Origin of the sequence: Pseudomonas sp. (assembly GCF_030147005.1) — a bacterium.
In the GTDB taxonomy this organism is placed as follows: domain Bacteria; phylum Pseudomonadota; class Gammaproteobacteria; order Pseudomonadales; family Pseudomonadaceae; genus Aquipseudomonas.
The window spans coordinates 1-55630 of record NZ_JASLAW010000048.1 but is presented as its reverse complement, the minus strand read 5'-3'; the positions used below and the strand labels follow the sequence as shown (position 1 = coordinate 55630).

The 55630-nt window shown below is 59.7% G+C and carries 60 protein-coding genes (1 of these 60 cut by a window edge); 20 read left to right on the top strand and 40 right to left on the bottom strand.

Translation table 11 applies throughout. The annotated features are described in order from the left end of the window. The 3 genes from Q1V60_RS04380 to Q1V60_RS04370 all read right to left on the bottom strand — a co-directional run. Positions 1-254, bottom strand: the 5' portion of a protein-coding gene (locus tag Q1V60_RS04380; protein WP_300627728.1) for a PA4642 family protein. Its footprint begins 34 nt before the window's first position; only the first 254 of its 288 coding nucleotides appear in the window; it begins with the start codon at positions 252-254; its stop codon lies beyond the left edge, outside the window. A gap of 94 nt (positions 255-348) precedes the next feature. Then, positions 349-816, bottom strand: coding sequence for a WbuC family cupin fold metalloprotein (locus tag Q1V60_RS04375; RefSeq protein ID WP_300627726.1), 468 nt, complete (start codon positions 814-816; stop codon positions 349-351). 3 nt (positions 817-819) lie between these two features. Continuing rightward, positions 820-1377, bottom strand: a complete 558-nt coding sequence (locus Q1V60_RS04370) for a hypoxanthine-guanine phosphoribosyltransferase (RefSeq protein WP_300627723.1) — start codon at positions 1375-1377, stop codon at positions 820-822. 163 nt (positions 1378-1540) lie between these two features. Between Q1V60_RS04370 and upp the strand changes: the two genes are divergently transcribed. Both upp and Q1V60_RS04360 read left to right on the top strand, forming a co-directional pair. Further along, positions 1541-2179, top strand: coding sequence for a uracil phosphoribosyltransferase (upp, locus tag Q1V60_RS04365; protein WP_003188608.1), 639 nt, complete (start codon positions 1541-1543; stop codon positions 2177-2179). 2 nt (positions 2180-2181) lie between these two features. Beyond that, entirely contained in the window at positions 2182-3456 is a 1275-nt protein-coding gene (locus tag Q1V60_RS04360; RefSeq protein ID WP_300627721.1) for a uracil-xanthine permease family protein, read from the top strand. A 123-nt stretch (positions 3457-3579) separates the two neighbouring features. Here Q1V60_RS04360 and hisC read toward each other — a convergent pair whose 3' ends face one another. The 10 genes from hisC to Q1V60_RS04310 form a co-directional block, all read right to left on the bottom strand. Next, positions 3580-4632, bottom strand: coding sequence for a histidinol-phosphate transaminase (gene hisC / locus Q1V60_RS04355; RefSeq protein WP_300627719.1), 1053 nt, complete (start codon positions 4630-4632; stop codon positions 3580-3582). A 3-nt stretch (positions 4633-4635) separates the two neighbouring features. Continuing rightward, a complete protein-coding gene (gene hisD / locus Q1V60_RS04350; RefSeq protein WP_300627717.1) occupies positions 4636-5955 on the bottom strand; it encodes a histidinol dehydrogenase in 1320 nt (439 codons plus the stop codon). Between the two features lie 127 nt (positions 5956-6082). After that, positions 6083-6718, bottom strand: a complete 636-nt coding sequence (gene hisG / locus Q1V60_RS04345) for an ATP phosphoribosyltransferase (protein ID WP_003188599.1) — start codon at positions 6716-6718, stop codon at positions 6083-6085. A gap of 210 nt (positions 6719-6928) precedes the next feature. Continuing rightward, positions 6929-8194 carry a UDP-N-acetylglucosamine 1-carboxyvinyltransferase gene (gene murA / locus Q1V60_RS04340; RefSeq protein WP_004372068.1) on the bottom strand — a complete coding sequence of 422 codons (1266 nt, stop codon included), beginning with the start codon at positions 8192-8194 and terminating at the stop codon, positions 6929-6931. Between the two features lie 23 nt (positions 8195-8217). Next, a complete protein-coding gene (locus Q1V60_RS04335) occupies positions 8218-8457 on the bottom strand; it encodes a BolA family protein (protein WP_065933743.1) in 240 nt (79 codons plus the stop codon). Between the two features lie 115 nt (positions 8458-8572). Further along, positions 8573-8878, bottom strand: a complete 306-nt coding sequence (locus Q1V60_RS04330; protein ID WP_300627712.1) for an STAS domain-containing protein — start codon at positions 8876-8878, stop codon at positions 8573-8575. Next, on the bottom strand, positions 8875-9522 hold the full coding sequence (locus Q1V60_RS04325; protein ID WP_300627710.1) for an ABC transporter substrate-binding protein: 648 nt from the start codon (positions 9520-9522) through the stop codon (positions 8875-8877). The genes Q1V60_RS04330 and Q1V60_RS04325 overlap by 4 nt, the downstream gene beginning before the upstream one ends. 11 nt (positions 9523-9533) lie before the next feature. Then, positions 9534-10001 (bottom strand): outer membrane lipid asymmetry maintenance protein MlaD, encoded by a 468-nt coding sequence (mlaD, locus tag Q1V60_RS04320; protein ID WP_003171814.1) that lies wholly within the window; start codon positions 9999-10001, stop codon positions 9534-9536. After that, a complete protein-coding gene (mlaE, locus tag Q1V60_RS04315; RefSeq protein ID WP_057724578.1) occupies positions 10001-10798 on the bottom strand; it encodes a lipid asymmetry maintenance ABC transporter permease subunit MlaE in 798 nt (265 codons plus the stop codon). Before mlaE ends, mlaD begins: the two co-directional genes overlap by 1 nt. Continuing rightward, positions 10798-11607: an ATP-binding cassette domain-containing protein gene (locus tag Q1V60_RS04310; protein ID WP_300627705.1), complete on the bottom strand. Its 810-nt coding sequence runs from the start codon at positions 11605-11607 to the stop codon at positions 10798-10800. The genes mlaE and Q1V60_RS04310 overlap by 1 nt, the downstream gene beginning before the upstream one ends. 309 nt (positions 11608-11916) lie before the next feature. Here Q1V60_RS04310 and Q1V60_RS04305 point away from each other — a divergent pair, with 309 nt between their 5' ends. The 10 genes from Q1V60_RS04305 to Q1V60_RS04260 all read left to right on the top strand — a co-directional run bounded on the left by Q1V60_RS04305 (position 11917) and on the right by Q1V60_RS04260 (position 18926). Next, the gene (locus tag Q1V60_RS04305; protein ID WP_300627703.1) at positions 11917-12891 is read left to right on the top strand and encodes a KpsF/GutQ family sugar-phosphate isomerase; all 975 of its coding nucleotides are present in this window, start codon (positions 11917-11919) and stop codon (positions 12889-12891) included. Further along, complete coding sequence (locus tag Q1V60_RS04300; RefSeq protein ID WP_034118123.1) at positions 12892-13416, top strand: HAD family hydrolase; 525 nt, start codon at positions 12892-12894, stop codon at positions 13414-13416. Between the two features lie 8 nt (positions 13417-13424). Next, entirely contained in the window at positions 13425-13997 is a 573-nt protein-coding gene (lptC, locus tag Q1V60_RS04295; protein WP_300627699.1) for an LPS export ABC transporter periplasmic protein LptC, read from the top strand. Further along, positions 13984-14517 carry a lipopolysaccharide transport periplasmic protein LptA gene (gene lptA / locus Q1V60_RS04290; RefSeq protein WP_057701587.1) on the top strand — a complete coding sequence of 178 codons (534 nt, stop codon included), beginning with the start codon at positions 13984-13986 and terminating at the stop codon, positions 14515-14517. Before lptC ends, lptA begins: the two co-directional genes overlap by 14 nt. After that, positions 14517-15242 (top strand): LPS export ABC transporter ATP-binding protein, encoded by a 726-nt coding sequence (gene lptB / locus Q1V60_RS04285; protein WP_003171806.1) that lies wholly within the window; start codon positions 14517-14519, stop codon positions 15240-15242. Before lptA ends, lptB begins: the two co-directional genes overlap by 1 nt. 184 nt (positions 15243-15426) lie before the next feature. Next, positions 15427-16920, top strand: a complete 1494-nt coding sequence (locus Q1V60_RS04280; protein WP_300627694.1) for an RNA polymerase factor sigma-54 — start codon at positions 15427-15429, stop codon at positions 16918-16920. Positions 16921-16996: 76 nt separating this feature from the next. Next, positions 16997-17302 (top strand): ribosome-associated translation inhibitor RaiA, encoded by a 306-nt coding sequence (gene raiA, locus Q1V60_RS04275; protein WP_057724572.1) that lies wholly within the window; start codon positions 16997-16999, stop codon positions 17300-17302. Positions 17303-17312: 10 nt separating this feature from the next. Then, on the top strand, positions 17313-17777 hold the full coding sequence (gene ptsN / locus Q1V60_RS04270) for a PTS IIA-like nitrogen regulatory protein PtsN (RefSeq protein ID WP_300627692.1): 465 nt from the start codon (positions 17313-17315) through the stop codon (positions 17775-17777). A 2-nt stretch (positions 17778-17779) separates the two neighbouring features. After that, positions 17780-18637, top strand: coding sequence for an RNase adapter RapZ (gene rapZ / locus Q1V60_RS04265; protein WP_300627690.1), 858 nt, complete (start codon positions 17780-17782; stop codon positions 18635-18637). 16 nt (positions 18638-18653) lie between these two features. Further along, the gene (locus Q1V60_RS04260; protein WP_300627688.1) at positions 18654-18926 is read left to right on the top strand and encodes an HPr family phosphocarrier protein; all 273 of its coding nucleotides are present in this window, start codon (positions 18654-18656) and stop codon (positions 18924-18926) included. Positions 18927-18956: 30 nt separating this feature from the next. Here the strand turns inward: Q1V60_RS04260 and Q1V60_RS04255 are convergent, their stop codons facing one another. The 6 genes from Q1V60_RS04255 to pmbA all read right to left on the bottom strand — a co-directional run bounded on the left by Q1V60_RS04255 (position 18957) and on the right by pmbA (position 24210). Further along, on the bottom strand, positions 18957-19850 hold the full coding sequence (locus Q1V60_RS04255; protein ID WP_300627686.1) for a ZIP family metal transporter: 894 nt from the start codon (positions 19848-19850) through the stop codon (positions 18957-18959). A 32-nt stretch (positions 19851-19882) separates the two neighbouring features. Then, on the bottom strand, positions 19883-20494 hold the full coding sequence (locus Q1V60_RS04250; RefSeq protein WP_300627684.1) for a superoxide dismutase: 612 nt from the start codon (positions 20492-20494) through the stop codon (positions 19883-19885). Position 20495: 1 nt separating this feature from the next. Continuing rightward, positions 20496-20924 (bottom strand): hypothetical protein, encoded by a 429-nt coding sequence (locus Q1V60_RS04245; RefSeq protein WP_300627682.1) that lies wholly within the window; start codon positions 20922-20924, stop codon positions 20496-20498. A gap of 28 nt (positions 20925-20952) precedes the next feature. Then, the gene (locus Q1V60_RS04240; RefSeq protein WP_300627681.1) at positions 20953-22329 is read right to left on the bottom strand and encodes a class II fumarate hydratase; all 1377 of its coding nucleotides are present in this window, start codon (positions 22327-22329) and stop codon (positions 20953-20955) included. Beyond that, positions 22322-22717: a FagA protein gene (locus tag Q1V60_RS04235; protein ID WP_300627679.1), complete on the bottom strand. Its 396-nt coding sequence runs from the start codon at positions 22715-22717 to the stop codon at positions 22322-22324. Before Q1V60_RS04235 ends, Q1V60_RS04240 begins: the two co-directional genes overlap by 8 nt. Before the next feature lie 146 nt (positions 22718-22863). Then, positions 22864-24210, bottom strand: coding sequence for a metalloprotease PmbA (pmbA, locus tag Q1V60_RS04230; protein ID WP_300627677.1), 1347 nt, complete (start codon positions 24208-24210; stop codon positions 22864-22866). A gap of 108 nt (positions 24211-24318) precedes the next feature. Here pmbA and yjgA point away from each other — a divergent pair, with 108 nt between their 5' ends. Further along, entirely contained in the window at positions 24319-24840 is a 522-nt protein-coding gene (gene yjgA / locus Q1V60_RS04225) for a ribosome biogenesis factor YjgA (RefSeq protein WP_300627675.1), read from the top strand. Between the two features lie 45 nt (positions 24841-24885). Here yjgA and tldD read toward each other — a convergent pair whose 3' ends face one another. The 8 genes from tldD to mreB all read right to left on the bottom strand — a co-directional run bounded on the left by tldD (position 24886) and on the right by mreB (position 36069). Continuing rightward, a complete protein-coding gene (gene tldD, locus Q1V60_RS04220) occupies positions 24886-26328 on the bottom strand; it encodes a metalloprotease TldD (RefSeq protein ID WP_065892647.1) in 1443 nt (480 codons plus the stop codon). A gap of 16 nt (positions 26329-26344) precedes the next feature. Further along, positions 26345-27193 carry a carbon-nitrogen hydrolase family protein gene (locus Q1V60_RS04215; RefSeq protein WP_300627671.1) on the bottom strand — a complete coding sequence of 283 codons (849 nt, stop codon included), beginning with the start codon at positions 27191-27193 and terminating at the stop codon, positions 26345-26347. 48 nt (positions 27194-27241) lie between these two features. Continuing rightward, positions 27242-31057, bottom strand: a complete 3816-nt coding sequence (locus tag Q1V60_RS04210; protein ID WP_300627669.1) for a YhdP family protein — start codon at positions 31055-31057, stop codon at positions 27242-27244. Positions 31058-31133: 76 nt separating this feature from the next. After that, positions 31134-32591, bottom strand: coding sequence for a ribonuclease G (rng, locus tag Q1V60_RS04205; RefSeq protein ID WP_300627668.1), 1458 nt, complete (start codon positions 32589-32591; stop codon positions 31134-31136). 71 nt (positions 32592-32662) lie between these two features. Continuing rightward, positions 32663-33259, bottom strand: a complete 597-nt coding sequence (locus Q1V60_RS04200) for a Maf family protein (RefSeq protein ID WP_300627666.1) — start codon at positions 33257-33259, stop codon at positions 32663-32665. A gap of 50 nt (positions 33260-33309) precedes the next feature. Next, positions 33310-33798 (bottom strand): rod shape-determining protein MreD, encoded by a 489-nt coding sequence (mreD, locus tag Q1V60_RS04195; RefSeq protein ID WP_300627665.1) that lies wholly within the window; start codon positions 33796-33798, stop codon positions 33310-33312. Then, positions 33798-34892 (bottom strand): rod shape-determining protein MreC, encoded by a 1095-nt coding sequence (gene mreC / locus Q1V60_RS04190; protein WP_300627739.1) that lies wholly within the window; start codon positions 34890-34892, stop codon positions 33798-33800. The genes mreD and mreC overlap by 1 nt, the downstream gene beginning before the upstream one ends. A 139-nt stretch (positions 34893-35031) precedes the next feature. After that, positions 35032-36069, bottom strand: coding sequence for a rod shape-determining protein MreB (gene mreB / locus Q1V60_RS04185; protein ID WP_002555108.1), 1038 nt, complete (start codon positions 36067-36069; stop codon positions 35032-35034). A gap of 210 nt (positions 36070-36279) precedes the next feature. On the opposite strand from mreB, the gene gatC reads away from it, so the two are divergent. The 6 genes from gatC to Q1V60_RS04155 all read left to right on the top strand — a co-directional run bounded on the left by gatC (position 36280) and on the right by Q1V60_RS04155 (position 41545). After that, positions 36280-36567, top strand: a complete 288-nt coding sequence (gene gatC / locus Q1V60_RS04180; protein WP_300627662.1) for an Asp-tRNA(Asn)/Glu-tRNA(Gln) amidotransferase subunit GatC — start codon at positions 36280-36282, stop codon at positions 36565-36567. Between the two features lie 16 nt (positions 36568-36583). Beyond that, positions 36584-38035: an Asp-tRNA(Asn)/Glu-tRNA(Gln) amidotransferase subunit GatA gene (gene gatA, locus Q1V60_RS04175; protein ID WP_300627660.1), complete on the top strand. Its 1452-nt coding sequence runs from the start codon at positions 36584-36586 to the stop codon at positions 38033-38035. A 10-nt stretch (positions 38036-38045) separates the two neighbouring features. Beyond that, positions 38046-39491 (top strand): Asp-tRNA(Asn)/Glu-tRNA(Gln) amidotransferase subunit GatB, encoded by a 1446-nt coding sequence (gene gatB, locus Q1V60_RS04170; RefSeq protein WP_300627658.1) that lies wholly within the window; start codon positions 38046-38048, stop codon positions 39489-39491. Between the two features lie 196 nt (positions 39492-39687). Beyond that, on the top strand, positions 39688-40059 hold the full coding sequence (locus Q1V60_RS04165; RefSeq protein WP_300627656.1) for a septal ring lytic transglycosylase RlpA family protein: 372 nt from the start codon (positions 39688-39690) through the stop codon (positions 40057-40059). A 59-nt stretch (positions 40060-40118) separates the two neighbouring features. After that, positions 40119-41165: a calcium/sodium antiporter gene (locus Q1V60_RS04160; protein WP_300627737.1), complete on the top strand. Its 1047-nt coding sequence runs from the start codon at positions 40119-40121 to the stop codon at positions 41163-41165. Then, positions 41162-41545, top strand: a complete 384-nt coding sequence (locus Q1V60_RS04155) for a carboxymuconolactone decarboxylase family protein (RefSeq protein ID WP_300627654.1) — start codon at positions 41162-41164, stop codon at positions 41543-41545. Before Q1V60_RS04160 ends, Q1V60_RS04155 begins: the two co-directional genes overlap by 4 nt. Positions 41546-41568: 23 nt before the next feature. Here the strand turns inward: Q1V60_RS04155 and Q1V60_RS04150 are convergent, their stop codons facing one another. From Q1V60_RS04150 to kdgD, 5 genes are all read right to left on the bottom strand, one after another. After that, a complete protein-coding gene (locus Q1V60_RS04150; RefSeq protein WP_300627652.1) occupies positions 41569-42510 on the bottom strand; it encodes an AEC family transporter in 942 nt (313 codons plus the stop codon). Between the two features lie 173 nt (positions 42511-42683). After that, positions 42684-44237, bottom strand: coding sequence for a galactarate dehydratase (garD, locus tag Q1V60_RS04145; protein WP_300627651.1), 1554 nt, complete (start codon positions 44235-44237; stop codon positions 42684-42686). A 10-nt stretch (positions 44238-44247) separates the two neighbouring features. Then, complete coding sequence (locus Q1V60_RS04140; protein ID WP_300627649.1) at positions 44248-45612, bottom strand: MFS transporter; 1365 nt, start codon at positions 45610-45612, stop codon at positions 44248-44250. 178 nt (positions 45613-45790) lie between these two features. After that, complete coding sequence (locus tag Q1V60_RS04135) at positions 45791-47236, bottom strand: aldehyde dehydrogenase family protein (protein ID WP_300627648.1); 1446 nt, start codon at positions 47234-47236, stop codon at positions 45791-45793. A gap of 54 nt (positions 47237-47290) precedes the next feature. Further along, positions 47291-48202: a 5-dehydro-4-deoxyglucarate dehydratase gene (gene kdgD / locus Q1V60_RS04130; RefSeq protein ID WP_300627646.1), complete on the bottom strand. Its 912-nt coding sequence runs from the start codon at positions 48200-48202 to the stop codon at positions 47291-47293. Between the two features lie 234 nt (positions 48203-48436). On the opposite strand from kdgD, the gene Q1V60_RS04125 reads away from it, so the two are divergent. Further along, the gene (locus tag Q1V60_RS04125; protein ID WP_300627645.1) at positions 48437-49594 is read left to right on the top strand and encodes a phospholipase; all 1158 of its coding nucleotides are present in this window, start codon (positions 48437-48439) and stop codon (positions 49592-49594) included. Positions 49595-49718: 124 nt separating this feature from the next. Here the strand turns inward: Q1V60_RS04125 and Q1V60_RS04120 are convergent, their stop codons facing one another. From Q1V60_RS04120 to rplM, 8 genes are all read right to left on the bottom strand, one after another. After that, positions 49719-50468: a FadR/GntR family transcriptional regulator gene (locus tag Q1V60_RS04120; RefSeq protein ID WP_124434970.1), complete on the bottom strand. Its 750-nt coding sequence runs from the start codon at positions 50466-50468 to the stop codon at positions 49719-49721. Between the two features lie 159 nt (positions 50469-50627). Further along, positions 50628-51047, bottom strand: a complete 420-nt coding sequence (locus tag Q1V60_RS04115; RefSeq protein WP_300627643.1) for a ClpXP protease specificity-enhancing factor — start codon at positions 51045-51047, stop codon at positions 50628-50630. Between the two features lie 17 nt (positions 51048-51064). After that, complete coding sequence (locus tag Q1V60_RS04110; RefSeq protein ID WP_084376331.1) at positions 51065-51682, bottom strand: glutathione S-transferase N-terminal domain-containing protein; 618 nt, start codon at positions 51680-51682, stop codon at positions 51065-51067. A gap of 147 nt (positions 51683-51829) precedes the next feature. Beyond that, a complete protein-coding gene (locus Q1V60_RS04105) occupies positions 51830-52609 on the bottom strand; it encodes a cytochrome c1 (protein WP_300627639.1) in 780 nt (259 codons plus the stop codon). Beyond that, positions 52609-53820, bottom strand: coding sequence for a cytochrome bc complex cytochrome b subunit (locus Q1V60_RS04100; RefSeq protein WP_003188526.1), 1212 nt, complete (start codon positions 53818-53820; stop codon positions 52609-52611). Before Q1V60_RS04100 ends, Q1V60_RS04105 begins: the two co-directional genes overlap by 1 nt. Next, positions 53820-54413, bottom strand: a complete 594-nt coding sequence (petA, locus tag Q1V60_RS04095; RefSeq protein ID WP_300627637.1) for a ubiquinol-cytochrome c reductase iron-sulfur subunit — start codon at positions 54411-54413, stop codon at positions 53820-53822. The genes Q1V60_RS04100 and petA overlap by 1 nt, the downstream gene beginning before the upstream one ends. Positions 54414-54680: 267 nt before the next feature. Next, positions 54681-55073: a 30S ribosomal protein S9 gene (gene rpsI, locus Q1V60_RS04090; protein ID WP_003216038.1), complete on the bottom strand. Its 393-nt coding sequence runs from the start codon at positions 55071-55073 to the stop codon at positions 54681-54683. A gap of 14 nt (positions 55074-55087) precedes the next feature. Next, on the bottom strand, positions 55088-55516 hold the full coding sequence (rplM, locus tag Q1V60_RS04085; protein ID WP_003171742.1) for a 50S ribosomal protein L13: 429 nt from the start codon (positions 55514-55516) through the stop codon (positions 55088-55090). Positions 55517-55630 lie beyond the last annotated feature (114 nt).

Here is a 55630-nt window from a genome sequence, read left to right as displayed (position 1 = left end):
TCGGCGGCATTGCGCTGGTCCTTGATCAGGTCGACAAAGGTCTGACCATGTTCATCTTTGCCATCCAGGTCCAGACCGGCTTCCTTGAAGAACCCCAGGAAGCGCTGGAAGTCGTCGATACGCAGGCCGCGATAGGCTTTGATCAGTTTGTGCAGGGATGGGGAAGTAGCATCGACCGGCTCGAAGTCCAGAAACAATTTGATCTGCTCGTCGCCAATCTCGTCACCGATCACCTGTTTTTTATCTTTACGCATTACCGACTCCAGCCTGCAGACATGTACACGGGGTTTGAAGTCTACCTGCGGGGCGCAGGCTTGTGTAGGCGCCACAGGCGCAAGGGCTTGCAGCTCAATCGAACTGGGCGAGCATCCAGCGCTGGTAGTCAGCCACACCCGCATCGCCTTCACGCGGCGCCCAATCGGCCAGTTCACCCTCGCCCACCGGCCGATAGGGCCCGGCCTTGCACTCGAACATCATCGTGTCGGGCTCCAGCACGACCAGGCCATGGAAAACACCTGGCGGCAGGTCGACGCCCGCGCACTCGCCTCCCGCCTGCATGACGCGCTTGGCGATGACTTCACCGGTGTCGGTAAATATCAGCAAACCCAGCCGCCCCTGGAGCACCAGCAAGGTTTCCGCCTTGTCCGCGCTCAGATGGCGATGCGGTGGCACATAGGTACTCGGTTGCAGGGCCACGGCGAGGCGATGACAGGGCTCTTCCATCTGGTGGAAGTTGTGATGATGACGGCCACGGGGGCTGTCGCCCGCTTTCTCGGCCAACTCTGCAAATAAGGTCTGATCAAGAAAACGGGCCATCGATTACATTCCTTTAACAGCGTAGATGCCATTGGCGTTGCGCCAGTAGCCCTTGTAGTCCATGCCATAACCGAAGATATAGCGGTCGATGCAGGGCAGCCCGACAAAATCGGCTTTCAGCTCAGGCCGAGCCTTGCGGTCGTGGTCTTTGTCGATCAGCACGGCGGTGTGCACTTTACGCGCGCCGGCATGTTTGCAGAAGTCGATGATCGCGCCCAGGGTGTGCCCTTCGTCGAGGATGTCATCGATGATCAGCACGTCACGGTCGATAAACGAAACTTCCGGCTTGGCCTTCCAGAACAGATCGCCGCCACTGGTTTCATTGCGATAACGGGTGGCGTGCAAATAAGAAGCTTCCAGCGGGAATTGCAGGTAGGTGAGCAATTTACCGGCGAAGATCAGGCCACCGTTCATCACGCAGAAGACCACCGGATTGGTGTCGGCCATTTCGCGGGTGATGTGCGCGCCGACCTTGGCGATCGCTGCTTCGACTTGCGCTTCGGTGTACAGGCAGTCAGCCTCGTGCATGATTTGACGGATATGCTCGAGATCAGCGGACATGGCGCTCTCCAGGGGGTGCTGTGGCAAGAAAAGCGGGCGAAGGTACGCTTCTCGTGCGCTCCAATCAAGCCTTTATGGAATAACGTACTCAATGTCTATAGGACAACACCCTCGGATAGATTAATCTAGGCCGGTTTTTTTGCCCGCCGCCGGAGCCTTTCCCATGCCCACTCGCGAGATCCGCCACCCGCTGATCCGACACAAACTCGGCCTTATGCGCCGTGCCGACATTAGCACGAAGAATTTCCGTGAGCTTGCTCAGGAAGTCGGAGCGCTGCTCACTTACGAAGCCACCAAGGATTTACCCCTGGAGACCTACGAGATCCCCGGTTGGGCCGGTCCCGTACAAGTCGAGAAAATCGCCGGTAAAAAAATTACCGTCGTACCTATCCTGCGCGCCGGTATCGGCATGCTCGAAGGCGTGCTGAGCCTGATCCCGGGCGCCAAGGTCAGCGCCGTGGGCGTCGCCCGCAATGAAGAAACCTTGCAGGCCCACACCTACCTGGAAAAACTCGTTCCGGAAATCAACGAACGCCTGGCCATGATCATCGACCCGATGCTCGCCACCGGCAGCTCCATGGTCGCCACTATCGACCTGTTGAAAAAAGCCGGCTGCCGCGACATCCGCGCCATGGTGCTGGTTGCCGCCCCTGAAGGCATCGCCGCCGTCGAGAAAGCGCACCCTGACGTACAGATCTACACCGCCTCCATCGACGAGCGCCTGAATGAACACGGCTACATCATCCCGGGTCTGGGCGATGCCGGTGACAAGATCTTCGGCACCAAGCAGAAGGACGCGTGAGCATGCAGGATGAATTCAACGACCCGCTTTGGCGCCAGATCCTGTCTGGCGCACAAATGCTCTTTGTAGCATTTGGCGCGCTGGTGTTGATGCCGCTGATCACAGGCCTTGATCCAAACGTCGCACTGTTCACCGCCGGCCTTGGCACGCTGCTGTTCCAGGTGGTGACAGGGCGGCAGGTGCCGGTGTTCCTGGCATCGAGCTTTGCGTTCATCACCCCGATCATTCTCGCCAAGGGCCAATTCGGCCTGGCAGCGACCATGGGCGGGGTAATGGCGGCGGGCTTCGTCTATACGTTCCTGGGCCTTGCCGTGAAAATCAAAGGCACCGGTTTTATCGACCGTCTGCTGCCGCCGGTGGTGATCGGCCCGGTGATCATTTCCATCGGCCTGGCCATGGCGCCGATTGCCGCCAATATGGCTATGGGCAAGTCCGGCGACGGCGCCGAGTTGATCCACTACCAGACAGCGATGCTGATCTCCATGCCCGCGCTGCTGACCACTTTGATCGTGGCGGTGTTCGGCAAGGGCATCTTCCGCCTGGTGCCGATCATTTCCGGCGTGCTGGTGGGGTTTGCCATGTCGTTCTACTTTGGCGTCGTCGACACGGCGAAGATCGCCGCCGCGCCGTGGTTCGCCCTGCCCCACTTCACCGCGCCGGAATTCAACTGGCAGGCGATCCTGTTTATCGTCCCGGTGGCCCTGGCCCCTGCGATCGAACATATCGGTGGCGTGATTGCGGTAGGCAGCGTGACCGGTCGCGACTACCTGAAGAAGCCCGGCCTGCACCGCACGTTGTTCGGTGACGGGATTGCCACGACGGCCGCCGGCCTGCTTGGCGGCCCGCCCAACACCACCTACGCCGAAGTGACAGGCGCGGTGATGCTGACCAAGAACTACAACCCGAAAATCATGACCTGGGCTGCGGTGTTTGCCATCACCCTGGCGTTTATCGGCAAGTTCGGCGCGCTGCTGCAAAGCATTCCGGTGCCGGTGATGGGCGGGATTTTGTGCCTGCTGTTCGGCTCGATTGCGGCAGTGGGGATGAATACGCTGATTCGCCACAAGATCGACCTGGGTGAAGCGCGCAATCTGGTGATTGTGTCGGTGACGCTCGTGTTCGGGATTGGCGGTGTACTGGTGGGCACCGGCACCGGCCCGGACGATTTCGGCCTCAAGGGCATCGCCCTGTGTGCCGTGGTAGCGATTGGTTTGAACCTGCTGCTGCCAGGCAATGACGGCTGGAAGAACAAGAAGCCGGATGAACCGCTGCTCTAACTTACGCCGCAAAGCAATGCGGGAGCGGGCTTGCTCGCGAAAGCGGTGCATCAATCACATACGTGTTGGATGACACTCTGCTTTCCCGAGCAAGCCCGCTCCCGCATTTCTTCCTTTAATAGCTTAGAGCTCGCCAAGGCCGTCAATCAGCGCTTGGTTCTGCTCAGGCGTGCCAACGCTGATCCTCAGGAACTGGGCGATCCGCTCCTGCTTGAAGTGCCGCACGATCACCCCTTGCTCACGCAACTTGGCCGCCAGGCCCGCTGCGTCGTGCTGGGGGTGGCGGGCGAAGATGAAGTTGGCTGCCGACGGCAGCACGTCAAAGCCCTTCCCCTGCAACTGCGCAACCATCTTCTCGCGGCTGTCGATCACCAACCGGCACGTCTTCTCAAAATACTCACGGTCATCAAACGCGGCGGCTGCACCAGCGATCGCCAGCCTGTCCAGCGGGTAGGAATTGAAGCTGTTCTTGACCCGCTCCAGCGCCTCGATCAGGTCCGGATGACCCACCGCCAACCCGACACGCAACCCGGCCAGTGAGCGTGATTTGGAGAGGGTCTGGGTGACGAGCAGGTTCGGGTAACGGTCCACCAGGCTGATAGCCGTTTCGCCGCCGAAGTCGATATAGGCTTCATCGACCACCACCACCGAGTCCGGGCTGGCCTTGAGGATCTGCTCCACGGCGTCCAGCGCCAGCACGCAGCCGGTCGGCGCGTTAGGGTTGGGGAAGATAATCCCGCCGTTGGGCCGCGCATAGTCAGCCACGCGAATCTGGAACTGGTCGTCCAATGGCACGGCGTCGAATGTAATGCCATAGAGACCGCAGTACACCGGATAGAAGCTGTAGCTGATATCCGGGAACAGCAGCGGCAGGTCATGTTGGAACAAGCCGTGGAAGATGTGCGCCAGGACTTCATCGGAACCGTTGCCGAGAAATACTTTCCCCGTATCGATCCCGTAATAGCTGGCCACGGCCTGCTTGAGCAGGTCGCTGTTGGGGTCCGGGTACAACCGCAAGTTGTCGTTCAGTTCGGCCTGCATCGCAGCCAGTGCCTTGGGCGATGGGCCGTAGGGATTTTCGTTGGTGTTGAGCTTGACCAGCTTGGTCAGCTTCGGCTGTTCACCGGGCACGTAAGGCACGAGATCCTTGACGAAAGGGCTCCAGAATTTACTCATGCCTCATTTCCCCTCTTCAAGGATGCGGTATTCAGCACTGCGCGCGTGGGCGCTCAGCGACTCGCCACGGGCCAGCACCGAAGCGGTTTTGCCCAGTTCGGACGCGCCCTGGGGCGAACAGAAGATGATCGACGAACGTTTCTGGAAGTCATACACCCCCAGCGGCGACGAAAAACGTGCGGTGCCGGAGGTCGGCAGCACGTGGTTCGGGCCTGCACAGTAGTCGCCCAGGGCCTCACTGGTGTGGCGGCCCATAAAGATCGCACCGGCGTGACGGATCGACGGCAACCAGGCTTGTGGGTCTGCTACGGACAGCTCAAGGTGCTCCGGCGCGATACGATTGGCGACTTCGATGGCTTGTTGCATGTCACTCACCAGAATCAGTGCGCCACGGCCATTGATCGATTTCTCGATGATCTCGGCGCGCTCCATGGTGGGCAACAGCTTATTGATGCTGGCGGCAACCTGATCGAGGAACGCGGCGTCGGGGCTGACCAAGATCGCTTGGGCGTCTTCGTCGTGCTCGGCCTGGGAAAACAGGTCCATGGCGATCCAGTCCGGATCGGTCTGGCCGTCACACACCACGAGGATTTCCGAGGGTCCGGCGATCATGTCGATACCCACCTGGCCAAACACATGGCGCTTGGCGGTGGCGACATAGATATTGCCCGGCCCCACCACTTTGTCGACCTTCGGTACGCTTTCGGTGCCATAGGCCAACGCGGCAACCGCTTGCGCGCCACCGATGGTGAATACCCGGTCGACCCCGGCGATGCAGGCGGCAGCCAGCACCAGCTCGTTGATTTCGCCACGCGGGGTCGGCACGACCATGACCACCTCGGTCACGCCCGCCACTTTGGCCGGGATCGCGTTCATCAACACCGACGACGGGTACGAAGCTTTGCCGCCCGGTACATACAGGCCGGCGCGGTCCAGCGGCGTGACTTTCTGGCCCAGTACGGTGCCGTCGGCCTCGGTGTAGCTCCAGGAATCCTGTTTCTGTTTTTCGTGATAGCTGCGCACCCGCGCCGCCGCCACTTCCAGGGCTTCACGCTGGGGCGCGGTGATACGCGTCAGGGCCAGTTCCAGGCGTTCACGGGGCAGAATCAGGTCCGCCATGGACTTGACGTCCAGGCCGTCGAACTGGCGGGTGAAATCCACCAGCGCCGCATCCCCGCGCTCGCGCACAGCTTTAATGATATCCAGCACACGCTGGTTGACCGAGTCGTCGGACACGCTGTCCCAGCTCAGCAGATGATCCAGATGATGGGCGAAATCCGGGTCGGCAGCGTTGAGTCGGGCAATTGCAGTGGACGTGGTCATAGCGAGGGCCTCAATAGAATTGGCGAAAACTCAGGCGCCCTAAACTACCGTTCGCTCCGCTTGGGCACCTGAGAATTCTGGCTATGAGGCGGATAGACGGGCGCAGCCTTTCAGCTACGCGGGTGAGTCAACCGCGGTGTCGAGACTCCACTGCCTTGCGCAGGGTGTCGATCAACGCCTGAATACGGGCGTGCTGCATCTTCATCGACGCTTTGTTGACGATCAGGCGCGAGCTGATGTCGGCAATGAAGTCCTGCGGTTCCAACCCGTTGGCGCGCAGGGTGTTGCCAGTGTCGACCACGTCGATGATCTTGTCGGCCAGGCCAATCAGCGGCGCCAGCTCCATCGAGCCGTAGAGCTTGATGATATCGACCTGACGGCCTTGTTCGGCGTAGTAACGCTTGGCAACGTTGACAAACTTGGTCGCCACCCGCAGGCGGCCTTTGGGCTCCACATCGCCGACACGGCCGGCGGTCATCAGTTTGCACAGCGCGATACGCAGGTCCAGTGGCTCGTAGAGGCCCTGGCCACCGTATTCCATCAGTACGTCCTTGCCGGCGACACCCAGGTCGGCGGCGCCATGTTCAACATAGGTCGGCACGTCGGTGGCCCGCACGATCAGCAGGCGCACGTCGTCCTGGGTCGTGGGGATGATCAGCTTGCGGCTCTTGTCCGGATTCTCGGTCGGCACGATGCCCGCTTCAGCCAGAAGCGGCAACGTGTCGTCAAGGATGCGGCCCTTGGACAGTGCGATGGTCAACATGGGAAATGTCAGTCCTTCATCAGGCTATTGCTGCCCGGTCGCAAACGGCGCCAGACACAGATCGAGGCCCTTACAGCCTCGATTTGAAACAAACCATTTAACAGCAAATTGTGGCGAGGGAGCTTGCTCCCGCTCGGCTGCGTAGCAGTCCCGCTCTTGGGGGCTGCTTTGCGACCCAGCGGGAGCAAGCTCCCTCGCCACAAACAGGCACTAGCCCGGAACGCGGCGGATTTTAGCGCCGAGCATCTGCAGCTTTTCTTCGATGCACTCGTAGCCACGGTCTATGTGGTAGATGCGATCGATTAAGGTATCGCCGTCGGCGCACAGTGCCGAGATTACCAGGCTGGCGGAAGCACGCAGGTCGGTAGCCATCACTGGCGCGCCCTTGAGCTTGTCGATGCCGGTGACGATGGCGGTGTTGCCCTCGACCTGGATCTTGGCGCCCATGCGGTGCAATTCATACACGTGCATGAAGCGGTTTTCGAAGATGGTCTCGATCACGGCGCCGGTACCTTCAGCAATCGCGTTCAAGGAAATGAACTGCGCCTGCATGTCGGTCGGGAAGGCCGGGTAAGGAGCAGTACGCACGTTGACGGCTTTTGGCCGCTTGCCGTGCATGTTCAGCTCGATCCAGTCTTCACCGGTAGTGATTTCAGCCCCGGCTTCCTTGAGTTTTTCCAGGACGGCTTCGAGGATGGTCGGATCGGTGTCCTTGACCTTTACTCGGCCACCGGTAACGGCGGCGGCGACCAGGTAGGTGCCGGTCTCGATACGGTCCGGCATCACTTTATAAGTGGCCGAGTGCAGGCGCTTCACACCGTCGATGGTGATGGTGTCGGTGCCGGCACCGCTGATGTTGGCGCCCATGGCAATCAGGAAGTTGGCCAGGTCGACCACTTCCGGCTCGCGCGCGGCGTTTTGCAGGACGCTGCGGCCATTGGCCAGGGCAGCGGCCATCATGATGTTCTCGGTACCGGTAACGCTCACGGTATCAAAGAAGAAGTTCGCGCCACGCAAGCCACCTTCCGGCGCCTTGGCCTTGATGTAGCCGCCTTCGACGTCAATGACCGCGCCCATGGCTTCAAGGCCACGGATGTGCAGATCGACCGGACGCGAACCAATGGCGCAACCGCCAGGCAGGGCCACTTCGGCTTCACCGAAACGGGCGACCATTGGGCCGAGAACCAGAATCGACGCACGCATGGTTTTCACCAGTTCGTACGGGGCGATCAGGGTCTTGATGGTGCGTGGGTCGATTTCGACAGACAGCTTCTCGTCGATCACCGGCTCGATGCCCATGCGACCGAACAGTTCGATCATGGTGGTGATGTCGTGCAGGTGCGGCAGGTTGGCCACGGTGACAGGACCGTCGCACAGCAGGGTCGCTGCCAGGATCGGCAAGGCGGAGTTTTTCGCACCGGAAATGCGGATCTCGCCATCAAGGCGGGCACCGCCGGTAATAATCAATTTATCCATAAGAATCTCGACGCCTTGGGGGCTCAGGTGCGCTCGGCCCAGGCCGCGCGGCTGAAAAATTTCATAGTGACCGCATGGATGCTGCCATCGGTGATCCATGGGTTCAAATGGGCATAGATCTGCTGCTGACGCTTGACCGGGCTCAAAGCCGCCAGTTCATCGCTAATCACGTTCAGCTGGAAATTGCAGCCTTCGCCTTCAACTTCTACAGCCGTTTCAGGCAGCTTTCCTTCAAGGAAGCTCTTAACTTCTAGGGCCTGCATGCTCAACCTCTATCGGCGCCCAGTGCGCACGGGTCGGACATCATACAAAAAAGCCCCGCGCCTGCGAACCCCGCATAGCAGGACTCTGACGGGGGGCCTCTCTGATAAATGTGTATTAAGGATGTGCCAACAGCTCGGTCAGGCCGGAAACCTCGGCAATCTCGCGCATGTCTTCAGGCAACGCACGGATACTGACCGGCTTTTTTGCTGCTTCGGCATCGCGCATAAAGCACAGCAACAACGACAGACCGACGCTGCTGGACTTGGTCACCGCCGAGCAATCAAGCACCAGCGCAGGCGCAGCGCTGGCCTTGATCAGCGCCTGGCCCTGCTTGCGCAGGTCAGGCCCGGTGCGGTAATCCAGCACGCCGCTGAGGAACAGCTCGCCGGCATCGCCGATACGAACAGCCGACTCGGTCATTGTGCTGACTTCCCGGCTTCCTTGTCGGAAGTTTCCTTGGCCTTGGCCACTTCGCCGGCCCAACCGTTAATGGTCTTGTCCAGGTCGTTGCCATTGCGCTGCATCGCGTCGGCGAACTGGTCACGGAACAGCTTGCCGATATTGATGCCGTTGATGATCACGTTGCGCAGTTTCCACTCGCCTTTGACCTTCTCCAGCGTGTACTGCACAGGGTACACGGCGCCATTGTTGCCTTTGACGCTCATGTTGACGCTGGTGCGATCACCCGATTCATCACCGGCCGGAGCGACGGTAATGCCCTGGTTGTTGTACTCAAGCAAGGCGTTGCCGTAGAACTGGAACAGGCCACGCTTGAAGTTCTCCTGAAAGCGCTGCATCTGCTCAGGTGTAGCCTTGCGCGAATACTTGACGGTCATGATGCTGCGGGAGATGCCTTCGGCATCCACCACCGGACCGACAATGGTATTGAGCGCGTTGTAGAACTGGCTCGGGTCTTGTTTGTACTTTTCCTTGTTGGCAGACAGGTCAGCCAACATTTTGTTGGTGGTGTCCTGCACCAGTTCGTGTGCAGAACCGGCTGCGTTGGCCATCAACGGCAGCGCTGCAAGCAGAACCAGGAGGCCACGTCGCAGGGTAGAGATCATGAACAGATTCCTCATTTGGCGTCTTTATTGACCGTGTTGAGCAGGAATTTACCGATCAGGTCTTCAAGTACCAACGACGACTGTGTGTCGTGGATTGTCGAACCATCCTTGAGCAGGGCTGTTTCCCCGCCCACGCTGACACCGATGTACTTCTCGCCCAGCAGACCCGCAGTGAGGATAGATGCCGTGGAGTCAGTCGGCAGATTATCTACCTTCTTGTCCAGTTGCATCGTTACTCGCCCGGTGAAGCTGTCGCGATCCAGATCGATTGCCGTGACCTTGCCAATGGTCACACCGGCCATGGTCACTTTAGCTCTGACCGTCAAACCAGCGATATTGTCGAAGTAGGCGTAAAGTTTATAAGTGTCGGCGGTGGGGCTGGCCGACAGGCCACTGACCCGCAGAGCAAGCAACAGTAAAGCCAGGATGCCAGCCAGCAAGAAAAGGCCGACACCGATTTCCACAGTGCGGTTTTGCATCAGAAATCTCCAAACATCAAGGCGGTCAAAATGAAGTCAAGGCCCAGTACCGCCAGCGAGGCGTACACAACGGTCTTGGTGGTGGCGCGACTGATCCCTTCTGAAGTGGGCTCACAGTCATAGCCTTGGAATACGGCAATCCAGGTCACTACAAAGGCGAAGACAATGCTCTTTATGATGCCGTTGAGCACATCGCCCGTGAAGGTCACGCTGTTTTGCATGTTGGCCCAGTAGGAACCGTCATAGACTCCCAACCAGTCCACCGCCACCCACGAACCGCCCCAGATCCCGACCACGCTGAAAATCATCGCCAGCAGCGGAAGGGAAATAAAGCCGGCCCACAGGCGCGGGGCAACAATGTACTTGAGCGGGTCCACGCCGATCATTTCCAGGCTGGACAGCTGCTCGGTGGACTTCATGTTACCGATTTCGGCGGTCAGCGCCGAACCGGCACGCCCGGCGAACAACAACGCGGTAACCACCGGTCCCAATTCACGCAACAGGGTCAAGGCAACCATCTGCCCTACCGCCTGCTCGGAACCGTAGCTGGACAGAATGTTGAAGCCCTGCAGCGCCAGCACCATGCCAATGAACACGCCGGAGACCACGATGATCACCAGAGACATCACGCCGACCGCATGCAGTTGCTTGAGCAGCAAGCCAAAGCCGCCACCGATGCCGCCGCGGCCGAGCAAGGCGTGAAACAGGAAAATAGTCGAACGACCCAGGACTTCGACAATGTCGATGCCCGAGCGACCAAAAAGGCGAACCTTTTCGATAATGGATGTTTTGCGCATCAGCGCTTCCCCAGAAGATCTGAGCGGTAGTCCGCTGCCGGAAAGTGAAAAGGCACCGGGCCATCGGGATCGCCGGTCATGAATTGGCGAATGCGCGGGTTATCGGCGTTCATCAATTCTTCAGGCGTACCCTGCCCCAGCACCTGACCATCACCTACTACATAGAGGTAGTCAGCGATGCTCGCGGTTTCGGCCAGGTCGTGAGACACCACGATGCTGGTGATCCCCAATGCGTCGTTGAGCAGGCGAATCAGGCGCACCAATACGCCCATGGCGATTGGGTCCTGGCCCACGAAAGGCTCGTCATACATGAGAATCTGCGGATCGAGGGCGATGGCTCGCGCCAGGGCGACACGGCGCTTCATGCCGCCGGACAATTCGTCAGGCATCAGGTCGATGGCCCCGCGAAGCCCTACGGCCTGCAGCTTCAGCAACACGATGTCACGAATCATCTCATCGGACAGCTGGGTGTGCACCCGCAACGGGAACGCGACGTTCTCGAAGACATCGAGGTCGGTAAACAGCGCGCCGCTTTGGAAGAGCACTCCCATGTGCTTGCGCGCATCGAACAGATCACTGCGCGACAGTGTCGGCAGATTCTGGCCGTTGACCCACACTTCGCCGGCAGTGGGGCGCAATTGCATGCCCATCAGGCGCAACAAGGTGGTCTTGCCGCAACCGGAAGGCCCCATGATGCCCGTGACCTTTCCGCGAGGAATGCGAATATCGACGTTATTGAAGATGCTGCGCGTACCGCGCTTGAAGGAAAGGCCCTTCAGCTCGACCGCGTAGGCGTTATCGGCACTCATCTAATCTCCTTGGGATGCAGCCTTTCACTCAGACACCATGTATGCAGCTTTCGTTTGCAAAGGATGCGCAATAGTTTGCGCCATGGGTTGGGCTGACCGAACTGGCCGCGGACTATATCACTGCTCATGCAGAGCCCCCAAGGCCGGAAGAGCGCTTGTTCAGATTCAAGACAGTGAAAAAACGTTGCCAGCGATGTTATCGAGATGAATCCGAAAGGCCTTAAGAATAAAGCCTGACGAACTTGCGTGAGGGAATTGATCATTACCGCTATAATCGCCGACTTTTCGTCAGGCTATACGATTTCAGACATGAGCCAATCCAGCGACCTTATCCAATCCGCACAACGCACCATCCGCCTCGAGCTGGAAGCCGTAGAAGGTTTACTGGCGCATATCGACGCAGATTTCGTACGCGCCTGCGAGATGATTCTGGCCAGCAAGGGCCGCGTTGTCGTGGTGGGCATGGGCAAGTCGGGCCACGTCGGCAACAAGATCGCCGCTACGCTGGCAAGCACCGGAACCACGGCGTTTTTCGTGCACCCGGCCGAAGCCAGCCATGGTGACATGGGCATGATCACCAAGGATGACGTGATACTGGCACTGTCCAACTCCGGCACCACCAACGAAATCGTGACCCTGCTGCCGCTGATCAAGCGCCTGGGCATCAAGATGATCAGCGTCACAGGTAACCCGGAATCGACACTGGCCAAGGCCGCCGAAGTGAACTTGAACGTTCACGTAGCCCACGAAGCTTGCCCGCTGAACCTGGCACCCACTTCCTCCACTACTGCGGCATTGGTCATGGGCGACGCCTTGGCGGTGGCATTGCTGGAAGCCCGCGGGTTTACGGCTGAAGATTTCGCGTTTTCGCACCCCGGTGGTGCACTGGGCCGTCGCTTGCTGCTAAAAGTGGAACACGTCATGCATGCAGGCGATGAATTGCCCCACGTACAACGCGGCACCTTGCTTAAGGACGCGCTGATGGAAATGACCCGCAAGGGCCTGGGCATGACCGTGATCCTGGAAGCCGACGGGCGACTCGCTGGCGTGTTCACCGACGGCGACTTGCGTCGCACCCTGGACCGTACCATCGACATCCATACCGCAACCATTGATGCTGTGATGACGCCCCACGGCAAGACCGCTCGCCCCGAGATGCTTGCAGCCGAGGCTCTGAAGATCATGGAAGACCACAAGATCGGCGCGCTGGTGGTGGTCGATGACACTGACCGCCCGATTGGCGCCCTGAACATGCACGACTTGTTGCGTGCAGGAGTGATGTAAATGACCAGCGACCTGTTGCAACGCGGTAAAAACATCAAGTTGGCGATATTCGACGTAGATGGCGTGCTCACCGACGGCCGCCTGTACTTTCTCGAAGACGGCAGCGAATTCAAGACTTTCAACACGCTAGACGGCCAGGGCATCAAGATGTTGATGGCCGCAGGCGTGCAAACAGCGATTATCAGTGGTCGAAAGACACCGGTTGTGGAACGCCGCGCACAAAACCTGGGGATTCCTCACCTGTATCAGGGCCGCGAGGATAAACTGGTCGTGCTTGACGAGCTGCTTGGCCAACTCAACCTAAGCTATGAACAGGTCGCCTATCTGGGTGACGACCTGCCTGACCTGCCGGTGATTCGCCGGGTGGGCCTTGGCATGGCGGTCGCCAATGCCGCAGCGTTTGTGCGTGAACACGCCCATGGCATTACCACCGCCCGCGGCGGCGAGGGTGCCGCCCGCGAGTTCTGCGAGTTGATCCTGCGTGCCCAGGGCAGTCTTGAAGCGGCCCACGCCGCCTACTTATAGAGCCTTATATGCTGAGCAAAAAGATTCGCAACTTCCTGTTATTCGGGGTCATCGCTGCGCTGTTTCTTGCGGTGGGCTACTGGAATATCAGCCCGGAGCGCTTTCTCGACAAACCTGTCGTGCAGGTTGATGAAAGCGTCATCGACAATTTTGCCACCAACACCCACACCGTGCAGTTCCTGCCCGACGGCAAGGTGCAGTACGTGCTGGCCTCCGACAAGGTCGAGCGGTTGAAAGCCTCGGAAGTCAGCCTGCTGACCAATCCGGACTTGAACCTCTACCGTGGCACCGAACTGCCGTGGCATGTCACCAGCCTGCGTGGCGAGGTCAATCCGGACGGCACCGAAATCGAACTGATCGACTCGGTGCGCGTCGCACGTACAGACGCGCAGAACCGCGACACCATCATTACCAGCAGTCGCATGACGGTATTCCCACAACAGCAATATGCGCAGACCGAGCAAGACGTTAGAATCGACGGCGCTGGCGGTGTATCGACTGGCAAGGGAATGAAAGCGTATTTGAAAGAAAGCAGGATACACCTGCTATCGAACGTAAGAGGACAGTATGAGGCTCGTTAAAACCCTCCCTATTTTGCTCGGTCTGGGCGCAGCACTGGGAAGCGTGAGCGCCTGGGCTCTGCCGAACGATAGCCAGCAACCGATCCACATCTCGGCTGACGATGCGCAGCTGGATGACAAGCAAGGTGTCGCGACCTACACCGGTGGCGTGATCATCACCCAGGGCTCGATGAAGATCACCGGCAACACGGTGACCCTGACGCGCACCCAGGCCGGCGATATCGATGTCGTGACTTCAGTGGGCAACCTGGCCTACTTCGAGCAGAAGCAAAAGGCAGAAGATCCTGGCCCGATGAAAGGCTACGGCAAGACCATCCAGTATCATGCCCAGCAGAATCGCATCGTACTGATTGACCAGGCCAAGGTGCTGAGTGCCGACGGTAACTCTACCGAAGGCGAGAAGATCGTCTACAACACCAAAACCCAGGTCGCCCAGGCGGGTCGCGCCAATGGCAACAAGGTTACCGCGCCTCGTCCACGTATCGACATGGTCATCCAGCCGAAGAAGAAGGCCGAGTAATGGCAACCCTGAAAGCCCAGCATCTGGCCAAAGCCTATAAAAGCCGTCAGGTGGTACGCGACGTCAGCCTGTCGATCGACAGTGGCCAGATTGTCGGTTTGCTCGGCCCCAACGGCGCCGGCAAGACCACCTGCTTCTATATGATCGTCGGGCTGGTCCAGGCGGACCAGGGGCGCGTATTGATCGACGACCTGGACGTCAGCCATCAGCCGATGCACGGTCGTGCGCGCGCAGGTATCGGCTATCTTCCGCAAGAGGCGTCGATCTTCCGTAAACTGTCGGTAGCCGACAACATCATGGCCATCCTCGAAACCCGCAAGGAACTCGACCGCGACGGCCGCCGCAAAGAACTGGAAAGCCTGCTGCAGGAATTCCACATCAACCACATTCGTGACAACCTCGGCATGAGCCTGTCCGGTGGCGAGCGTCGCCGTGTGGAGATCGCCCGCGCCCTGGCGACCGCCCCCAAATTCATCCTGTTGGACGAACCGTTTGCCGGCGTTGACCCGATCTCGGTCGGCGATATCAAACAGATCATTCATCACCTCAAGGCGAAGGGAATTGGTGTATTGATCACCGACCACAACGTCCGTGAGACCCTCGATATCTGCGAAACCGCCTACATCGTTAACGATGGGCAATTGATCGCAGAAGGTGATTCGGCGACGATCCTGGCCAACGAACTGGTGAAAGAAGTTTATCTGGGTCACGAGTTCCGCCTGTAAGCACGGTGATACCGGGCCATTCGCGAGAGCGCGAGCGAGTCAATAGAAACCTCAGCTTTTTTATTGTTACCGCGCTCTAGGCAAAGGCACCGATATCAGGCATATAATTTGCTTATGTTTGGCGCTCGCGCGCCCTGTCGTGGATGGCGCATTGCGCCGGCGAATAAGGTGTTAAGCCCCTGCCATGAAACCATCGCTAGTCCTGAGAATGGGCCAGCAGCTGACGATGACACCGCAGCTGCAACAGGCCATCCGCCTGCTCCAATTGTCGACCCTGGACCTGCAACAGGAAATCCAGGAGGCCCTGGAGTCCAATCCGATGCTCGAACGCCAGGAAGAAGGCGACGACTTCGACAATACCGACCCTTTGGCCGACAACATCGAGCAAAAGCCCAATCCCGACGTACAGGAACCGTCCTACCAGGAAACCGCGCCTACGGTGGATAACCTCGAGGACGGCGAATGGAACGAACGCATTCCCAACGAGCTTCCCGTGGACACCGCATGGGAAGACGTCTATCAGACCAGCGCCAGCAGCCTGCCCAGCAATGATGATGACGAATGGGATTTCACCACCCGTACATCTGTCGGCGAGAGCCTGCAGAGTCATTTGCTGTGGCAACTGAACCTGGCGCCGATGTCCGACACCGATCGCTTGATCGCCGTCACCCTGATCGACTGCATCAATAACCAGGGCTATCTGGACGAGACGCTCGAAGAAATTCTTGAAGCCTTCGACCCCGAGCTGGATATCGAGCTGGACGAGATCGAAGCCGTCCTGCACCGTATCCAGCAATTCGAGCCCGCCGGTATCGGGGCCCGTACGCTCAGCGAGTGCCTGTTGCTGCAACTGCGCCAGCTACCGGCCAAGACACCCTGGCTCGCTGAAGCCAAGCGCCTGGTCAGCGACTACATCGACCTGCTGGGCAGCCGCGATTACAGCCAGCTGATGCGTCGCATGAAGCTCAAGGAAGACGACCTGCGCCAGGTGATCGAGCTGGTTCAGAGCCTCAACCCGCGCCCAGGCTCGCAGATCGAATCCAGCGAAGCCGAATATGTCGTGCCCGATGTGATCGTGCGCAAGGACAACGAGCGCTGGCTGGTGGAGCTGAACCAGGAATCGGTGCCGCGTCTGCGGGTCAATCCGCAATATGCCGGTTTCGTGCGCCGTGCCGATACCAGCGCCGACAACACCTTCATGCGCAACCAGTTGCAGGAAGCGCGCTGGTTCATCAAGAGCCTGCAAAGCCGCAACGAAACCCTGATGAAAGTCGCCACCCAGATCGTCGAGCACCAGCGCGGCTTCCTGGAATATGGCGATGAAGCAATGAAGCCGTTGGTACTGCACGACATCGCCGAGGCGGTCGGCATGCACGAATCGACGATTTCACGGGTGACCACGCAAAAATTCATGCATACCCCACGGGGTATTTATGAGCTGAAATACTTTTTCTCCAGCCATGTAAGCACCTCCGAAGGCGGCGAATGCTCGTCCACGGCGATCCGCGCGATCATCAAAAAACTGGTTGCCGCGGAAAATCAGAAAAAGCCGTTGAGTGACAGCAAGATCGCTGGTTTACTGGAGGCACAAGGCATTCAGGTCGCCCGTCGAACCGTCGCCAAGTACCGCGAGTCCCTCGGGATCGCGCCTTCCAGCGAGCGTAAGCGTTTGATGTGACGGGCGGGGCATAGCGTTCCAGTGGCAGGCGCCTTTCGCCTGCCGCTTTATGCACTGGCAACGAAGGAGAAGCTGTATGCAAGTCAACATCAGTGGACACCACGTAGAAGTCACCCCTCCAATGCGCGAATATGTCGAGCAGAAGCTGAAGAAGCTTGAAGGGCATTTCGACAAGATCACCAACGTGCAGGTCATCATGAAGGTCGATAAGCTTCAGCAGAAAATTGAAGCGACCCTGCAGATACCCGGTGGCGAAGTGGTTGCTAATGCCGAGCATGAAGACATGTATGCATCGATCGACTTGCTCACCGACAAGCTTGACCGCCAACTCAAAAAGCATAAGGAAAAGAATCTGCACCTGATGCAAGGTACAGGTCGTTAACTCTCCCCCCATGATCCGACTTGAAACCATCCTGACCCCCGGCCGTTCCCTCGTGAACGTGCCGGGCGGCAGCAAGAAGAAAGCCCTCGAACAAATTGCCAACCTGATCAGCAGCCAAGTGCCTGAGCTGGAGATGCAAGATGTCTTCGAGGCCCTGATTGCCCGTGAAAAACTTGGCTCGACCGGTTTTGGCAACGGCATCGCCATCCCACACTGCCGCCTCAAAGGCTGCGAAACACCGGTCAGCGCTCTGCTGCACCTGGACCACCCCATCGATTTCGATGCCATCGACGGCGTTCCGGTCGACCTGCTGTTCGTTCTGCTGGTCCCGCAAGCCGCCACCGATGCGCACCTGGAACTGCTCCGGCAGATCGCCAGCATGCTCGACCGCAAGGAAGTGCGTGATAAATTGCGCAGCGCCAGCAGTAACGAGGCGCTGTATCAGGTCGTCCTGGATGAACAAAGCGGGCAGTAATCATGCGTTTGATCATCGTCAGCGGCCGTTCCGGCTCGGGTAAGAGCACTGCCCTCAATGTGCTTGAAGACAGCGGATTCTATTGCATCGACAACCTGCCTGCCGGGCTGCTGCCCGAATTGGCGGAGCGCGCGCTGATTCACACCGAACTGCCGCAACCGTTGGTCGCCGTGTCGATCGACGCCCGCAACCTGCCCAGCCACCTCTCGCGGTTCCCCGAATTGCTTGAGGAGGTGCGCGCCAAGCATATTCATTGCGACGTGTTGTACCTGGACGCCGACGAAGAAACCCTGCTCAAACGGTTCTCCGAAACCCGTCGACGCCACCCGCTCAGCAGTGCCAACCGTTCCCTGGCAGAAGCCATTGAGGACGAGACCAAACTGCTGGGGCCGATCATCGATCTGGCCGACCTGAAGATCAACACCACCAACCTGAACCTGTATCAGCTGCGCGACGCGATCAAGCTACGATTGCTGAACCAGCCGGAGCCTGGCACGGCGTTTCTGGTCGAGTCGTTTGGTTTCAAGCGTGGCATGCCGGTGGACGCCGATCTGGTGTTCGACGTGCGCTGCCTGCCCAACCCCTATTGGAAACCGGAGTTGCGCGATCAGTCCGGACTCGATCAACCCGTGATCGACTACCTGGCGGCACAACCGGACGTGGAAGAGATGTTTCAGGATATCTCCACCTACCTGCTCAAATGGTTGCCGCGCTTTGCCGCGAGCAATCGCGCCTATGTCACCATTGCCGTCGGCTGCACCGGGGGCCACCACCGCTCCGTCTACCTGACGGAACGACTTGGCCAGGTGCTGCAACAAACCCTCAAGAATGTCCAGGTTCGCCACCGCGACCTAAGCTGAAAGGAACAACACTGCGATGCCGGCTCGGGAAATTGAAATCATCAACAAGCTGGGCTTGCACGCCCGCGCTTCAGCCAAGTTTGTCGGTGTCGCTGGGCGGTTCCCCTGCCAGATCCGCGCCGGGCGCACTCCGGAGTCGATGGTCGACGGTAAAAGCATCATGGCGATGATGATGCTTGCCGCAGGCAAGGGCACAAAAATCCATCTGAAAACCGAGGGTGAACAAGAGCAGGAAGCGATGGACGCACTGGTCGCGTTGATCAATAACTACTTCGAAGAGGGTGAATAACCTCAACCTGTAGAAGCTAGCGCGCTCCTGCTATCCCAACGCCGTATCCATCACCATCATCAAGCAAAACCCGATGCACAACCCCAGGCTGGCGAGCTTGTCGTGACCGTTTCGGCGTGACTCAGGGATGACCTCGTGGGTCACCACCAACAGCATAGCGCCAGCAGCCAGCGCCAGCCCCAAGGGCAACAGCAATTCGGCAAGGCTCACCAACCAGGCGCATAGCACTGCAAATACCGGCTCTACCAACCCGGACGCAGCGCCGATCAGAAACGCCTTGATTCGCGACATCCCCGCACCCGCCAGTACCAGCGCAATCACCAGGCCTTCCGGTACATCCTGCAGGGCAATGCCCATGGCAAGGCTGTCGGCATCCGCCATACCGCCGCCGGCAGAAACCCCCACGGCCATGCCTTCCGGAATGTTGTGGGCAATGATGGCAAATACAAAAAGCCAGATGCGCGGCGGGATGACCGGCATATCCGGCGTGCCCACCAGCATTTCCGGGCTGGCGCCTGAGACCTTGCGGTCTACAAGATACAGCCCGAATGCCCCCAGCATGATGCCAAAGCTGATCAAGCCACCGGCACCCCATGGCGAGAGCCCCAGGCTTTCCGCTGCGGCGATACCGGGCACGACGAGCGAAAAAGCGGTCGCCGCCAGCATGACTCCCGCGCCGAAACCCAGCAGGGTATCGCTCAACGCCGCCGGCATCCGGCGAATCACCAGCACCGGCACCGCGCCCAACGCAGTGCCGAGTGCGCAGATTGCCCCGCCCTGCAGCGCACGCAAGATGCGCGGCTCCAGGTCGAGCCAAGCCAGGCCATGAGCCACCAGTAACGCCGTACCGACTAATAGAAGCAGGGAGCCAAACGCGTAGCGAAATAATCGCACGCTGCTAATCGCCAGTGTTTCAGTGCCCATAGTCGGCCTTAGATCTTGTTATAGAGTGAATTTCAGGCCAAAGCAGCTTGGTAGCGAGCGGCAACCTCCGGCCAGTTAATGACGCTGTAAAATGCATTGATGTACTCCGGTCGCCGGTTTTGATACCGCAGGTAATAGGCATGTTCCCAGACATCCAGACCGAGGATCGGCGTGTTGCCGCTCATCAATGGGCTGTCTTGGTTGCCGCTGCTTTCCACCACTAAAGTCTTTTGCGGGGTGACACTCAACCACGCCCAACCGCTGCCGAAACGGGTCAACGCCGCTTTGGTAAAGGCCTCCTTGAAGCTGTCGAAACCACCCAATTGTTCGTCGATAGCCTCGCCCAGAACGCCTTCGGGTTTTCCGCCACCAGTGGGCGACATGACCGCCCAGAACAGCGAGTGGTTGGCATGCCCGCCTCCTTGATTGACCACAGCAGCGCGTAATTGCTCCGGTAATTTTTGTACGCTGGCCACAAGCTTTTCCACCGACCAGCCTGCGTACTCAGTGCCCTCGACCGCAGCATTGAGATTATTGATGTAAGTCTGGTGGTGCTTGGTGTAGTGAATTTCCATGGTTTGCGCATCGATATGGGGTTCAAGCGCATCGTAGGCATAAGGCAAAGCCGGCAGGGTGTAGGTCATATCAATGTGCTCCGTAGTGAGAGGTAGTCGGTTGCATTGCGGCATCGCCCAGCAAGCGATGAGTGCGCGGGTATTCGCCATGATCGCTGATGAAATTCAACAGTTCGATATAGGTCTTGCTGCTCTGGCGCAACGCCGCTTCGCGCAGCTGCGGGTTCAAGCGCGGGTCCTGCATGGTCTGCAGCAGCCGCTGGTGAATGGCGCAGAGGTATTCCGCGCTCTCTTCTGGCTGGTTGAGGCGCAGGTGCAGGTCTGCCAGGTTGTGATGGGAAATGACGCAAGCTGCCACTGCTTCGTCGGCGTCCGACCAGCGTTCGAACAACACTTGGGCCAGGGCCAAAGCCTGCAAGTAGGCCTCGCGGGCGTCTACCAGCTCGCCCGCCATAAAGCAGCGATTGGCCCGTTCGATCGTGCGTTTCCAGTGCTCCATGGTGAGCCTCCAAAGCAGGGTCGGTGATTTATACGCCGCCGGCCGTGAGCTTTTCCGGGTCCAGCAGGACCTCCAGTTGGCTGCGGGGCAAGTCGGTGTGTTCAAGGGCGACATCAATGACCGGACGACCCTGCTGATAAGCCTGCTTGGCGATTTCAGCGGCTTTCTGGTAACCAATGATCGGATTAAGGGCGGTGACCAGAATCGGGTTGCGGGACAACGCCTCCTTAAGCTTCGCTTCGTTGACCTTGAAGCTGGCAATGGCCTTGTCCGCCAGCAAACGGCTGGCGTTGGCCAGCAACGTCAGGCTACTGAGCAAGTTCTGGGCGATGATCGGCAGCATTACGTTCAGCTCAAAGTTGCCCGATTGGCCGGCAATGGTAATCACCGTGTCGTTACCGATGACCTGCGCTGCCACCATGGCCGCGGCTTCAGGGATCACCGGATTGACCTTGCCCGGCATGATCGAAGAACCCGGTTGCAGACCTTCCAGCTCGATTTCGCCAAGGCCGGCCAGCGGGCCGGAGTTCATCCAGCGCAGGTCATTGGCAATTTTCATCAGTGATACAGCGGTCGCTTTCAACTGGCCGGAGACGGCGACGGCGGTGTCCTGCGAGCCAATCAACGCAAACAGATCCTTGCCCGGCGTGTACTTCACCTGGGTCAGGTGGCTCAAGTGCTGGCTGAAGCGTGCGGCAAACTCAGGGTGGGCGTTGATGCCGGTGCCTACCGCCGTGCCACCCTGGGCCAGCGCCTGCAGCGCCGGCAACAGGTCTTGCAAGTGGCCGATATTGGCCTTGAGCTGTTGCGCCCAACCATTGAGTACCTGGCTCATGCGCACCGGCATGGCATCCATCAAGTGGGTGCGACCGGTCTTGATAAAAGGGTGAACCGCTTCGGCCTTTTGCTCGATCACCTGCACCAGGTGCAGCAAGGCCGGCAGTGTTTGCTCATGCAGCACCAGCGCGGCGCTGACATGAATGGTGGTCGGGATGATGTCGTTGCTGCTTTGCCCACAGTTGACGTGGTCGGTGGGGTTTACCGCCTCGCCGAGCAAGCGGCTGGCCAGGGTCGCAATCACTTCGTTGGCGTTCATGTTGGAACTGGTACCGGAACCGGTTTGGAAAATATCCACCGGAAAATGCTGCATGTAGTCGCCTTCCAACAAACCTTGGGCCGCATCGACAATGGCTTTGCCCTGCCCTTCGCTGATTTGCTTGAGGTCGACGTTGGCCCTGGCCGCAGCCGCTTTGGCCAGGATGAGCGCACGAATGAATTGCGCCGGCATGCGCTGATGGCTGATAGGAAAGTTGTTGACCGCACGCTGGGTTTGCGCGCCGTACAAGGCCTCGGCGGGGACTTGCAGCTCGCCCATGCTGTCGCGTTCGATACGGGTGTTACTCATCGTTAGATCCTTGCACCAGGTCGGAGTGAGAGATTGATGGCAGCAACTGGCAGGTCGCCAATTGCCAAGCAAAGGCCTGCCAGCGCTTGAGGCGACAGGCGCAGTGGGAAAGTTTTTCGAGGTCGCGCAGTGGGCGCCAGGTCTGGTCCAGACACAGGGAACGCCAATGCCAGGGCAGCGCGATATCGTTGGCGGTGTCGATGAGCAGGCGAAATGAGGTTTCGGCGATCGTCCACGGGTGGGTCGCGGTGCAACACGCCAGGTACCGTCCTTCATTAAGGTAATGTTCGATCAGGCGAGGCTCATTGGGATCGAGCCCGCAGCGGATCTGACGACTCATCCACCGCCAACTCTCCAGGTACGGGTCCTCATGCAAGACAGAACTCATGATCCACACTCATCCAGTAATGATATTCATTATTAAATGATATTAAGAATCAAAACAAGATCGCCAAGTTAATCCTGTCTTACAGAGCCACAAAAAAGGCGCGCCATCATCGATATGGCGCGCCTTTTTTGGTGAAACGATGGCGGTTAGCTACCTGCGACCGTCATCCGTTCGATCAACACGGAGCCCGTGCGGATATTACTGCGCAGCTCGAGGTCGTTACCCACGGCAACGATCTGCTTGAACATGTCGCGCATGTTGCCAGCAATAGTCACTTCCTGGACGGCGAACTGAATCTCACCGTTTTCCACCCAGAACCCCGCCGCGCCGCGGGAATAGTCACCCGTCACCATGTTAAGGCCGTGCCCCATCAATTCGGTCACCAGCAGGCCGCGCCCCATGCGACGCAAAAGCGCCGCCTGATCTTCATCGCCATGGGTCACGAACAGGTTGTGAACGCCGCCGGAGTTGGCGGTGCTTGGCAGGCCAAGCTTGCGCCCAGCGTAGGTGCCCAACACATAGGACACCAACTCGCCCTTCTCGACGAACGGCTTGGCGTACGTGGCAAGGCCATCGCCGTCGAACGAAGAGCTGCCCATGGCGCGCATGAGGTGCGGGCGCTCATCGATGGTCAGCCACTCGGGGAACAGTTTCTGACCGATCGCGCCTTCCAGGAATGAAGACTTGCGATAGAGGTTGCCGCCGGAAATCGCGCCGAGAAAACTGCCGAACAGCCCACCGGCCAATTCGGCGGAAAACAATACCGGCACTTCGCACGTGGGCACCGGACGGGCGCCCAAACGACTGGCCGCACGCTGCGCAGCACGTTGCCCGATGCTTACCGGGTCTGCCAGCAAGTCGCCTTGACGGTTTACGTCATACCAGTAATCGCGCTGCATCTGGCCATTGGCTTCGGCGATCATGACGCAACTCAGGCTGTGACGGGTGGACGCATAGCCACCGATAAAACCGTGGCTGTTGCCGTAAACACGGCAGCCCTGGTGGGTACTCAGCGTGGTGCCGTCGGCATTCTTGATGCGGGCATCGGCGTCGAACGCCGCCGCTTCGCAGGTCAGCGCCTGCTCGATGGCTTGCTCGGGCGTGATGTCCCAAGCGTGGAACAGATCGAAATCCTGCAGATCCTTGGCCATCAACGCTTTGTCGGCCAAGCCTGAGCTTTCATCCTCAGAAGTGTGCTTGGCGATTGCCAAAGCAGCGGCGACGGTCTCGCGAATCGCCTCCGGGCCACTGGCCGATGTACTGGCCGAGCCTTTGCGCTGGCCCACATACAAGGTAATGCCAAACCCTTGGTCTCGATTGAATTCTACGGTCTCGACTTCCCGCTGACGCACTGAAGTCGACAGCCCCTGCTCCAGCGATACTGCTACTTCACAGGCGCTGGCCCCCTGGCGCTTGGCCTCGGCAAGGATCTGCTCGACTTGTTCCTGCAGGGCCGGTAACGCTTGCGGACCGACGCTTTGGGCTGCACTCATGGTTTTCTCCACTCAAATTCTGCTTTCGGTTAAGGCCATCGAGCGACCGGGCCGGACAAGCGGCCCCCGACTGGTTATCATGGCGGCGTTTCTTTGCGGACTGCCACCATGGTTGATTCTTACGACGACTCCCTCGATGGGGAGAAAAGCAAAACCCAGGTCAAACGCGAGCTGCATGCTCTGGTTGACCTTGGCGAGCGTCTTACAACGCTCAAAAAAGACTTGATTGCAAAACTGCCACTGACCGACGAAATGCGTCGGGCCTTGGCCGATGCGCCTAAGCACACCGCGAATATCGCGCGTAAACGGCACATCATGTTTATCGGCAAGCTGATGCGCGATCAGGATACTGACGCCATTCTGGCCTTGCTCGATCAAACCGATGCCTCCACTCGCCAGTACAACGAACGCTTCCATAACCTGGAGCGCTGGCGTGACCGCCTGATCTCGGGCGATGACGCCGTGCTGGAAAAATTCGTCTTGGACTATCCGGAAGCGGACCGCCAGCAATTGCGCTCCCTGATCCGTCAGGCCCAACACGAAATGGCGCATAACAAGGCGCCGGCCACCAGCCGTAAAATCTTCAAATACATCCGTGAGCTGGACGAGACTCAACGCGGCCTGCGCTGATCCTCTTCCCCGGGTGGCGGCCTTCGCCACCCGAAGCTTACGGGCTTACGACCCCGTGCCACCCACGGTGATCGCATCGATTTTCAAGGTTGGCTGGCCCACGCCCACCGGTACCGACTGCCCATCCTTCCCGCATGTGCCCACGCCGCTGTCCAGCGACAGGTCATTACCGACCATCGACACCTTGCTCATCGCCTCCGGCCCGTTGCCAATCAACGTCGCTCCCTTGACCGGCGCAGTAATCTTGCCGTCTTCGATCAAGTACGCCTCGCTGGTGGAGAACACGAACTTGCCGCTGGTGATATCCACCTGCCCGCCGCCGAGGTTGGCGCAGTAGATGCCGCGTTTCACGGAAGCAATGATTTCTGCCGGATCGCTTTCGCCACCGAGCATATAGGTGTTGGTCATACGCGGCATCGGCAAGTGGGCATAGGATTCGCGGCGACCGTTGCCGGTGCGCGCAACGCCCATCAGGCGGGCGTTGAGCTTGTCTTGCATATAGCCCTTGAGCACGCCGTTTTCGATCAAGGTAGTGCACTCCGTCGGCGTCCCCTCGTCATCCACGCTTAACGAACCACGGCGACCGGCCAAGGTGCCGTCATCGACAATAGTGCACAGCTTGGACGCGACCATCTCGCCCATGCGCCCGCTGTAGGCGGAACTGCCCTTGCGGTTGAAGTCGCCCTCCAGCCCATGGCCTACGGCTTCATGCAGCAACACACCGGACCAACCCGAGCCCAGCACCACCGGCAAGGTCCCAGCCGGCGCCGGAATCGCTTCCAGGTTGACCAGTGCCTGGCGCAGCGCTTCACGGGCGTAACCCATGGCGCGGTCTTCAGCGAGGAAATAACGGTAGTCGGTTCGCCCGCCACCGCCATGGCCACCGCGCTCGCGGCGACCGTTCTGCTCGACAATCACACTCACGTTAAAGCGCACCAGCGGCCGCACATCCGCCGCCAGCCCGCCGTCGGTAGACGCCACGAGGATGCGCTCCCACACGCCGGCCATGCTCACGGTGACCTGTTGGATACGCGGGTCCAGGGCGCGAGTAGCCGCGTCAACACGCTTGAGCAGCTCGACCTTTTCCGCGCGGCTGATCACTTCCAGCGGATTGTCCGGCGCGTACAACTGAGCCACGTCCTGCGTGCTGAACGCCTGCACCGTGCCGTTTTGGCCCGCGCGGGAAATCGAGCGCGCCGCACGCGCCGCCAGCCCAAGGGCTTCCAGCGTAATTGCGTTGCTATAGGCAAAACCGGTTTTTTCGCCGGATTGCGCGCGAACGCCTACCCCTTGGTCAAGGTTGAAACTGCCTTCCTTGACGATGCCGTCTTCCAACGCCCAGGACTCGGAAATCTGCCCCTGGAAATACAGGTCGGCTGCATCGATCCCGGGCCCGGCCAGATCGCCCAGCACGGTTTGCAGATTTTCGATGGTCACGCCACCGGGTGCCAGGAGATGTTCACTGACTGAGGACAACAACTCGCTCATAGGTTTGGCCTTAAATTCATCGTTCTGAAGCAGGTCGCTGTGCGCCCTGCGAGAAAAAGCGCCGGTGATTGACCACCGGCATGCGCGTCCGTATCGACGCCTGTTCACTGCTGTCGCGTTCGGCCACCAACACCGCTTCGCCTTGATCCTGCCGGGCCAACACACGCCCCCAGGGGTCGATAATCGCCGCATGTCCATGGGTTTCCCGTGGCCCCGGGTGCACACCGCCCTGGGCGGCCGCCAGCAGGTAACACTGGGTTTCGATGGCCCGTGCACGAATCAGCACATCCCAATGCGCAGTCCCGGTCACCGCCGTGAACGCCGACGGCGCGCTGATCAACTCAGCCCCCGCCGCACGCAACTCACTGTACAACTCGGGGAAACGCAGGTCGTAACACACCGTCAGCCCCAAGCGCCCCACGGGCGTATCCGCCACCACCACGTGGCTTCCGAAAGCATAGTCGTCGGATTCGCGATAACGACCCCGGGCATCCGCCACATCCACATCGAACAAGTGCAGCTTGTCGTAACGAGCGACGATTTCGCCCCGGTCGTCGATCAGCAGCGAACAGGCGTTGGGCTTGGCGTCGGGTTGGTCCTTTGGGGGTAACGGCACGGTACCGGCCACTATCCATAAGGTGAGGTCGCGGGCGGTCTGTTTCAACCATGGCAGGATCGGACCTTCACCCATTGCCTCGGCGCGACCGATATTGGCCATGTCACGGCGGCCCATGGCGGCAAAGTTTTCCGGCAGTACCGCAAGCCTGGCGCCATCCGCCGCCGCTCGTTCCAGCAAGCGGCGTGCCTGGGCCAGGTTGGTCAGCACATCACTTTGGCTGACCATTTGAATTACCGCGAAGGACATCGGCCGACACTCCGTAAAGGGCATGCGGCCATGCTACTCCACAGCCTCTCAGTTTGGCTTTTCAAATGGCTTGTCAAAGGTGATTTTCGGTTCCTTCCATGGGCCTTGCACGCTGTACTGCACACTGGCGAAGCGCGATACCCGGTCACCGATCAACTTGTCGATCAGGAACAACGCGCCACCAATGGCCGGTGCGCCGACGATCAACGCTGCGATGGGCAGGTTGTTAGTGACCGGCAGGGTCACCAGCAACTTGGCGTCGACGCGATCCGCCACCAGGTCCAGGGTGCCGTTCAATTCAAGATTGGTCGACGGCCCGGTCATGGTGATGGGCTCACGGGTCACGAAAACACCATCGCTGGCCGCCAGCAGGCCCTTGATCCGGTCATAGCTCAAGCCCTTGCCGAGCAAGTCGGAAAAGTCCAGGCGCAAACGACGGCCGATGGAGTTGAAGTTAAGCAGGCCGAATACCCGCAATGCCTGGGCGCCACCTTCCACCTCCACGAGTTGGCCTTTACGAAATGCGGCGTCCAGGCTACCGGAGAAGCGCTTGGGCCCGACCCAGGCGGGCGAACCCGGCCATCGGCCATCCACGTCCAGATGGAAGTCTTCGCTGGTCACCGTGGGCGCAAAGCCCCAGCCTTTGAGGACATCGGCAATATTCTTGCCGTCCAGTCGCCCCTTGTACCAACTGCTGCTGGCCCCCGGAGCGCCTTCCCAACCACCTGCACCGTTGAGCTGCAGGCCTTTGAGGCCCAGATTCAGGTTGTTGAAGGCCAAGCCCTTGGCGGTCGGCCGAATTTTCAGCGACCACGCGCCCACCAGGTCCGGACCCTGGAACAGTTGGTCGATGCCGATATCCAATGCCGGAATATCCTTGGGATCGATATCGGCCAACGGGTCCGGCGCATTCTCGTCCGCCTGTACGGTCGGGTCGACCGCAGGCAGCTTCACGTATTGCAGGTTGACTGCGATTGGTGCGCCCTTGGCGTCCGGCAGATTCACCGTGCCCTTGGCTTGTCGACTGTCGAACTGCAGTCCCCAGGCCACGGGCTTGCGATCCAGTTGCAGTTTGACCTGGTCGAACTGAGTACCAAAGCCGGTCAACTTGCCTACCTTGAAATCGGCACCACTGAGCAGTTGCTTGGCATTGCCGCCCGGATCGTTGCCCGCGTAACGGCTCGCGAGTTTTTTCCACGGGTCGATATCCAGCTCGGAGAGCACCCCGCGAACCCGCAGGCCTTTGGCGCCGGGCAACACCGCATCGCCATCGCCGAGGAACAATTCGCCGCGGCCATCATTGAAGTTATCCGGCGGCGCCGCGAAGGTGAAATTCGCCAGCTCGCCATAATCAAACCAGTAACGGCGCTCTGCGCCCTGCAGGGTCATGCGGAACGTGCTGTCACGGCCCTGGCTCGCCGGCATGCCAAACGGCGCCGGTAAATCCACCGCGACACCCTTGAGGTCGGAGTTGACCATCAACTGACTGTCCGCGCCGTCCAGAATGACTTGCAACTGGTACGGAATATCGCCGGATACCGGCAGCGGCTGGCTGATTTTCAACCAGTCCGTGAGCCGCTTGACCGCAACCTGCCCTTTGGCGGCAACACGGGTGCTGATTTTGCCGGGAGCACCCTCGGCAAAAATCTGCGCGGTGATCGGGCGGTCGAACGCCTGGGCTGAAATATTCTGGCCGCTCAGGCCTTTGGCGCTGTCGAAACGGAAGTCACCTTTGAGCTGGGTCAGGTCCAGGGTAGGCTCGGCCAACTGCAGGCGCGCTTTGTCGGTCTTGAAGTTGACCACGATCTTGGGCTCGGTGTCTTTGGCCAGAGGCACGTCCAGGTCCAGACTGCCTTGCAGGTTGCCTTCGCCCTTCCAGCCCGCAAAGGTGGAGGCGGTGCCGATAGGGGCTTCCTGGAGGATTTTCAAGCCGTCGCCCAAACCACCGGAGAATCCACCCGTGAGCAGCAGATGGCTGTCTTTGCCGGCCGGCGCGTGGGGGATATTGACGTAGATGTCCTTGACCTGGGTATCGAGCAATTGGCCCTTGCTGGCCAGGATGCGCACGCCACTCTCCTCGACGAATACCTCACCATTGACCTTGCTCACATGGGGCCAACCCGGCTGGAAGGCCAGCTCGGCATCATGCACTTTGAAGAACAGGCTGATATTGCGCGAGGCAGGCGGCGCGTTGTGGCTCAAGGAACCCTGATACTGGAAAAACCCTTCGTCTACTGCGCCTTTGAGAATCGCCGTGCGCAACCATTCATCCAGCGCCGGGCTCAACACCGTCGGTAAATATTTGGAGGTAAAACGCCCATCGCCATCGACCATACCGACCCGTAGGTCCATGTAGTCCTCCTGGCTATGGTCGAAATGCAGGCGAATCAGGAAGTCCGCAGCGACGTTGCCTTCCTCCCCCAGCACTTTGATATACGGCGCGACCAGGGTGAAACCCTGCTTGTCCAGCGTCCAGGTCAAGCGCGCGTTGGCCTGGATGTACTGCCATGGCTTGGCGAAGATCGGAGACAGATGCAGGGAAAAGTCCTTGCTGTCCATGCGCAACTCACCATGGCCCAGGTCGCCGCTGATGCTGCCGGACACGTTACGCGCGGCCGGTGCGCCGAAGTACGCGTCAAAACCGACACGCTCAAGGTTGGCGGCGAAACTGACTTTTTGATCGGTGGTGTCCTGGGGGCGGAAGTCCACGAGCACATTGCGCAACAGGCCGGTGGCTTTCAGATGCTCGACGGTCTTGGCGACACCTTCCGGCAGCGGTGCCAGGGCATTGAGCAAGGGCGTGATGGGGGTCAGGTCGAGCCGATCGGCCTGAAGTTTCCACACTTCCTGATCTTTATCGGTCGCCAGGTTTTGCTGCAGTTGCATGCGCGATTCCCAGCGGGTTTCCCCGATGTTCATCGCCAGCGAATCAAACAGCACCTTGAGGCCACTGTCGCTGCGTTGCACATAAGCGGTCAGGGCCAGATTTTCGATATGCACCGGCTTGCGCTCGGCGTAGCTGCCCTTCACTTGCGGTGAATCAAGGCGCACCACAGCGCTTTGCACGGTGCCATTGGCCCAACTGAGCCATAACTCACCGCCGGCGTTGAGCTGGGTGAGTTTCCATTGCTGGGTCAGCGAGGTCGGAATCCACTTGGCCCAGTCGCTTTGAGGAAGGCTCAGGTAGGCCTCGACCTCGGCATCTTTCCATTGGCTGGCGCGCATGCGGCTGCGCAGGCTCAAGGCGAGGGGCTGGCCGTCGGGTAACGTCATGCGCGCGTCCAGACGTTGCCGGCTCATACCGGTGTGCAGGTTCAGGCCTACATACGTCACCGTCACCGGCGCCCGGTCGAACGGTTGCAAAGTCACCTGGCTGTCCAGCACCGACACACGCTGGACCATTTGCATGCGGGTCAGCAGTTGTTGCGGATCCAGTGGCTGGTCGTCCTGTAACGGCAAGCCTTGCAACGCCCAGTGGCCGTCCTTGTCTTCCTTGACGCTCAACTGCAAGCCGCTGACTTGCAGGTGGGCGATGCGCACTTCACGGGCCATCAGGCTGGCCCAGAGGTCGGGCACTACTTCGACCTGGTCCAGACGCAAAGCGCTGCTGCCCTCGCCGACCATTACGTCATGGGCCAGCAGTATGGGCGCAAACCCGCTCCAGCGGCCTTCGAGGCTACCGATATGCACCGGCATCTGCACCGCAGCCTGGGCTTTGGCTTCGACTTCGGCGCGGTATTCGGCCACCAGTGGCGTCAATTCACGGCCCAGGCTCACGTACACCGCCGCCAATACCAGCAGCAACGCACAGAGGCCCAGCCCCCAACGGGTCAAAGCGGCAAAAAAGCGTATCAGACGCTCCATGTCAGGCGACCCTCAAAGCAGTAGGCAGACGACAGATCAGCGCCTGTCGGTCTCGAAAAAGAAAAACGAATGGCGATCAGAGCAGCACCACGTCGTATTGTTCCTGGGAGTACATGGTTTCCACCTGAAAACGAATAGTACGACCGATAAAACCCTCAAGTTCAGCGACGTTACCCGACTCTTCATCCAGCAGGCGATCGACCACTTTCTGGTTGGCCAGCACTCTATAACCTTCGGCCTGGTAGGCGCGTGCCTCTCGTAGAATTTCACGGAAAATCTCGTAGCAAACCGTTTCCGGGGTCTTCAATTTACCGCGCCCCTGGCAACAGCTGCAGGGTTCGCACAGCACTTGCTCAAGGCTTTCGCGGGTGCGCTTGCGGGTCATCTGCACCAGGCCCAATTCGGTGATGCCAATGATGTTGGTCTTGGCGTGGTCACGCTCCAGCTGTTTTTCGAGGGTGCGTAGTACCTGGCGTTGGTGCTCTCCATCTTCCATGTCGATGAAGTCGATGATGATGATGCCGCCCAGGTTGCGCAGGCGCAGTTGGCGCGCAATCGCAGTGGCAGCCTCCAGGTTGGTCTTGAAAATGGTCTCTTCAAGGTTGCGATGGCCCACGAACGCGCCAGTGTTGACGTCGATGGTGGTCATGGCTTCCGCCGGGTCCACCACCAGATAGCCACCGGATTTGAGCGGGACCTTTCGCTCCAGGGCTTTCTGGATTTCGTCTTCGACGCCATACAGGTCAAAGATTGGCCGCTCGCCCGGATAGTGCTCGAGGCGGTCGGCAATTTCCGGCATCAGCTCGGCAACGAATTGGGTGGTGCGCTGGAAGGTTTCACGCGAATCGATGCGAATTTTTTCGATCTTCGGGCTGACCAGATCGCGCAAGGTACGCAACGCCAGGCCGAGGTCTTCATAGATGACGCTTGGCGCGCCAATGGTCTGGATCTGCGCCGCGATCTGATCCCACAGGCGTCGCAGGTAGCGGATATCCATCAAGATTTCATCGGCGCCCGCGCCTTCGGCGGCGGTGCGCAAAATAAAACCACCGGCTTCCTTGATGCCCTCGGCGGCCACACAGTCGCTGACCACCTTCTTCAGGCGCTCGCGCTCGGCTTCATCTTCGATCTTGAGGGAAATACCGACGTGGGCGGTACGCGGCATATACACCAGGTAACGCGAAGGAATCGACAATTGGGTGGTCAGCCGGGCGCCCTTGGAGCCGATAGGGTCTTTGGTGACCTGCACCACCAGGCTCTGCCCTTCGTGCACCAGGGCGCTGATGCTTTCTACCGCCGGGCCTTCGCGCAGGGAGATTTCCGAAGCGTGGATAAACGCGGCGCGGTCCAGGCCGATGTCGACGAACGCCGCCTGCATGCCCGGCAATACGCGCACCACCTTGCCTTTATAGATATTGCCGACGATCCCGCGCTTCTGGGTGCGCTCGACATGCACTTCTTGCAGCACACCGTTCTCTACCACCGCCACGCGCGATTCCATCGGCGTGATATTGATCAGAATCTCTTCACTCATGGCTGGGTCTCGTTCAGGCGTTTTCACAATAGTGACCGATCGCTTATGGCTTGGCGCGACAGCAAAGGTGATCAGCGCGCAGTAAGGTTTTGCCAACAGGGTATGCCGAATTGGCCCAGCAGTTGCGCGGTTTCGCATACGGGCAGGCCGACCACGGCGGAATAGCTGCCATTGAGCCCGGTCACGAACACCGAGCCAAGCCCTTGGATAGCATAGCCGCCGGCCTTGTCCTGGGGTTCGCCACTGCGCCAGTAAGCGGTTGCCTCCTCGACAGAGATTTCACGAAAACCTACACGGCTGCTGACACAACGGGTGTCACAGCGCTGGCCGTCGGTCAACGCAATGGCAGTGAGCACTTCATGCTCACGCCCCGCCAGGGCCATCAACATGGCCAGAGCATCGGCCTGGTCCACCGGTTTGCCAAGAATCTTGCCATCGACGATAACCGCCGTGTCGGCGCCCAATACGCAGATGTCTGAGGTGTGCTCAAGCGCAGCCAAACCCGCCGCCGCCTTGCTTCGAGCCAGGCGCTCGACATAGGCGGTGGGGGTTTCGTTTGTAAGAGGCGTTTCGTCGATGGCGGCGCTGACAACGGTGAAAGGCACACCGATCTGGGTCAACAACTCACGTCGCCGCGGGGAGCCCGAGGCCAGATAAAGTACATTCATTGCAGACTCTCCCTGTAGGGTTCGATAACCAGGCAGAGCCTCGCAATCCATCAATTGATTTTATAGCGACGACGTAACCCACGCAGGCCAAAACTGACCCAAGGCCACAGCAATGCACTGACCAGAGCCGGCAACACCAGGGCCAGGGTAGGCTGGCGATTGCCGGTCAAGGCGCTGAGCCATAGCTGAACCAACTGCGCCAGGCCGAAGATCACCAGGATCACAAGGCACTGCTGCCACATCGGAAACATGCGCAAGCGCTGCTGCAACGACAGCACCAAAAAGGTGATCAGGGTCAGGATCAACGCATTCTGGCCCAGCAAGGTGCCATAGAGCACATCCTCCGCCAAGCCCAGGCACATCGCCGTGACCATGCCCACTTTGTGCGGCAGGTTCAGCGACCAGAACGCCAACAGCAACGCCAACCACAATGGGCGCAGGATTTCCATGAATTGCGGCAGCGGTGAAACGCTGAGCAACAAGCCGATGGCAAAGGTCAGCCAGACCAGCCAGCCGTTGCGTGAATGAGTATTGGCCATTATTCCTCCCTCTGGCGCGTCGTGGCCGGGGCGGTTGCCGCTGGCCTCGCGGCAGGCGCGGTGGTCGCCGCCGGTTTCGCCGCATGTGCACTGTGCGTGGCGGGCTTGGCCGGTGTGGCGACAGGGGCCGCGGTGGCGGGTACGGTCGCAGGCGCTGGTGGCCCCACGAAAGCCGGTTTCGGCACTGTCGCGGGAATGACGGGGGCGGTGCCGTTCTGCTTGTCTTCCGCTTCCTGGGCCTGCGCGGCGTCATTGGCGCGCTCTTCCGGCGTGCGGTTGTCGCTGAACACCAGCAGTAAATAGCGGCTGCGGTTCAGCGCGGCAGTGGGTACGGCACGCACGATGGCAAACGGCTGGCCGGAATCGTGGATGACCTCCTTGACCGTCGCCACCGGGTAGCCCGCCGGGAAGCGCTGACCCAGGCCGGAGCTGACCAGCAGGTCGCCTTCCTTGATGTCGGCGGTGTCGGCCACGTGCCGCAACTCCAGGCGCTCCGGGTTACCAGTGCCGCTGGCAATCGCGCGCAAGCCGTTGCGATTGACCTGCACCGGGATGCTGTGGGTGGTGTCCGTCAACAGCAACACGCGCGAGGTGTAGGGCATCAACTCAACCACCTGGCCCATCAGGCCGCGGGCATCGAGCACCGGCTGGCCGAGAACCACACCGTCGCGCTCACCCTTGTTGATGATGATGCGATGGGTAAAGGGGTTGGGGTCCATGCCGATCAATTCGGCCACTTCGACTTTTTCGTTGACCAACGCCGAAGAGTTAAGCAACTCGCGCAGCCGGACGTTCTGCTCGGTGAGAGCCGCGAGCTTTTGCATGCGGCCCTGCAACAGCAGGTTTTCGGTCTTGAGTTTTTCGTTTTCGGCGACCAGTTCGGTGCGGCTGCCGAATTGGCTGGCCACGCCCTGGTAGAGACGTTGCGGCAGGTCGGTGATCCAGTAAGTCTGCATCAAAACCAGCGACATCTGGCTACGCACAGGCTTGAGCAGCGCAAAACGGGCATCGACCACCATCAGCGCGACCGAAAGCACGGTCAGCACCAACAAGCGCACGCCCAATGAGGGGCCTTTGGCGAAGAGCGGTTTAATAGGCCGCTCCTCCCAGGCAAATGTTCTCTTTATTCATACGGCATCAAACCGGCCTGGATGCAGATTGAAGAAGATAAACGCCAACAGGCAGCACTGCAAAGTGCTGCCTGCCGACCAAGCATGAACCATCCAGGCAATCTTATTCGCTGGAGAGCAGGTCCATGGTGTGTTTATCCATCATTTCCAGTGCACGACCACCGCCACGGGCAACGCAGGTCAGCGGGTCTTCGGCGACGATCACCGGCAGGCCGGTTTCCTGAGCCAGCAACTTGTCGAGGTCGCGCAGCAAGGCGCCACCACCGGTCAGTACCAGGCCACGCTCGGCGATATCGGAAGCCAACTCCGGCGGCGACTGCTCCAGGGCACTCTTCACAGCCTGAACGATGGTGGCCAGGGACTCTTGCAGAGCTTCCAGCACTTCATTGGAGTTCAGGGTGAAGGCACGAGGCACACCTTCGGCCAGGTTGCGACCGCGAACATCGACTTCGCGAACTTCGCCGCCCGGGTAAGCGGTGCCGATTTCCTGCTTGATGCGCTCGGCGGTGGATTCGCCGATCAGGCTGCCGTAGTTACGACGCACGTAAGTGATGATCGCTTCGTCGAAGCGGTCGCCGCCAACACGCACGGATTCGGCATACACCACACCGTTCAGGGAAATCAGGGCGATCTCGGTAGTACCACCACCGATATCCACCACCATCGAACCGCGGGCCTCTTCAACCGGCAGGCCGGCGCCGATTGCGGCGGCCATCGGCTCTTCGATCAGGAACACTTCGCGGGCACCGGCACCAAGGGCCGATTCACGGATGGCGCGACGCTCCACCTGGGTGGACTTGCACGGAACGCAGATCAGCACACGAGGGCTGGGCTGCAGGAAACTGTTTTCGTGAACTTTGTTGATGAAGTACTGCAGCATCTTCTCGCAGACACTGAAGTCAGCGATCACGCCGTCTTTCATCGGACGAATGGCAGCAATATTGCCTGGTGTGCGGCCGAGCATGCGCTTGGCCTCGGTGCCAACGGCAACGACACTTTTCTGATTACCATGGGTCCGAATGGCCACAACCGATGGCTCATTCAGAACGATACCGCGCTCGCGCACGTAAATAAGGGTGTTGGCAGTGCCCAGGTCAATGGAAAGATCGCTGGAAAACATGCCACGCAGTTTCTTGAACATGGGAAAGGGACCCTAGGCAACGCGTGGGTAAAAAAGTGCGGCAAACTCTAACAACGACAGGGATTTTGGGCAAGGCGCCAATGTGCTAAATTGGCCGACTTTCTGTGCACCAACCCCCACAATCGCGGCCTTATGACCGTAGAAATGCGGTAGTGTTCCGACAATCTAACACACGGACGCCCTCCGTTCTGTTTTCCACTGGAGAATCCCATGGCGCTTGAACGCTCCGACGTGGAAAAAATCGCGCATCTGGCCTCGCTTGGCCTCAATGACGCCGATCTTCCACAGACCACCGCAGCCCTGAACAGCATTCTCGGGCTGGTTGACCAAATGCAGGCTGTCGACACCGACGGCATCGAGCCCCTGGCTCACCCGCTGGAAGCCAGTCAGCGCCTGCGCGCAGACTTCGTGACCGAGCGCAATAATCGCGAAGCCTACCAGTCCATCGCGCCAGCGGTCGAAAACGGCCTGTACCTGGTTCCGAAAGTCATCGACTAAAGGGAAAGAGCCTTTCATGCATCACATGACTCTGGCCGAGATCGCCCGCGGTCTCGCCGACAAAACGTTTTCTTCCGAAGAACTGACCAAGACCCTGCTGGCGCGTATCGCCGAGCTGGACCCCAAGGTCAACAGCTTCATCAGCCTCACCCAGGAGCTGGCCCTGAGCCAGGCCAAGGCCGCCGACGCGCGTCGCGCCAATGGTGAAGACGGCGCGCTGCTGGGCGCCCCGATCGCCCACAAAGACCTGTTCTGCACCCAGGGTATCCGCACCAGCTGCGGCTCGAAGATGCTCGACAACTTCAAGGCGCCCTACGACGCCACCGTGGTGTCCAAGCTGGCCGCCGCCGGGGCCGTGACCCTGGGCAAGACCAACATGGACGAATTCGCCATGGGTTCGGCCAACGAGTCGAGCTACTACGGCGCCGTGAAAAACCCGTGGAATCTGGATCACGTACCCGGCGGTTCGTCCGGTGGGTCCGCCGCTGCCGTGGCCGCACGCTTCCTGCCCGCAGCCACGGCCACCGACACCGGTGGCTCGATCCGCCAACCGGCAGCGTTCACAAACCTCACGGGCTTGAAGCCGACCTACGGTCGCGTTTCCCGCTGGGGCATGATCGCCTACGCCTCAAGTCTCGATCAGGGCGGCCCTCTGGCACGCACGGCTGAAGACTGCGCAATATTGTTACAAGGCATGGCCGGGTTCGATAAACAGGATTCCACCAGCATCGATGAGCCGGTGCCGGACTACAGCGCCGGCCTGAATACGTCGCTCAAGGGCCTGCGCATCGGCGTACCCAAGGAATACTTCAGCGCCGGTCTCGACCCGCGTATCGCCGACTTGGTGCACAACAGCATCAAGGAGCTGGAAAAGCTCGGCGCGGTGATCAAGCAAATCAGCCTGCCGAACAACCAGCACGCGATTCCCGCCTACTATGTGATCGCCCCGGCTGAAGCGTCCTCCAACCTGTCGCGTTTCGACGGCGTGCGCTTCGGCTATCGCTGCGAGAACCCCAAAGACCTTGCCGACCTGTACAAGCGCTCCCGTGGCGAAGGCTTCGGCGCCGAAGTGCAACGCCGCATCATGGTCGGTGCCTACGCCCTGTCGGCCGGCTACTACGACGCGTACTACCTCAAGGCGCAGAAGATCCGCCGCCTGATCAAGAACGACTTCATGGCAGCCTTTGAAGAAGTCGACGTGATCCTCGGCCCAACCACGCCGAACCCGGCCTGGAAGATCGGCGCCAAGACCGGCGACCCGATCGCCGAGTACCTGGAAGACCTCTACACCATCACCGCCAACCTCGCGGGCTTGCCGGGCTTGTCCATGCCCGCCGGTTTCGTCGACGGGCTGCCGGTCGGCGTGCAATTGCTCGCCCCTTATTTCCAGGAAGGCCGCCTGCTCAATGTGGCGCACCAGTACCAGTTGAACACCGACTGGCACACTCGCACCCCTACCGGCTTCTGAGGAGAACACTATGCAATGGGAAGTTGTGATCGGGCTGGAGATTCATACCCAGCTCGCCACCCAATCGAAGATTTTCTCCGGTAGCGCCACCACGTTCGGCGCAGGGCCCAACACCCAGGCCAGCCTGGTCGACCTGGGCATGCCCGGCGTGCTGCCGGTGCTGAACCAGGAAGCGGTGCGCATGGCGGTGATGTTCGGCCTGGCGATTGACGCCGAGATCGGTCAGCACAACGTGTTCGCGCGCAAGAACTACTTCTACCCGGACTTGCCCAAGGGCTATCAGATCAGCCAGATGGAGCTGCCGATCGTCGGCAAGGGCCATCTGGACATTCCGCTGGAAGACGGCACCATCAAGCGTGTCGGTGTAACCCGTGCGCACCTTGAAGAAGACGCCGGCAAGAGCCTGCACGAAGAATTCCCCGGTGCCACCGGCATCGACCTGAACCGTGCCGGCACGCCGCTGCTGGAAATCGTGTCCGAGCCGGACATGCGCAGCGCCAAGGAAGCCGTGGCTTACGTCAAGACGATCCATGCGCTGGTGCGCTACCTGGGCATCTGCGACGGCAACATGGCCGAAGGCTCGCTGCGTTGCGACTGCAACGTGTCGATCCGCCCCAAGGGCCAGGCCGAATACGGCACCCGCTGCGAGATCAAGAACGTCAACTCGTTCCGCTTCATCGAGAAGGCGATCAACAGCGAGGTACGTCGCCAGATCGAACTGATCGAAGACGGCGGCAAGGTGATCCAGCAAACCCGCCTGTACGACCCGAACAAAGACGAAACCCGCGCCATGCGCAGCAAGGAGGAAGCCAACGACTACCGTTACTTCCCCGATCCGGACCTGCTGCCGGTGGTACTGGAGGATTCGTTCCTCAGCGATATCCGCGCCACCCTGCCGGAGTTGCCGCAGCAAAAGCGCGAGCGTTTCCAGGCGCAGTTCGGCCTGTCGGTCTACGATGCCAGCGTATTGGCCTCCAGCCGGGAGCAAGCCAACTACTTCGAAAAGGTCGTGAGCATTGCCGGCGACGCCAAGCTGGCGGCTAACTGGGTAATGGTTGAACTGGGCAGCCTGTTGAACAAGCAAGGCCTGGAGATCGACGAAGCGCCGGTGAGCGCCGAACAACTGGGCGGCATGCTGCTGCGCATCAAAGACAACACCATCTCCGGCAAAATCGCCAAGACCGTGTTCGAAGCGATGGCCGCCGGCGAAGGCAGCGCCGATGAAATCATCGAGAAACGTGGCCTCAAGCAAGTCACCGACAGCGGCGCTATTTCGGCCGTGCTCGATGAAATGCTCGCGGCGAACGCCGAGCAGGTCGAACAATACCGCGCGGCGGACGAAGCCAAGCGCGGCAAGATGTTCGGCTTCTTCGTCGGCCAGGCGATGAAAGCGTCCAAGGGCAAAGCCAACCCGCAACAAGTCAACGAACTGCTGAAAAGCAAGCTCGAGGGCTGACAGCGATGAGCGGGCCGGGCGGGATCTCATGCTCGACTCGGCCCCCTGTGGAAAAAGGCTCGTTGTGGCGAGCAAGCCTGCTTGCGCTGGTGTGCGAAGCGCCCCCAAAAGCGGGCGACTGTTGCGCAGTCAGCAGGAGCAAGTTCTCTCGCCACAGCAAGCCCACTCTACATTCGCGACAGGGAACATCTCTGAAATGAAGCGTCTGCTCGGCCTCCTGGCCCTGTTCTCCCTGCTGACCGGTTGCGCCAGCGGCCTCATCGACCCCAACGGTTACGACGAAACCGGCACCGCCTCCTATTACGGCGCCAAACACCATGGCAAAAGAACCGCCAGCGGTGAAGCTTTCACCCCGAACGCCCTGACCGCCGCCCATCGGCGCCTGCCCTTCGGCACCCTGGTCAAGGTAACCAATCTCGACAACGACCGCTCTGTCGTGGTGCGTATCAATGATCGCGGCCCGCATACCCGTGGGCGCCTGATCGACCTTTCACGCAAGGCCGCCGAGCAACTGCGTATGCTTCGCAGCGGCACCGCGCGGGTTCGCGTGCAAGCCCTGAACAACTGATCGAGGCAGCCTTGAGCATTTTTGGATTGAACGCCCTTTCGCCCTGGAGCCTGCTTGAACTGGTCAGCGGCTTGCTGCTGTTGATCGTCGGCGCTGAAATTTTGGTGCGGGCCGCGGTGCGCCTGGCCGCCAGCCTGAAGGTGCGACCGCTGATCATCGGCCTGAGCATCGTGGCCTTCGGCAGCAGCGCGCCACAGATGGCCGTCAGCGTGCAAGCCACCCTGGCCGGCAACACCGATATTGCCGTGGGCAGCGTGATCGGCAGCAGCATCTTCAATATCCTCGTCACCCTGGGCTTGTCCGCGCTGATCATTCCGCTGCGGGTGTCGCGACAACTGGTGCGCCTGGATATTCCGGTCATGATCGTCGCCGGCCTGCTGGTGTTCATCCTGGCGGCCAATGAGGCCCTGACGCCGTTCGACGGCCTGGTGCTGCTGGTCGCGTTGGTGGCCTACCTCGGCGTGCTGCACTACCAGACGCGCCACTCCCGACGTCCACGCACCCTCGCCACCGTGACCAAGGCGCCCTGGCTGAGCAGCGTGCTGTTGATGCTTGGCGGCTTGCTGGTGCTGGTGCTGGCCGGGCACTTGTTGCTGGGCGCGGCCGTGGCGGTGGCAAGCGACCTGGGCTTGTCGGAGCGCATCATTGGCCTGACGCTGATCGGCGTCGGCACCTCGCTGCCCTGCCTGGCCACTTCGTTGATTGCCGCCTTGCGTGGCGAGCGCGAGATTGCCGTGGGCAATGTGATCGGCAGCAACCTGTTCAACCTGCTGGGCGTGCTCGGCCTTACCGCCTTGGTGGCGCCGTCGCCGCTGTCGGTCTCGCCCAACGCCCTGGACTTTGACTTGCCGGTCATGCTTGGCGCCATCACGTTATGCCTGCCGGTGTTTTATACCGGCTACCGCGTCACGCGTGCCGAAGGCCTGGTGTTGCTGGCGCTGTACCTGGCGTACGGCCTGCATGTGATGGCATTTACAACCGGCATGCCCCTGGCCGCCAAGCTTGAACAATTAATGCTGTTTTACGTCTTGCCGGCGTTAGCGGTGGTGCTGTTGTTCACGTCGCTGCGCGCCTGGCACCGCCAACACAAGAGGGAATCGCAATGACCGGTCAGAAGAAGCCAGGGATTGAAGTGCGTCGTCAGGTGATGGGCGATGTATTCGTCGACCGCGCCCTGAGCAATGCCACCGAGTTCAGCCAGCCGCTGCAGGACTTCGTCAATGAACACGCCTGGGGCAGCGTGTGGAATCGCGAGGGCCTGCCGCTCAAGACGCGCAGCCTGATTACCCTCGCCGCCCTGACCGCGCTCAAATGCCCGCAGGAACTCAAGGGCCATGTACGCGGCGCGTTGAACAATGGCTGCACCGTCGAGGAGATTCGCGAAGCATTACTGCATTGCGCGGTATATGCGGGGGTGCCGGCGGCGATCGATGCGTTTCGGGCGGCGCAGGAAGTGATTGAGGCGTATCAGGCGGAACAGCAGTGATTGGTCTATAGCTATCGCAACACTCAGATCCAGCCACCGGCCTGCAACACGAAGATGCCGATATTCGTGGTCACCGCCGCCATCAACGTGGTGATCACAATAATCGCTGCCGCCAGTTCGTGATTCCCCTCGGCCGCCCTGGCCATCACGAAGCTCGCCGCCGCCGTCGGCGCGCCAAAATACAGAAACAAAATCCCCAACTCCGGCCCACGGAAACCCAGCAGCCACGCACCCAACGTGGCGATCACCGGCAGCCAGACCATCTTCATCAGGCTTGCGCTCAATGCCAGCTTGCCGCTCTTGCGCAGCGCCGCCAGGGATAAGGTGCCGCCTATGCAGATCAGCGCCAAAGGCAGTGTCGTGTCCGCCAGATACCCCAGGGATTTTTCCAGCCAACCGGGCAGGCCGAGCTGGAAATAGGCAAACGGCGCTGCGACGACCACACTGATGATCAGCGGGTTGGCCACCACACTTTTGAAGATGCTCCACGGGTCGGACTTGATCACCGGGCTGTACACCGCCAGCACAATGGTCGACAGGGTGTTATAGAACAGGATCACCAACGCCGCGAGGATCGCACCGAGAGAAATACCGTAGTCGCCGTACATGCTGGCAGCCAGCGCCAGGCCGATCACCCCGTTGTTGCCGCGAAACGCGCCCTGGGTGTAAATGCCCCGGTCTTCGCGCCTGCAGCGAAAAATCGCCCAGCCCCACGCCATGGCAAAGCTCACCAACGTGGCCACGGAAAAGTAAATCAGCAAACCCGGCTTGAGCGCTGAATGCAGGTCGGCATGCAGGATGCCGAGAAACAGCAGCGCCGGCATGGTGACGTTGAACACCAGGGACGAGGCGGTGTGGATAAAGTTGTCGTTGATCCAGTTGATGCGCTTGAGCAGCACACCGAGGAACAGCATGGCAAACACCGGCGCGGTGATGGTGAGAGTGGTGAGGAAAATTGCCAGCATGCCGGGGAGAACCTTGGTGAGCGTCGTCAGGGGGCTAATGATAAGCCATGCAGCCCCGCTGCGTCTGGTAGGACGCCTTCGCGAGCAAGCCCGCGCCCACATTCGACCGCATTCCAAAGCTGGAGCTCGGCCGTTGCGGGAGCGGGCTTACTCGCGAAGCAGGCGACTCGATCTCAGGTAATCGGCGCCGGGTTGAACAAGGTGATGTCGTTATGCAGCTTATGCCGCTCTGCCCACGTCTGTTTCCTGCCGCTGGCCACGTCCAGGTAGAAGTGAAACAACTCCCAGCCCAGCTCCTCGATGCTCGCGCGCCCGGTGGCGATGCGCCCGGCGTCGATATCGATCAGGTCCGGCCAGCGCTGCGCCAGCTCGGTGCGCGTCGAGACCTTCACTACCGGCGCCATTGCCAAGCCGTAAGGCGTGCCACGCCCGGTGGTGAATACATGCAGGTTCATTCCCGCCGCCAGTTGCAAGGTGCCGCACACAAAGTCACTGGCCGGGGTTGCGCAAAAAATCAGGCCCTTGCCCTTGAAGCGTTCGCCTGGGCCGAGCACGCCGTTGATCGCGCTGCTGCCGGATTTGACGATGGAGCCCAACGACTTCTCGACGATATTCGACAGCCCGCCCTTCTTGTTGCCGGGCGTGGTATTGGCACTGCGATCCGCCTCGCCCTTGGCCAGGTAACGGTCGTACCAGTCCATTTCCCTGACCAACTCCTGGGCAACTTCCTTGCTTTGAGCCCGTGAAGTCAGCAGGTAAATAGCGTCACGGACTTCTGTCACTTCGGAAAACATCACCGTCGCGCCGGCACGCAGCAGCAGGTCTGACGCATAACCCAGCGCCGGGTTGGCGGTGATGCCGGAGAACGCATCACTGCCGCCGCATTGCATGCCCAGGATCAGCTCGGACGCCGGCACCGTTTCGCGGCGGCGCTGGTCGAGCTTTTTCAAGCGCACCTCGGCCAGCGCCATAATCTGCTCGATCATCTCGGTAAAGCCATGGCTGGAATCCTGCAACCGGTACAGCCAAGGCTCGCTCAGGTCGACAGAGCTGTCGTTGTCGTGCATCACTTGCCCGGCCTGCAATTTCTCGCAGCCCAGGCTGATCACCAGCGCTTCGCCGCCCAGGTTCGGGTTACGCGCCAGGTTGCGCACGGTACGGATCGGGATGTAGGCATCCGTGGCCGTAATCGCCACGCCGCAGCCGTAGCTATGAGTCAGCGCCACTACGTCATCGACGTGGGGGTACTTGGGCAGCAATTCATCCTTGATGCGCTTGACGGCATGGTCCAGCACGCCGGTCACGCACTGCACCGTGGTGGTGATACCCAGGATGTTGCGCGTGCCCACGGTGCCGTCGGCGTTACGATAGCCCTCAAACGTAAACCCCTCGAGCGGCGCCTGGGTTTCAGGCACTTCGGTGGACAGCGGAAGGCTGTCCAGCGGCGGCGCGGTGGGCATGCGCAACTGGTCTTCCTGTACCCAGCTGCCACGCGGGATCGGCGCCAATGCATAGCCAATCGTCTGGCCGTAGCGAATGATCCGACCGCCCTCAGGGATATCTTCCAGGGTCACCTTGTGGCTCTGGGGGATGAAATCCACTGTGACCAGGCCGTCCGGGAATTCGGTCCCGGCCGGTACGCCCTGATCGTTCACCACGATCACCACATTGTCGCGCTCGTGCAAACGAATCGAGCGCGGCGAGTCGGCATGTTCAATCAACTGCATCACACGAACCTCAGGAATGCGCTTGGGAAAGGTGGGTCAACTCAGGGCCTTTGCTTGGCGGCTCCTTGAGCACCACGCGCTTGATCGGGCCGACGATTACCAGGTAGCTGAACACCGCCACCAGGGCATTGGCGCCCACAAACACCAGGGCCCATTTGAACGAGCCAGTAGTGCCGATGATGTAGCCAATGACAATCGGCGTGGTGATGGAGGCCAGGTTACCGAAGGTATTGAACAAACCACCACTGAGGCCGGCGATTTGTTTCGGCGAAGTGTCGGACACCACCGCCCAGCCCAGTGCGCCAACGCCCTTGCCAAAGAAGGCCAGCGCCATGAAGCCCACCACCATCCATTCAACGTCGACGTAGTTGCACGCAATGATGCTGCTGGACACCAGCAGGCCCGCAATGATCGGCGCCTTGCGGGCGAAGGTCAGGGAATGGCCCTTGCGCAGCAGATAGTCGGAAATCACCCCGCCCAGCACGCCACCGATAAAGCCGCAGATCGCCGGCAACGAGGCAATGAAACCAGCCTTGAGAATGGTCATGCCACGGTCTTGCACCAGGTACACGGGGAACCACGTCAGGAAGAAGTAAGTGATGCCGTTGATGCAGTACTGGCCCAGATAAACGCCGAGCATCATGCGATTAGTCAGCAATTGCCGGATGTAATCCCACTTCGGCCCGTCGGTTTTCTTACCCTTGCCCTTGTCCTGGTCCATATCAACCATCGCGCCATTGGCCGCGATGTGATTGAACTCGGCTTCGTTGATCATCGGATGTTGGCGCGGGCTGTGGATGACTTTCAGCCAGATCAGCGAGAAGACGATGCCGATCACGCCCATTACGATAAACACGTGCTGCCAGCCGAAGCGGTAAACAATCCAGCCCATCAGCGGTGCGAACAACACCGTGGCGAAGTATTGCGCCGAGTTGAAGATAGCCGACGCGGTACCGCGTTCGGCAGTCGGAAACCAGGCCGCCACAATCCGTGCGTTACCCGGGAAGGATGGCGCTTCGGCCAGGCCCACCATGAAGCGCAGCATAAACAGCGCAACGACGGCAGTGGAGATACCGAACTCACCGACGTAGCCTTGCAGCACGGTGAACAGTGACCAGGTGAAGATGCTCAGGGCATAGACTTTTTTCGAGCCGAACCGGTCGAGCAGCCAGCCACCGGGAATTTGCCCGGCGACGTAGGCCCAACCGAATGCAGAGAAGATATAGCCGAGGGTAACCGCGTCGATGCCGAGGTCTTTTTGCAGGCTGGAACCGGCGATGGCGATGGTGGCACGGTCGGCGTAGTTGATCGTGGTCACCAGAAACAGCATGAGCAGGATCAAATAGCGGACGTGGGTCGGCTTGGTCGCTTGCATATAGAAGTACTCCCACTAATTATTTTTTTTGCGGGTAATGGTTATGTCTTGCTGGGTGCCGCCCCCTGTAGGAGCGAGCTTGCTCGCGAAAAACTCACAGGCACCGCGGGCATCCTGAATGCCCGCTTAATCGTTGACGTTCTTCGCGAGCAAGCTCGCTCCTACAGTGAAACGGGTGTTACGACCCGATATAGCTGGTCTTTACTACGGTGTAGAACTCTTGCGCATAGCGACCCTGCTCACGCGAGCCGTAGGATGAACCCTTACGGCCACCGAACGGAACGTGATAGTCCACACCGGCGGTCGGCAAGTTGACCATTACCATGCCGGCCTGAGAATGGCGCTTGAAGTGGTTGGCGTACTTCAACGAAGTGGTGGCGATGCCTGCCGACAAACCGAACTCGGTGTCGTTGGCCATGGCCAGCGCCGCCTCGTAGTCGGCCACGCGCACCACGTTGGCCACCGGGCCGAAAATCTCTTCACGGCTGATGCGCATAGCGGCTTCGCTGTCGGCGAACAGCGTCGGCGCCAGGTAATAGCCCTCGGTGTCGCAGGTCACCAGACCGCCACCGCTGACCAGCCGCGCACCTTCGCTTTGGCCGATGTCGATGTACTTCATGTCCTGGTCCAACTGGGCCTGGGAGACCACCGGGCCAATGTCGGTACCGCTGCTGAGGGCGTGGCCGACCTTGATCGACTTCATGCGTTCGGCCATGGCTGCGACAAACTGGTCGTGTATGCCGGCGGTGACGATCAGGCGGCTGGAAGCGGTGCAACGCTGGCCGGTGGAGTAGAACGCGCTCTGCACCGACAACTCGACGGCCTGCTTGAGGTCGGCGTCGTCGAGAATGATCTGCGGGTTCTTGCCGCCCATTTCCAACTGCACCTTGGCCTGGCGCGATACACAGCTGACGGCGATCTGGCGACCTACACCGACCGAACCAGTAAAGCTGATGCCGTCGACTTTCGGGCTGTTGACCAACACATCGCCCACTACGCGACCGCTGCCCATCACCAGATTGAATACCCCGGCCGGGAAACCGGCGCGGGAAATGATTTCGGCCAGGGCCCAGGCACAGCCCGGTACCAATTCGGCCGGCTTGATCACCACGCAGTTGCCATAGGCCAGGGCCGGGGCGATTTTCCAGGCGGGGATGGCGATCGGGAAGTTCCAGGGGGTGATCAAGCCGACAACGCCGAGGGCTTCACGGGTGACTTCAACGTTGACGCCCGGGCGCACCGATGGCACGTAGTCGCCAGACAGGCGCAGGCATTCACCGGCGAAGAATTTGAAAATGTTACCGGCGCGGGTCACCTCGCCGATGGCTTCGGGCAGCGTCTTGCCCTCTTCCCGGGCCAGCAGGGTGCCAAGCTCTTCGCGGCGGGCGAGGATTTCGCTGCCGACTTTGTCCAACGCATCGTGGCGCGCCTGGATGCCGGACGTGGACCAGGCCGGAAATGCCGCGCGGGCGGCGTCGATCGCGGCGTTGACTTGGGCGACGTCAGCCTTGGCGTATTCGCCGATCACATCGGAAAGATCCGACGGGTTGGTATTGGTGCAGTAGTCGGCGCCGGTTACCCATTCACCGTTGATGTAGTTTTCGAAACGCTTTGCTTGGGACACGAATCTTCTCCTGACGCAAAAGGCCGCTGATTGCTCAGCGGCCTTGTTGATAAGTTATTGCGCGCCTTGCTTATCGATCAGCGCGGCCAGGGCTTCGTATTCTTCCGGCAGCAGATCGGTCAGCGGAGTGCGCACTGGGCCGGCGTCGTAGCCGACAATCTTCGCACCCGCCTTGACGATGCTCACGGCATAACCGGCCTTGCGGTTACGGATGTCCAGGTAAGGCAGGAAGAAATCGTCAATGATTCTGGAAACAGTGGTGTGATCATCCTTGGCAATCGCGTGGTAGAAATCCATCGCGGTTTTCGGGATGAAGTTGAACACCGCCGAAGAATATACCGGCACGCCCAGGGCCTTGTAGGCAGCGGCGTAAACCTCTGCAGTCGGCAGGCCGCCGAGGTAGCTGAAACGGTCGCCGAGACGACGGCGGATCGACACCATCAACTCGATGTCGCCCAGGCCATCCTTATAGCCGATCAGATTCGGGCAGCGCTCGGCGAGGCGTTCCAGCAACGGTGCGGTCAGGCGGCAGACATTGCGGTTGTACACCACCACGCCAATTTTGACCGATTTGCATACCGCTTCAACGTGGGCGGCAACGCCGTCCTGGCTGGCTTCAGTCAGGTAGTGCGGCAGCAACAGCAGGCCTTTGGCGCCGAGGCGTTCGGCTTCCTGGGCGTACTCGATGGCCTGGCGGGTCGACCCTCCCACACCGGCCAGGATCGGCACGCTGGTGGCGCAGGTATCGACGGCGGTTTTTACCACTTGGGAATATTCGCTGGCAGCGAGGGAGAAGAACTCACCGGTGCCGCCTGCAGCGAACAAGGCGGTGGCGCCATAGGGGGCCAGCCATTCCAGACGCTTGATATAGCCCGCCTGGTGAAAGTCACCCTGGGCATTGAAATCGGTCACGGGAAAAGACAGCAGACCGTGAGAGAGGATGGACTTCAGTTCTTGTGGATTCATTATTCGAACACCCTGGCGAATACTTTCTGAAGAAAGCGTTGTTGTTGGTTTAAGTGATGTCGTACGTCATCGTACAACTATAAAATAATTCGTCAACTGCAATTCATCGACGCTTGTCCGAAGCGTGCCGTTGAAACGCGTTCCTTGACGTAAGAAATTTCCGTCCTATGCTCGACACAACTGTATACACATACAGTTAAATGGACATTTTTTACGACATAGCAAGGAGCTAACATGTCAGGCCTTCGATACCCCGCCCCCACAAAGACGCCCCCTACCCTGCGCTTTGAAGGTGGTGAGCACACCGCCATCGGCGACGACACGCTGTTGCGTTTTGCCAAGGACGCCGCATCGATCCCGGCGCGAGACGTGCAACTGCATTTGCCCAACGGACTGGCCCTCACCTATGGTCAAGTGCTTGCTCTGGGTGGCGACTTTTATGGTATCCCCGGCCGACCTATCAGCGATGGCACCTCCCCTGCCGACCGCGTGCAACGCTTCACCGCGGCCTTCGATTCACTGGCGGTGCTACCTGCTTCGCGGGAAGAAGCCGGCAAGATCCTCGCGGTGATGCAAAAAGAGATCAATGCAGTAAAACAGGCTATTAAAGACGGCAAGCAACCCCATCAAGCCTATGACGACCTGGGTGATACGTTGTCCGAGGAGTGGAATCGCATCACCGGTGGCGGCAGCGCGGTGTCTGCATTGGTCCCTCTGGGGCGCTATCTGAAACTGGCGGCGGACAATGCCGACCATTTCGGCGAATGGGCATTGTCCGCCTACCTGGCTGGCCATACTGCGGCCCTGCAACAGGCGCTGGCCGCTCATCAAACCGGCACCGACCAGGCATTGGAATTGGCGTACGCCATGAACAGCTTTGCCGATCACTTCCTCACCGACCTGTTTTCCGCCGGCCACCTGCGCGTCCCACGCAAGCAACTGGCGGCAGAGGTCACGCCTGGAGAGCTGGGGTCGCTGATCAGCCGCTTCATGCATGACGAAGACAGCAAGTTCGGGCTTAAGGTAAGCAACGCCATGGGAGACCAGTGGCACGCCTATGGAGATAAACGCTATTTCGACGCTATTGATGCGGACAATCGGGTGCAGGTCAAACGTGCGGTGCAGGCTTCGGCGGATGACATTTTCGAAACCTTCATCAGCGGTGTCGCGCCCTCCCCGGCTAACTTCAAGGCATCGTTGTATGTGCCGGACCTGAGGGCGGCGCAGAATCCGGCGAATAACTTCTCGCCGCTGTTCAGGATGGAGGGGGACAAGGTGCTGCGGCGCAAGCAGGTCAATGACTTGAACGACAAGCGTTGGACGGATGATTGGTGGGGGTGGAGTACGTATTTGTTGCTCAAGGACTACGAGCCCAATCAACCCGCCAGCTAACGGCTGCTTTCCTTTGTAGGAACGAGCTTGCTTGCGAAGATCTTGAGGCCACAGCGCACGCTCTGAATAAACGCGGTGCTTCTGAGTCTTTGGCGAGCAAGCTCGCTCCTACGGGGGCAGAGGCTTAACCCCGCTGCGCCTCCGCCTCTTCATGGGCATGGCGCAGCCGCTCGCGACTGTTGGTCAAGTGCAGCCGCATCGCCGCCCGCGCCGCGTCCGAATCCTGGCGGGCGATCGCTTCATAAATCTCTTCATGCTCGCGACTCAAACGCCCCATGTAGTGCTGCTGGTCATCATGAGCCAGGCGCGCCGAATTGAGGCGGGTACGTGGAATGATGCTGGTGCCCAGGTGAGTCATGATGTCGGTGAAGTAACGGTTGCCGGTGGACAGCGCAATTTCCAGGTGGAACGCGAAGTCTGACGCCACTGCGTCACCCGCATGGGCCGCGCTTTCATTCAGCGCATCGAGGGCGGCACGCATCGCCGCCAGTTGTTCATCACTGCGGCGCAAGGCAGCCAGGCCTGCCGATTCCACTTCCAGGCTGATACGCAACTCCAGAATCGCCAACACATCGCGCAACGTCACTACAGTAGCCGGGTCAATGCGGAAACCGCTCGGGCTTGGCGTGTCCAATACAAAAGTACCGATACCGTGACGCGTCTCCACCTGCCCCGCCGCCTGCAAGCGCGAGATCGCCTCGCGCACCACGGTACGGCTGACGCCATGGGCCTCCATGATCGCCGACTCGGTGGGCAGCTTGTCGCCACGCTTGAGCTGGCCGTCGCGGATTTGTTCGGACAACACCGTAACCAATTCCTGGGCAAGGCTGCGGCGCTTGCGGGGGAGACGTGGGGCGGCGTTGGCGTTTTCCATGATGAATCATCTTTCTCGGTGAGCTGAACACGCATCATAGCCCATGGCGGTTGTACGATCACCGTTCCTGTCGCGACTTTCATCCCTGTCCCACAGGCAAAAAAATGCCCCGGCAACCGCCGAGGCATTTTTTCAGGCTCGCCCGAAGGCAGCAGCCCCTTACTTCACCACTTTCAAGCTCGGCCGGCCAGTGGGGCGCGGCGGCTCGTTATCCGGTGGCGGCATATCATCGCCGCCTTCGCCTTCGATCGTGTCGTCGTCCTCGAAAGGCGATTCCAGATCGAACACCATGCCTTGCCCGTTCTCACGGGCATAAATCCCGAGGATGGCGCCAATCGGCACGAACAGCGTATGCGGCACACCGCCAAAACGCCCTTCGAAACTGACCGCCTCGTTGTCCATGTGCAGGTGGCGCACGGCACTGGGCGATACATTCAATACAATCTGTCCGTCGCTGGCAAAACCCTGCGGAACCTGAACCGCCGGAAATTCAGAGTTCACCAGCATGTGCGGGGTGCAATCATTGTCCACAATCCACTCATAGAGCGCGCGGACCAGATAAGGTCGACTGGAGTTCATCAACGGCTCCTTAAGCCTTAGCGCATATCGCGTTCGACGCCAGACAGACTCGCCTGGAAAGCCTCACGCGCAAATTGGCGCTCCATGTAATCAAGCAGCGGCTTGGCCGGCCGTGGCAGTTCAATGCCCAGAATCGGCAAGCGCCAGAGTATGGGTAATAGGCAGCAATCCACCAGGCTTTGTTCCTCGCTGAGGAAAAAAGGTTTATCGGCGAACAGCGGCGAAACACCGGTCAGGCTTTCACGCAATTCCTTACGCGCCTGCACCCGAGCGGCTTCTTTGGAACGTGAATCCAGAATCACATCCACCAACCCGCACCAGTCACGCTGGATCCGATGGATCAGCAGGCGGCTGTTGGCACGCGCGACCGGGTACACCGGCAGCAAAGGGGGATGTGGGTAACGCTCATCCAAGTATTCCATCACCACGGTTGACTCCCACAACGCCAGGTCACGATCGACCAGGGTGGGCAAGCTGCCGTAAGGGTTCACTTCGATCAGTTTCGGCGGCTGACGGCCCGCCTCCACACTGATGATCTCGGCGCTGACACCCTTCTCTGCGAGCACGATGCGTACTCGATGGGAATAGTGGTCGGCGGGGTCGGAGTAACAGGCCAACCGGTTGGTCACGCCCATGGCGGTCCTCCTCGCTTGTTGAAATTATCGAAAGCTCAAAAACGAGCGCGCCCAGAGAGCATCTCTGTAACGTCCGGTACAACCGGCGCTACGTGTTCAGAGATGCCGCTGGGCGCGCAAGATTAACAGCAATTGCTTACGGTTGGATCAATGCACATCCTTCCAGTACTCGCGTTTGAGCAGATAGGCGAATACGAAGAAGAAAGCCAGGTACAGCAAGACGTAAGTACCGATGCGCTGATGCTGCAGTTTGACCGGATTGGCCGAGTAGGCCAGGAAGGTCACCAGATTCTTGACCTTCTCGTCGAACTGCTCTTCGTTCAGCGTGCCGGTCTTGGGCACGATGGTCAGTTGATCGCACGCTTCATGAGTCAGCGGCGTGCCGGTCAACGGATCATATTGCTTCTTGCCGTCTTCAACGACCTGAACCTGCTTGCATCCTACCACTTGTCGACCCTGAAGGCCGACCAGAACGTTAGGCATACCGACGTTCGGGAACACTTTGTTGTTCACTCCCCAAGGGCGAGCCGGGTCTTCGTAGAAGGATTTAAGGTAGCCGTAGAGCCAGTCGGTGCCGCGTACGCGAGCCACCAGAGTCAGGTCGGGCGGTGCTGCGCCGAACCACGCCTTGGCATCCGCCGGTTGCATGCCGATGTTCATGTGATCGCCGATTTTGGCACCGGTGAACACCAGGTTCTGCAGCATCAACTCATGGGGGATGCCCAAGTCATCGGCAACCCGCTCGTAGCGCTGGAACTTGGCGCTGTGGCAGCCCATGCAGTAGTTGGCGAACGTGCGTGCACCATCTTGCAAAGCGGCTTTATCGGAGACGTCGATGTCGACTTTTTCCAGTTCCGCGCCATGTTCGGCGGCCAAAGACAGCAGCGGCAAGGCCGCAAGCACTAATGCAACGAATAATTTTTTCATCAGCCAGTCACCCTTTCCGGAACCGGTTTGGTCTTCTCGAGCCGGGTGTAGAACGGCATCAGAATGAAGTAGGCGAAGTACAGGAAGGTGCAGACCTGCGACAGCAACGTACGCTCAGGGGTTGGCGCCAATACGCCCAGCACACCCAGGATCACGAACGAGATGCAGAACACCCACAGCCAGATCTTGCTCAGCCAACCCTTGTAGCGCATGGACTTGACCGGGCTGCGATCCAGCCACGGCAGCACGAACAGCACCGCAATCGCCGCGCCCATGGCGATCACGCCCATGAGTTTGTCGGGGATTGCACGCAGGATTGCGTAGAACGGCGTGAAGTACCAGACCGGCGCAATGTGCTCGGGCGTCTTGAAAGCGTTGGCTTGTTCGAAGTTAGGCTTCTCCAGGAAATAACCACCCATCTCCGGGAAAAAGAACACGATCGAGCAGAACACGAACAGAAACACGACCACGCCGACAATGTCTTTGACGGTGTAATAAGGGTGGAACGGGATGCCATCCAGTGGGATGCCGTTCTCGTCCTTGTGCTTCTTGATGTCCACGCCATCCGGGTTGTTGGAGCCCACCTCATGCAGTGCCAGGATGTGCAACACCACCAGGCCCAGGATCACGATCGGCAAGGCGACGACGTGCAAAGCGAAGAAGCGGTTCAGGGTGATGCCGGAGATCAGGTAGTCACCACGGATCCACTGAGTCAGGTCGTTGCCGATCACCGGAATCGCACCGAACAGCGAGATGATCACCTGGGCGCCCCAGTACGACATCTGGCCCCATGGCAGCAGGTAGCCCATGAAGGCTTCAGCCATCAGCGCCAGGTAGATCAGCATGCCGAACACCCACACCAGCTCGCGCGGCTTCTGGTACGAACCATAGAGCAAGCCACGAAACATGTGCAGGTAGACGACGATGAAGAACGCCGATGCGCCGGTAGAGTGCAGCAGGCGCAGGATCGAACCGTACTCGACGTCACGCATGATGTATTCGACGGAGGCGAACGCCTCTTCCGCCGACGGGGTGTAGCTCATCGTCAACCAGACACCGGTGACGATCTGGTTTACCAGCACCAGCAGTGCCAGGGAGCCGAAGAAGTAGAAGAAGTTGAAGTTTTTCGGTGCGTAATACTTGCTGAGATGGTCTTCCCACATTTTAGTGGCGGGGAAGCGCGCATCCACCCAATCCATGAACTTGCTCATCACGCGTTCTCCTTATCGAGGCCAATGACAATGATGTCGTCAGTTTCGTAGGTATGCGGAGGAACCGGCAGGTTCAAGGGTGCGGGCTGAGACTTGTAGACGCGGCCGGCGAGGTCGTAATGCGAACCGTGGCAGGGGCAGAAATAACCGCCGACCCAATCTTTACCCAAGTCGACGGGAGCGACTTCCGGGCGAAAGGTAGGTGAGCAACCCAGGTGGGTACACAGACCGACCAGCAGCAGGATCTCCGGCTTGATCGAACGTGCTTCATTCTTGGCGTAGGCGGGTTGGTCGGACTTCTCGGATTTTGGGTCAGACAACTGGCCTTCGATCTTCTTGAGATTCCCCAGGATTTCCTCCGTACGACGAACAATGAACACCGGCTGGCCGCGCCATTCAGCAATCATCTGCTGGCCTGGCTCGATCTTGCTGACATTCACCTTCACCGGTGCACCTGCGGCTTTCGCCTTGGCACTGGGAAACCATGACCCCACGAACGGGACCGCAGCCCCCACCGCTCCTGCAGCACCCACCACGGATGTGGCTGCTACCAAGAAGCGACGCCGGCCTGCATTCACGCCGTCATTGCTCATTCAGTCCTCTCCCATCAGCTTTTTGGCCTGTTAAATCAGGCGTCTACTAAGTATTGAATCTTTTACTTATAAAAATTTTGACGGATGGTAATGAAAAGCCACACGTATGACAAGGGAATTGCCCGGGCCTCTCCCCCCAGGCCTTGTAGTATAGGGGGTCTACGGATGTGGCAAGTTGTCACGGCGAAAAATCTGCATAAATCGCAGGCAATAAAAAACGCCCAGCTCCGTGAGGAGACTGGGCGTTTTTGTGGAACGTAAAGCGAATTAACGCTTCGAGTACTGCGGACGCTTACGCGCTTTACGCAGACCGACTTTCTTACGTTCAACTTCACGAGCATCGCGAGTTACGAAGCCAGCTTTGCGCAGAGCGCCACGCAGGGTTTCGTCGTACTGCATCAGAGCGCGAGTGATACCGTGGCGGATTGCGCCAGCTTGACCACTTACACCGCCACCGATAACGGTGACGTAGATGTCGAACTTTTCAACGGTCTCGGTCAATTCCAGCGGCTGACGAACTACCATGCGGGCAGTTTCGCGGCCGAAGAAGTTTTCCAGAGTGCGGTTGTTGATCGAGATGTTACCAGTGCCCGGACGCAGGAAAACGCGTGCGGTTGCGGTTTTGCGACGGCCAGTGCCGTAATTTTGAGTCGCCGACATAATGAACTATTCCGTTAAAACTTCAGTTCTTGGGGCTGCTGAGCAGCATGAGGGTGTACAGCGCCCGCATAGACTTTCAGCTTGCGAAACATATCGCGACCCAGTGGGCCCTTAGGCAGCATGCCTTTGACCGCGATTTCGATCGGGGCTTCAGGCTTCTTGGAGATCAGGCCTTCAAAGTTGGAAGACTTGATACCGCCTGGGAAACCGGAGTGACGGTAGTACATTTTGTCTTGCGCTTTGTTGCCGGTAACACGTACCTGCTCAGCGTTGATGATGACAATGTAGTCACCGGTATCAACGTGCGGGGTGTATTCAGGCTTGTGCTTGCCACGCAGACGGCTGGCGACTTCAGTGGCCAGACGACCCAGGGTCTGACCAGCGGCGTCGACGACAAACCAGTCGCGCTGAACTGTTTCCGGTTTTGCAGTAAAAGTTGTCATTCTTTAATAGCCTCAGGGGCCGCCCTGTAAATTAGACGGCGGATCTTACTGAATAGTGCGTACTTTGACAAGGTCAAAGGCAGCCGGATACAGACGCTATCGGGGGCTCGGGTC

Excerpts from the sequence above, each read along its gene's own strand:
- Q1V60_RS04375 (WP_300627726.1), bottom strand. The coding sequence starts at position 816 with ATGGCCCGTTTTCTTGATCAGACCTTATTTGCAGAGTTGGCCGAGAAA.
- Q1V60_RS04370 (WP_300627723.1), bottom strand. The coding sequence starts at position 1,377 with ATGTCCGCTGATCTCGAGCATATCCGTCAAATCATGCACGAGGCTGAC.
- upp (WP_003188608.1), top strand. The coding sequence starts at position 1,541 with ATGCCCACTCGCGAGATCCGCCACCCGCTGATCCGACACAAACTCGGC.
- Q1V60_RS04360 (WP_300627721.1), top strand. The coding sequence starts at position 2,182 with ATGCAGGATGAATTCAACGACCCGCTTTGGCGCCAGATCCTGTCTGGC.
- hisC (WP_300627719.1), bottom strand. The coding sequence starts at position 4,632 with ATGAGTAAATTCTGGAGCCCTTTCGTCAAGGATCTCGTGCCTTACGTG.
- hisD (WP_300627717.1), bottom strand. The coding sequence starts at position 5,955 with ATGACCACGTCCACTGCAATTGCCCGACTCAACGCTGCCGACCCGGAT.
- hisG (WP_003188599.1), bottom strand. The coding sequence starts at position 6,718 with ATGTTGACCATCGCACTGTCCAAGGGCCGCATCCTTGACGACACGTTG.
- murA (WP_004372068.1), bottom strand. The coding sequence starts at position 8,194 with ATGGATAAATTGATTATTACCGGCGGTGCCCGCCTTGATGGCGAGATC.
- Q1V60_RS04335 (WP_065933743.1), bottom strand. The coding sequence starts at position 8,457 with ATGCAGGCCCTAGAAGTTAAGAGCTTCCTTGAAGGAAAGCTGCCTGAA.
- Q1V60_RS04330 (WP_300627712.1), bottom strand. The coding sequence starts at position 8,878 with ATGACCGAGTCGGCTGTTCGTATCGGCGATGCCGGCGAGCTGTTCCTC.
- Q1V60_RS04325 (WP_300627710.1), bottom strand. The coding sequence starts at position 9,522 with ATGATCTCTACCCTGCGACGTGGCCTCCTGGTTCTGCTTGCAGCGCTG.
- mlaD (WP_003171814.1), bottom strand. The coding sequence starts at position 10,001 with ATGCAAAACCGCACTGTGGAAATCGGTGTCGGCCTTTTCTTGCTGGCT.
- mlaE (WP_057724578.1), bottom strand. The coding sequence starts at position 10,798 with ATGCGCAAAACATCCATTATCGAAAAGGTTCGCCTTTTTGGTCGCTCG.
- Q1V60_RS04310 (WP_300627705.1), bottom strand. The coding sequence starts at position 11,607 with ATGAGTGCCGATAACGCCTACGCGGTCGAGCTGAAGGGCCTTTCCTTC.
- Q1V60_RS04305 (WP_300627703.1), top strand. The coding sequence starts at position 11,917 with ATGAGCCAATCCAGCGACCTTATCCAATCCGCACAACGCACCATCCGC.
- Q1V60_RS04300 (WP_034118123.1), top strand. The coding sequence starts at position 12,892 with ATGACCAGCGACCTGTTGCAACGCGGTAAAAACATCAAGTTGGCGATA.
- lptC (WP_300627699.1), top strand. The coding sequence starts at position 13,425 with ATGCTGAGCAAAAAGATTCGCAACTTCCTGTTATTCGGGGTCATCGCT.
- lptA (WP_057701587.1), top strand. The coding sequence starts at position 13,984 with ATGAGGCTCGTTAAAACCCTCCCTATTTTGCTCGGTCTGGGCGCAGCA.
- lptB (WP_003171806.1), top strand. The coding sequence starts at position 14,517 with ATGGCAACCCTGAAAGCCCAGCATCTGGCCAAAGCCTATAAAAGCCGT.
- Q1V60_RS04280 (WP_300627694.1), top strand. The coding sequence starts at position 15,427 with ATGAAACCATCGCTAGTCCTGAGAATGGGCCAGCAGCTGACGATGACA.
- raiA (WP_057724572.1), top strand. The coding sequence starts at position 16,997 with ATGCAAGTCAACATCAGTGGACACCACGTAGAAGTCACCCCTCCAATG.
- ptsN (WP_300627692.1), top strand. The coding sequence starts at position 17,313 with ATGATCCGACTTGAAACCATCCTGACCCCCGGCCGTTCCCTCGTGAAC.
- rapZ (WP_300627690.1), top strand. The coding sequence starts at position 17,780 with ATGCGTTTGATCATCGTCAGCGGCCGTTCCGGCTCGGGTAAGAGCACT.
- Q1V60_RS04260 (WP_300627688.1), top strand. The coding sequence starts at position 18,654 with ATGCCGGCTCGGGAAATTGAAATCATCAACAAGCTGGGCTTGCACGCC.
- Q1V60_RS04255 (WP_300627686.1), bottom strand. The coding sequence starts at position 19,850 with ATGGGCACTGAAACACTGGCGATTAGCAGCGTGCGATTATTTCGCTAC.
- Q1V60_RS04250 (WP_300627684.1), bottom strand. The coding sequence starts at position 20,494 with ATGACCTACACCCTGCCGGCTTTGCCTTATGCCTACGATGCGCTTGAA.
- Q1V60_RS04245 (WP_300627682.1), bottom strand. The coding sequence starts at position 20,924 with ATGGAGCACTGGAAACGCACGATCGAACGGGCCAATCGCTGCTTTATG.
- Q1V60_RS04240 (WP_300627681.1), bottom strand. The coding sequence starts at position 22,329 with ATGAGTAACACCCGTATCGAACGCGACAGCATGGGCGAGCTGCAAGTC.
- Q1V60_RS04235 (WP_300627679.1), bottom strand. The coding sequence starts at position 22,717 with ATGAGTTCTGTCTTGCATGAGGACCCGTACCTGGAGAGTTGGCGGTGG.
- pmbA (WP_300627677.1), bottom strand. The coding sequence starts at position 24,210 with ATGAGTGCAGCCCAAAGCGTCGGTCCGCAAGCGTTACCGGCCCTGCAG.
- yjgA (WP_300627675.1), top strand. The coding sequence starts at position 24,319 with ATGGTTGATTCTTACGACGACTCCCTCGATGGGGAGAAAAGCAAAACC.
- tldD (WP_065892647.1), bottom strand. The coding sequence starts at position 26,328 with ATGAGCGAGTTGTTGTCCTCAGTCAGTGAACATCTCCTGGCACCCGGT.
- Q1V60_RS04215 (WP_300627671.1), bottom strand. The coding sequence starts at position 27,193 with ATGTCCTTCGCGGTAATTCAAATGGTCAGCCAAAGTGATGTGCTGACC.
- Q1V60_RS04210 (WP_300627669.1), bottom strand. The coding sequence starts at position 31,057 with ATGGAGCGTCTGATACGCTTTTTTGCCGCTTTGACCCGTTGGGGGCTG.
- rng (WP_300627668.1), bottom strand. The coding sequence starts at position 32,591 with ATGAGTGAAGAGATTCTGATCAATATCACGCCGATGGAATCGCGCGTG.
- Q1V60_RS04200 (WP_300627666.1), bottom strand. The coding sequence starts at position 33,259 with ATGAATGTACTTTATCTGGCCTCGGGCTCCCCGCGGCGACGTGAGTTG.
- mreD (WP_300627665.1), bottom strand. The coding sequence starts at position 33,798 with ATGGCCAATACTCATTCACGCAACGGCTGGCTGGTCTGGCTGACCTTT.
- mreB (WP_002555108.1), bottom strand. The coding sequence starts at position 36,069 with ATGTTCAAGAAACTGCGTGGCATGTTTTCCAGCGATCTTTCCATTGAC.
- gatC (WP_300627662.1), top strand. The coding sequence starts at position 36,280 with ATGGCGCTTGAACGCTCCGACGTGGAAAAAATCGCGCATCTGGCCTCG.
- gatA (WP_300627660.1), top strand. The coding sequence starts at position 36,584 with ATGCATCACATGACTCTGGCCGAGATCGCCCGCGGTCTCGCCGACAAA.
- gatB (WP_300627658.1), top strand. The coding sequence starts at position 38,046 with ATGCAATGGGAAGTTGTGATCGGGCTGGAGATTCATACCCAGCTCGCC.
- Q1V60_RS04165 (WP_300627656.1), top strand. The coding sequence starts at position 39,688 with ATGAAGCGTCTGCTCGGCCTCCTGGCCCTGTTCTCCCTGCTGACCGGT.
- Q1V60_RS04155 (WP_300627654.1), top strand. The coding sequence starts at position 41,162 with ATGACCGGTCAGAAGAAGCCAGGGATTGAAGTGCGTCGTCAGGTGATG.
- Q1V60_RS04150 (WP_300627652.1), bottom strand. The coding sequence starts at position 42,510 with ATGCTGGCAATTTTCCTCACCACTCTCACCATCACCGCGCCGGTGTTT.
- garD (WP_300627651.1), bottom strand. The coding sequence starts at position 44,237 with ATGCAGTTGATTGAACATGCCGACTCGCCGCGCTCGATTCGTTTGCAC.
- Q1V60_RS04140 (WP_300627649.1), bottom strand. The coding sequence starts at position 45,612 with ATGCAAGCGACCAAGCCGACCCACGTCCGCTATTTGATCCTGCTCATG.
- kdgD (WP_300627646.1), bottom strand. The coding sequence starts at position 48,202 with ATGAATCCACAAGAACTGAAGTCCATCCTCTCTCACGGTCTGCTGTCT.
- Q1V60_RS04125 (WP_300627645.1), top strand. The coding sequence starts at position 48,437 with ATGTCAGGCCTTCGATACCCCGCCCCCACAAAGACGCCCCCTACCCTG.
- Q1V60_RS04120 (WP_124434970.1), bottom strand. The coding sequence starts at position 50,468 with ATGGAAAACGCCAACGCCGCCCCACGTCTCCCCCGCAAGCGCCGCAGC.
- Q1V60_RS04115 (WP_300627643.1), bottom strand. The coding sequence starts at position 51,047 with ATGAACTCCAGTCGACCTTATCTGGTCCGCGCGCTCTATGAGTGGATT.
- Q1V60_RS04110 (WP_084376331.1), bottom strand. The coding sequence starts at position 51,682 with ATGGGCGTGACCAACCGGTTGGCCTGTTACTCCGACCCCGCCGACCAC.
- Q1V60_RS04105 (WP_300627639.1), bottom strand. The coding sequence starts at position 52,609 with ATGAAAAAATTATTCGTTGCATTAGTGCTTGCGGCCTTGCCGCTGCTG.
- Q1V60_RS04100 (WP_003188526.1), bottom strand. The coding sequence starts at position 53,820 with ATGAGCAAGTTCATGGATTGGGTGGATGCGCGCTTCCCCGCCACTAAA.
- petA (WP_300627637.1), bottom strand. The coding sequence starts at position 54,413 with ATGAGCAATGACGGCGTGAATGCAGGCCGGCGTCGCTTCTTGGTAGCA.
- rpsI (WP_003216038.1), bottom strand. The coding sequence starts at position 55,073 with ATGTCGGCGACTCAAAATTACGGCACTGGCCGTCGCAAAACCGCAACC.
- rplM (WP_003171742.1), bottom strand. The coding sequence starts at position 55,516 with ATGACAACTTTTACTGCAAAACCGGAAACAGTTCAGCGCGACTGGTTT.